The following is a 57,671-nucleotide window of genomic DNA, read 5'->3' as shown; positions in this document are numbered from 1 at the left end:
ACATTTCGTTTTGAATTGACAGCAAAGCATGAGTTTTTATTACAGACATTTGTAAGCTTGTAAGCTGATACCTTTTCTTGACCTTTTTCGATGAATGCGGGAAATTTAGTGTAGTTGGTTTCCTTAGGAATATTTGTACTAAAATTTGTTTTATGGTTGTGTTCAGCAATTTTAAATCCCTCGGCTTGTAGGTTTTGCCCAGCAGAAAATATTGCAATAAAAGCATAAACAAATATTAGAAGTACAAAGTAGTGGATGGCAATTCGAAATATGGTTGTTTCCCCATTAATTTGACTGCTATCTCCATATGCGGAATTAGCTATTTGCTGATAAGTAATTTTATTTTTAGTAAGTTTTTTTATAGAAAATTTCACTGCATCGCAATCACAGAACAGTGGGCGAGATTTCCTTTTTTTAAATATATATTCCACCTGGTAGGGTGTGAGTTGCAGACTCGTAATTGGAAAATACTTTAACTTTTTATGTTGATCATAAAATTTAAATCTTACTAAATATAATAAAAACAAAACGGTGGTGAAAATAACACCCATAATAAACTCTGCATCTTTACGAGAGTAGCCCGCAAAAAAAGAGATTACGAGAATTGCAGTTAGAAGCGTTAAAAATCTGTCAGGTGCAACAACAATGCCATCGACTAATGTTGTGGATAAGGATAACTCAAAGAAACTTATGTGCACGCCAAAGTATTCTGCATACCCAAAGTTGTACCAATAACCACACCAAAATAAAAATGCGGTAAAAACGGTGATAATTAAAGCAAGATCAATATTAAAAGAAAATTTCATATTTTTATTAAGTAGATAGGTTTTAGAAATTACACAACCTCGGATTGAGGCTGTGGAAGAAAGCACCAGATATGGTACTTAGTCAGCGCTGACTTACTTTTCTTGGTTTTTTTTAACGATTGTAAAATTATTGTCTTCTAACTTTTTCACAAATAGTTCAATAACATCACCAATAACTTCTTTGGGAATGGGTGGAGCAGTGCGGTGTAGTAATTCTTCTGGCGTCATATTTATCGGGTGGTCTTCTGGATACAAAATAAGGCTTTGTTCTAAGCGCGCAACCAGCTCAGCAGTAATAGAGCGCTCATTATTAATTGCCGATTTTTCTATCTGCTCTTTTAGTTTTGTAGGTATTCTAAAATTTACCTGAGAATAATCCTTTGCCATTTTCATATACCACAAATCAACAATAGCCCAATCATATATAGCAAAAGTGCTTTACACAATAAATCAATAGTGCTATAAAGTAAAAATGCTATATAGCATAAGTGCTTTATTGGAGGTTGAAATGGCAAGAAATGACACACAGGTGAACGTAAGAATGCCTCATGAAATTGTGGGGGAGTTGAAGCAAGCGGCAGTAAATAACCGTCGATCCATGACAGCTCAACTAAACATCATTATTGAAGAGTGGCTTAAAAATCAAAACGAGAATGCGAAAGCATGAAATCAACAGACAACAAAAAAGCCCAGAACTTGGACGGGACGGGCTTAATTGATGTCATTACTAAGAGAAGTAACTATGTCTAATTTAACACAAAACTTTGTAAACCCAAACAACCAACCTTTAGTTATTGGTAACTTTTCAATACGCCAAGATGAAGATGGGCGCTATTGCCTAAATGATCTTCATAAAGCGAGTGGTGGTCTTGAAAAACACAAGCCCGCACGCTTTATTAGAAATAAACAAACTCAAGAGTTAATTCAAGAAATTGACCAAGTCTCAGATATGAGCCTTGGTGAAAATAACCAAAGACCAGATTTGGTCTTCGCTGTTAAAACACTTCATGGTGGACCAAGCTCGGGAACTTATGTTGTTGAGGATCTGGTCTATTCATACGCTATGTGGATTTCTGCTAAGTTTCACTTAATTGTAATTCGTGCGTATAAAATGCTGACGACACAATGGAAGGTTGGTAATCGTCAGACTATTTCGCCTGAGCAAAAAGACACACTGCACAAAATCGTTGACCACAAGGTAAATGGTAATCAAGGTTTACGCGCACAGGTCTGGACACGACACAACCGCCATTTCAAGATTAACTCTTATCACGAGCTACTGGCTATTCATTTTGAAGATGCAGTTAAATATTTGCTCGAAATGGAAGTGAAGCAGAGAGCCAAGAAAGAAGAAGTTAAAGCTCTACCTTACCCACAAGAGGTCATTCAAGTGGCACAGCAGATTAGCCGAGAGTTCAACAAGTCCCGATATGATTCATGGCATGTGAGTGCCCGTAATGGTGTATTGACCGCAATGCCTTTACCGCACGGATTCTTTCCAACAATGGACATTGCTGAGTTTACTAAGCGCTTTGATAGTGTTCTGGATCTTCTATATGGTACAGACACCTTAAGTATGGGACGCCACTTTTTAAGAGAGCGCCAAGCATAAATAAAAGACCACTCTTCGGAGTGGTTTTTTTGTACATAAATTAGTATCTTGTGAGCTCTTATAAGAGGGTGTTCACATGAGAAATATATTTTTTACTGGGGTTATTAGTTTTGGTTTGGTTGGTTGTGTTGCACCAACTTATAATTATCAAGCAACTCCAAAGCAAGTTAGTAAGCCGCCTATTAATTCGGTTAATACAGCATATGTTGGCGATAAAATGCTGGAACAAGGCGTGTTGATGGATAGAGCGGTTTTAAGTATTCCTACTAATACCAAAGTAAATTTCGCCTATACAATGTCTGCTGGCTATTATCAAAAAGTAGGGCAAGACCAGAAGGGTAGTTACTACAGTGCAGTCAACAATATATCAAATGGTGGTAATGTTCAGAGATCGGCGATTTCCGATCCATTTCAGGCTGTAATGTTGGGATTAGATGGGAAGTTATGTGTTATTACTGTATTTAATGCAAAAAATTGTACCGATCAGTACTCTGCGTCCCATACATCTATTGGTGTTGCAAGCGACAATTCATTTCAGCAAACTTTGATTTATAGTGGCAAAGTTGGTAACAAGATCAATGTTGGTTATCGTGAGTTTTCGAGCAACTTAGCAAGACCAGCATTTAACAATGATGTTGAGTATGATTTAAATGAGTCTAAGCAAATCGGGTATAAAGGTGCTCTTTTAGAGGTTCTGGATGCTAACAACCAGAGTATCACTTATAAGGTTTTAAGGAATTTCAATAAAACCGAAAATTAAAATAAACCGCCCAAGTGGCGGTTTATTTTTGCCCGCAAAATTAGTATCTTGTTCTAAATTATAAATTTGGGGTGGGTATGAAATCGGTTGTTATATTGCTATTAAGTCTGGGCGGCTCTAGCGCATTTGCTAACGACCTTTACACACTAAAAGACCGGGATGGAAATTCCATCTTAAGTTCAATGGAAAACCCTGATGCAGAATATAGAAACTTTGTTGTGGATAAGAATACATACACAACAAAACCAAAACCTGAAGACTGGAATTTAAATTGCACAAAAGATAGGTTTAGCGGTACTAAATCTTGCACGTTAAGTAAGCCATATAATGCACTATTAGTGGGAATACATGGTGGGCGACATAGTGTTTATATTGGTCGAAATCACTTTCCACGCACTCAGAGCGCCATAAAAATTGATAACAATGCTCCAATTTATGGCTATGAGGGATCAAGCAACACCCCGCAAAAAGTTATTGAGCAAATGAAAAAAGGGAAAGTTGCTTACACACGATATAAAGAATGGCCTTATGAATATAATCAAGATGGTGAAACCGACTTAACTGGATTTACTGAAAAATACAATGAAATGCTAGAAGAGTACAAAAAGCTCTAGTCAATACAATCAAACCAACCTCGCTTTATGCGGGGTTTTTTATTGCCTGCAGGAAAGCAAAATGACCACACAACTAAGCCGTTTAGTGATTGAGATTGACTCCCGCAATGCTTTACGCAACGCACAAGCCATTGGTAGAGAGCTTGAAAATATTGATAGAAACGGTACACACGCGTCGCGCTCTATGGATAGTGTGTCTGTAGCTACACGTCAACTTGCTGGGCACATGGCAGGACTACTAACTGTTGGTGCGGCAGTAGCAAAAATGGATGCCTATACTGGCATGCAAAATAGGTTGAAACTAGTTACAGAGTCACAAGAGCAATTAAATCTAGCAATGAGTGATACTTTCGTTATTGCTCAAAAGTCCTACCAATCATGGGATTCTGTGATTCAGGTTTATCAGCGCTTTAGTGATAATGCGAAAACACTAAAAATTGATATGGCTAAAACAGCCGAATTAACAGAAACAGTTTCGAAAGCTGTTGCAATTTCAGGTGCAAGCACTCAAGCAGCTGAAGCAGCATTAACCCAATTTGGTCAAGCGTTGGCCTCTGGTACATTGCGTGGTGAAGAGCTCAACTCGATTCTTGAACAAACGCCAGCTTTAGCCAAAGCAATTGCTCAGGGTATGGGAATTACAGTTGGTCAACTTCGCTCTGTTGCTGCTGAGGGAAAAATCACTGGTGAAGTCCTTGTTGATGCACTAACAAAATCAAAGCAATCAGTAGATGAATTATTTGCAAAAACCGATGTAACAATAGGTCAGTCGCTTCAGCTGCTAAGCAATGAAGTCACTAAATTTACAGGTGAAGCTGGTAAAGCTTCGGGTGCTGCAACAACCTTAGCTAGTGGCATTCAAATACTAGCTAACAATCTTGATGCTATTGCAGGCATTGCGGTGGTTGGCGGTGTGGCTTTGCTAACCAAGACCATTCTTGCTCAAGCAGTGGCTATTCGCGGAACAATCTCTGCTACTCTGGAACGTCGCGCAGCAGATACAGCAGCCCTGCAATCTCAGATTCAATTGGCTGCGGTGGAGGTGCAACGTACTCGTCAAGTAGCAGCATTAGCACTTACTGAGATCAATCTAGCTCGTCAGGAGCTTAATAGCGCCACAACGCGCCAAGCACGTGCAGCAGCAACCATGCGATTGACTCAAGCTGAAATTGCACACAACATCGCCATTAAGCAGAGCACAGCAGCCGTAGTCACTCAAACTGCTGCTGAAAATGCACTAAATGCTAGCCGTTCACGCGGAGCTATGTTGCTTGGTTTGGTTGGCGGCCCAATTGTTGCAATCACAATCGGTGTGGCTGCATTAACTGCAGGATACATGTATCTTCAAAAACGCACAGCAGAAGCAAATGCAAAACTTGAAGAACAAGGCAAGGTAGCTGAGAAGACCAAAGAAGAACTTTTAGCTCTAAAAGGTGTTCAGCTTGATGTTGCTAAAGATGATTTGGCGGCATCATTTGAAGACCAGAACGACAAATTGAATAAGTTGAACTTGTCGTTTAATGGCTTTATTCGCACAGTTAAAAACGCGAATGCTGGCAATAAAGAGGTCCGTGAAATCTCAGATCAGGTGCACAAAGGATTGATGTCACAAGCTGATGCTATCGAGAGATTGAACAAACTAAAACTATTAACACCTGAGCAAAAATCCCAAGGTTTGGATTTAATTAAGAGTTACGAGGAGGCTAGAGTTAAAGCACAGCAAAATGCAGATGCTCAAAAAACTCTAGGTCAGCAAGTAACTTTATCTGGTAATGCTGCATCTAATGCCGTTGGCAAAGTAAACGATAATACCAATGCAATGTATAACAATGCTGATGCAGCAAATGCCGCGGCAGACGCACAGTCTAAGTACATTTCAAATCTACAGAAAGGTGCTGCACAAACCATTATGACCAACAAGCTAATCGCCAAGGGATGGGAGATTGAGCGTGCAAAAATGGCATCACAAGCAGCCTTTGAAAATGGAGGGAAGGTTTCAGCAAAAGATATTCAAATTATTGATATGAATATCGCGGCAAATAAGAAACTGCAAGCCTCAGAGGATGCAATTGCCAATGCTAAAAGAGGATCATCTAAGGCATCGAGAGCAGCTTTATCACAGCAAAAAAAAGATGCTAAAGAAGCGGATCGCGCAGATGAAGAGCAACGCAATCTAAGAGAGCAATACATTTATGCTTATGCTGATAGAGAGAAGCAGATTGAATTAAGTCTATCCAAAGAAATAAATGAAATTCGTAAGGCGAATTTTGCCAATCCGGAACCATTCTTGGAGGCAGCAAATAAGCGCGCATATTATGAAAAGCAAATTTATTTATCTCAGCTACAATTTGAAATTAATGAATTTCAAATGAGTGAAGAGCAAAAGCTTAAATACTCTTACGATATAAAAAACTTACAACTTCATCAAAATTCGGAAATAACCGAGAAAAATAAAGAGATCGCCATTAATGCGCTCGAAAATCAATACCAACACGAACTCGGCCTCATCAAACTTGCCAAAGAGCAGCGCATCTTCCAAGCTGAACAGGCGATGTATTCAGAAATGGATGCTATTAGAAAGCGCTATGAGCTGGAGCGAGAGGAGATAGCCAAGACAGCTGGTATTTCTAGCGATGAAAAGGTTCGTAGGTTGTCTGCATCTCAGTTTAATCAAAAACAAGATGAAAGCGATTTAACAAAATCACTTATGCGCGACTATATGGGTGTAATGGGTTTTGAGGAAAATCCTTTAATCCAGCAATTCGAGGTACTTCAAAAAGCTCGTGAAAACGACTTAATTAACGAAGAGGAGTATCAGAACGCCAAGTTGCAACTACAAGCAAAGTCCACAGCAAGTTATATGGAGGGGATGTTTGGTGGTTTTGCTGAACTGGTGGATGAAAACTCTAAAACATATGCTGTGTTGTTTGCAGCACAGAAGGCTTTTGCTGTAGCACAAGCTATGTTGAATATCCCTCAAGCATACTCAAAAGCTTATGATGCGGTTGTTGGCACTCCTTACATTGGTCCTTATATTGCTCCAGCAATCGGTGCGGCGGCAGCGGCATTACAGGTTACTCAAGCAGCAAGTATTAAAAATGTTTCTATGGGGAGTTTTGCCACTGGGGGGTTCACTGGCATAGGTGGTAAGTTTGATCCAGCGGGCATTGTACATAAAGGAGAGGTGGTTTGGTCGCAAGAGGATATCAAGCGTTGGGGTGGTGTGAATGTTGTTGAAGCTATGCGAACATCTCAGCCGCCTAAAGGGTATTCGGACGGCGGCCTAGTTACCCCTAAAGACACCTACCGTGTAGGCATGGGAACTGTGGATGCGATTGAACGTGGCGCAAACGTGCAAGCAGAACGGCAGGCTCAGGCCAATGTAAAGGCTCAAGCGGCGAGCCCACAACCAATTGAAAGTAACATTCGTGTCGGAATTTTTGATGATCGAGATGACATGATGAATCAAATGTATGGACGCGATGGAGAAAAAATTGTTATGTACCATTTAAAGAGAAATGGTATGTTAAAACCTTAATTTTTATAAGTAATTGAGAGGGTGTGTGAAAAATATTTATTTAGAAACTTTAGCATCGGTGGTTTGTGCAAGCAAGGGTAAAACGAGTACAGGTATTGGTATTACATTAGTAGTTAATGGGATGTTAATAAGTGGGGATCTAATATCAAAAGGATCTTTCTTTGATGAGGAAGGCAACGAAAGCTTAAAGGCTTTACAGGATAAGTTGATTCAAACAGCCAAAGAACACAACCTAAACGATGTGGAGGGGATTGAACCAGATCATGAGTTTGAGCCAACTTTATATCTTAAAAATGCAAAATACTTTTCTGGCGGAAACCAAATACCAACTACTGGTGGCACATTAATTACAGTGGACTTAGATTCTGTAGATGCATTTAGTATGGGAAAATTTGAGCAAAAGTAAATTGAACTATCAATTCTTTAATTGGCCCACTTCGGTGGGCTTTTGTCTTAAACTTATGAAAAATTCTTAGATATTGAACAAATATAAAGTATACTTCTGGGAAAATTAAAATCTGCTTGTATGGGGCCCACTACATGTCTGCACTTTTACCTGCGACAAAACTTAATGAGGTTTTTGCCTTATTTGGTGTTCCTGGATTAAAAGATTTAAAGCCATTTGGTTCCACAGGAAAAATAAAAGCTAGCTATAAAAAAGCTATGTTAGATTTAATACCCAAAGAACCTATAGATGCTCACACTGGATTGGGAGCAATTTATGTTTATGAAAACAATTTTGATTTAGCATTGAATGAATTTAAGAAGGCATACGAAAAATCGGGTTTTGGTTTATTTGAATCATACCATTATGCGAACAGCCTATTTATTTACGGCGACCAAGAGGAAGCTGTAAATATTTATCTTAACTTGGTTAAGGAACATCCAAATGATAAAAATGTATTTAATGATGCTGTCAAGCGATTTACAGATTATTGTTATGTAGGTCATCTTAATGCTGCTCTTGAATCCTCATATTGCTCAAAAAAATTAACTGAGGAGAATAATGCAGATATTAAAGATATGTATGACGTAATTTTAATGCTGAATCAATTCGGTGTTTCTACTGAATATTTTAGAAGTTTAAAAAATCTAATGGCCAGAGCTTTCTATCAATTTTTCACCCTGCCTAGTGAATATGAGATTTTTACTAATTATGATGAAATTAGGCAAACCTTTACACTAAGACTAAATATAGATTCAAAACTTTTAGAAGACCCATTTGAATTTATTAGTGATATAAATGATTATTTACAAGATCAATTGATTGATTTTTACAAAGAAAGAAATGTAAAAGTTGGATCAAATGAAGATAAAATTATTTCATATTTTGGTTTGCAGTAACTGGGGCGATAAAAGTGATTATTAGGGAAATTGAAGACCTTGCTACTGCTTTAGAAGAAAATGATTTAAGTAATGTGAGTGCTGAAAACTTGTTGCGATCAAGTTGCAGCAAACATTATTATCATTTATTTCATTTGGTTGGAGAATGGTTGAAACGTAGGTTTTCATCATTTATTAAGTCTAGTGGAGGCAGCACACACCAAACATTAAGAGTTTGTTGTGAGCTCTTAAGCGACCACTACAATGATAAGGATTTTCAAAAAATCAATTTAAAATTAAAGGCCTTGCACGATGTCCGAGTCCATGCAGATTATCGACTGGGTGATGATTTTAAAACTACCAATCTTATGATTATGAAGTCTGAAAAGAATAGAATTTTTGAATTGATTACCAATATTGAGGTAAAGTATTTCTCAAGCCAAGTCAAAGAAGCTTGACCTAAAATTAATAACCGCCCATCGAGGCGGTTTTTTATTACCTAAAATTCGAGGACAAAATGAAAATACAAACCAAATATGGCGAAGTACATGTATTAACAAATTGCCCTCTGCTTGATTCTACTGAACGTCTTGAGTTTAAAACCGAGGTGCATGAATCATATGATGGTAGTGAAATTCGATACATTCAGCGTGATGCACCGCGTCAAATCTTGAGCTTTAACTATGTGAATATGCGTAAAGCCATGGGTGATATGTTTCACATGCTCTATGCAAATTTGCGTAAACAGTGGGGTATTCCACTGCAGCAGTTTCGACAGATTATTCCAAATCTTGAAGATAGCGACTTCATTATCATGAACACGACAGCACACCAAGCCGACCTTAGGGTCGGTTTTATTTTGCTTGAAAGTTCTGAAGGCACTCAAGCTTCTGAGATTGTGAGCATAGGTCGCTACATCATTGTGCAAGAAGAAATTCGAGATCCTGAAACACAAGAAATCATTCAAGAGTTGATTACTGAGTATCAGGACGGCTTCCGACTTGCAGCTAATGTGACAGCAACCAATGCATCAATCATGCCGCTACGGATCTGCATCATTGATGGTGATGCTTCAATCAACACTGGCGGTTTTTGGTCTAGCTCAAGTGTGGCTTTTCGTGTGATTGCAGAGGATTCGCCTGAATTTGAAGCTGATGTGCCTGAGCAATTCCTTGGTGATGATATTTACTTCAAGCCGTTGTTGTTGGATGGCAATTCTTTGGAAATGACACTGACGCAGCATCAAAATATTGTCGATGGTGATGTTGGTGGCTTTCAAGATTTTACGCATTGGGCTAAGCCACGATATTTAAAACCATTTAAGTCGTTACTACGTGACTGGAACCAATACACGGAGTATCGCAAGTTTTTATTTCGTCGAATGGGGCGTTTTCAGGCATTTTGGATGCCGCTATATGAGAAGCATTTGAATATTCTCAATACTGGCAACATTACAACTTCACTGAGCACAAATACAAAATATTTGCTTGAAGCGGATCGAAAGCATCTTGCGGTCAAGCGCAAAGACGGTACTTGGACAGCACACACGATTACTGCAAAAACAGGCGGTTCACTCACTGTATCGCCAGCAATCAATGCTCAACGCAGCAACATCCAAACCATTTGCTATTTAGGCCTGCATCGGCTTGATGCTGACCAGATTGAATTTCAATTTTTAGGTGCACATAAAACGCAAGTCACTGTGCCAATCGTGGAGCTTTCATCATGAAAACGAGAGCGGAACTCTATCAATTTAAGCATGGTACCCGCACCTGGTATTTCACCAATCAGCGCAAAGTAATCATGCATGCAGGTATTGAATATCTGCCAATTCGCGGCATTTCACGTACTGCGATTGAAGACGAAAGCATTGATAAATGTGATACCGAAGTTACACTTCCGCAAATGAGCTTATTAAATGCGGAAGGTGAAAACCTTGCTGCAGTATTTGCAGGGAAAATCTTTTATGGCGGGGTAACTGTCACAATCCTTGAGCTATATCAAAACGAAACGCTGGTACTGCATAAGGGTCGTGTGACGCAGCCGAAATTTGATGAAGATGCAGACACGCTAACACTGGTATGTGAAACAGGTGAATCGTACTTAAATCGCAATATTTTGACGCGCAAATTTCAGTCTTCGTGTCCGAATTCAATCTATGACCGTTGGTGTGGTTTGGATTTTGAGAAGCTGTCATTTGAAGTAGTGGTCACAGCGGTATCGGGCTTAGCTGTTGGTTTCAGCGTGGTACCAACACAGGTGCTCGATGAGCAGGGTAATCCAGTATTTGAACAAATCCCTGTTTTAGATGAACTAGGTCAACCTGTTTTAGATGGCCAAGGCAATCCAACTTTTGAAGATGGTGCTACTGTTATGGAGACTAAAGCATATCCTGCTGGATGGTTGAATTTAGGCTTGTTAGTGAAAGATGGTGTTTACACCACAATCACGGCGGGCGGTGGAAGTTCTCTATCGCTATATCGTCAACATGTGGGATTAAAAGTTGGTGATGTGGTTCGTGTTGCACCAGGTTGTGATCAGTCATTAAAAACCTGTCATGAAAAACTCAATAACAGCCTGAATTTTGCAGGGCATCCATTCATACCTAGCCAAAACCCATTGGAAACACAGTTAATTAAGTGAGTTAAAGCATGGATATACAACACATCATAGCTCATTACGACGTTTCTCAGATTCAGCATACAAAAGCCATTGCGCCCATAATTGTTGGGATGATTATCTCGGCTGTGATTTCTGTTGCTGTTGGCGTTTACAACTTCTTGCAAATGCGAAAGCAGCAGAAAAAAAACCAGCAAAAACCAAATCAGCTTGATGGAACAATTGCTGATGAAGGCACTTCATTTAGTGATATTGCAGGCAGCCCACACATGTATGGGAACATCACGCATATTTGGGGTCAAAAAACCACTGCAATCAAAAGCAAAGGTGGAAAGAAATGAAAATTTATATCTCGGATTTACGGAAAGCCAAAATGTGTGCTCGCGGATCGCGGGCATTTTTTTTGGCTCAAGGTTGGGATTGGCAGGATTTTCTTAAGAATGGGCGTGACGCTCAGGACTTTATCAAAACGAATGATGCAATGGCAATGCAGGTTGTAGAGGTGGCAAATGGGCGGAAGCAGTAAGCAAGTAACAGGGTATCGCTATTTTGCCAATTTCCTTTTATTTATTGGCAATCCAATTGAAAAAGTTCTCGGGATTAATTTTGATAAACGAGGATGGCAAACTCCACTCATTGATGAGCAAAAAAATCCATTGAGTATTGGCGAAGTTAAACTACCAAATTTATATGGCGAAAATGAAGGCGGTGTTGCAGGGAAAATTCATGCGCGTTATGGCACTGAAAACCCTGATCCTGTAGATTTTTATAGCAGTTATTTAGCAGAAAATGATTTGCCGCCGCTTGCATATCCGTATCAATCATATCTAGCATTTAAAGATTTTTATCTCGGCAACTCAGGCTACATGAAAGAGATGCTACTGTGGCCGAAGCGCATTCATGTGCGAAATGATGGTAGGTCACAATGGTATGACGAGAAAGCGGAAATAAACACTAGTAACAATGAAGCAAATAATAACTTCGATCCAAATTGGAGGTATAAAGAGGATGTAAACTATGAAATATATTCATCAATAGAAGATGAAACACGCCACTCTATTTCTTCGGTTTTTCACGATAACAATCACATCATTATTTTCAATCACTCAACAATTAGTGGAACTAGAGAATACGGCAAAGTTAGTGCTGTGTATGATTTTACTGGTCAAGTAGGCTGGCTAACAATAAATTTAACATTAAGTTATTGGGGTGCTGATTTTAAATCAATCAAGTGGTCGGGAGGAAGATTTAGAGTAATAAGTCAATCAGAAATTGATTATGAAAAATATTTAACGATTCAGATTGAGGCAACGAATAGTAAGGGTATATTTTCACTAGAAGTGGAGAGATATTCACCGGCGAACTCAGGAGTCTCATTACGCCTAGTTATCCACCCTTATTATTTTGAACCAATTGCATTTTCAGATCTCAAATCTGGAGACATCAACCCAATTCACAAAATCCGTGAAATTCTCACTGACGACACAGCAATGAATAAGCCGGAATCTGATGTAAATGATGTGAATTTCATGAAAGCAGCAGACAGAATTTGGGATGAGGGCTTTGGAATTTCTTGGTCAATTACTGAAAAATCATGTTTAGAAGCAATCAACGAATTGTGCGGGCATATCGAAGCTGGTGTGCGAGTAAACCGTCAAACCGGCTTGTATGAGATGGTTTTGTTTCGTGATGACTGGTTTGAAGAAAGTGAAATTCACACGCTTTCAGTTAATAAGATCAAGAGCATGTCACTCGAAGTTGCAAATGCAGATGAAGCGATCAATCAACTCAATGTGAGCTATTACAATCGCGACGCAATTAAAGACTCGTCTTTTTCAATTGTCGAAAACGCATCAATTCGCAATTTAAATGGGCGCGTAAATGCTGAGGATGCTGCCTTTCCATACTTTATGAATCAGCGTAATGCTGCAGTCGTTGCGCAGTGGAAATTGAAGCAAATATCATCACCGGTGTGGAAGGGTTCTTTCACAGCTGCTGAGTACAATGCGCGAAAATGGAATCGTTATGACTTACTGAAATTGGCTTGGCCACGAAAATGGCAGGGCACAATTACAGTCAGAATCATGAAAATCAATCTTGGTACTGGTACTGATGTATCAATTGATTTTGTCGAAGTTGTTCCACATTCAAGTAATTTATCATCAGATATCGTGATTGATGAGCCGATTGACATCGCACCACAACCACCACTTGCTTGTCAGTACGAACCGTTTGAAATGCCATATTATTTGGCAGTGATGGCACTCGGTCAGCGTCAAGTTGATGAAGAGCTCAGTTATGAAAATAACTTTGGTTTAGCCGCGGTAGTCGCTGAAAAGCCGCAATCAAATTCTCTTTACGCTGTGATGATGACGCACAACGGGGTTGAGGGTGAAGAATGGGTGCGTGCTGCAACAATCAACTACGAACCCGTGGCCGATCTTGATCAGATGATTTCTAGAACTTCGACAACATTCACAGTTAAAGATAGTGCGGCAATCGCAGGGCTGCCAATTGGCACTCTGATTAAATGCGGTAGCGACTGGATTGGTACGCCGGGCGAATGGATGGTCTTTCAAGGTGTTGATGCATACACAGGTGTCGTAAGCGTAAAACGTGGTGCACTCGATTCATTGCCGCAGGCTTGGGGTGTCAATACAAAGCTCTATTTTTGCGGAAATGATGTGGCTTTTGACTCAGTAGAATACATCGCGGGTGAAGAAGTTTTGATCTCAGCACTCACCACAACCCCATCTGGCATGCTTGAAAACAAGGGTGCGATTGCTATTGAAATGAATGCGAGAGCAGTTAGACCATATCCACCAGCGAATGTAAAAATTAACGGTGAATACTGGCCTGAAGAAATTGAAACGGATCTTGTTTTGACTTGGGTTGATCGCAATCGCACTCAGCAAACTGGCGGTGAAATTTTAGGGTATTTTGATGGTGGCGTGACATTAGAAAATGGCGTTAATTATCAGCTCATCATCACTGAATTTGATGCAGATCAAATTGAACTTAGAACACAAAGCATCAATGTCGGTCAGCTTAATTCATACACTTTTGCTGTAAGTGCAATGCAAGCAAATACATTTGCAATTGAAATCACATTGAAATCAATTCGAGATAATTATGAGTGCTTACAAGCATTCACACACATAGTTGAATTATCACGCTTTTATTCAGCACCATACGATTTAACTGTTGAGTTTAAAGATGACTAATCGTTTAGAAATAAGTTGGAAATTGGATGGCTTTGTAGATGAGCAGCGCTACTATTGCTCTGAAACATCAATTGATATTAATAACTTACCTTCGTCAAAAGCTATTTTATCTACTGAAGCAAGGAGTTATGTAGACACTGATATTGAAATTGGAAAAACATATTATATTCGAATTGGCTCTGTGAAAAATGGTGTTGAAAAACTTGGTGAGCAAATATCAGTGAACACTGATAACACTGTATATAGTTGCAGATACCCATTAATAAAAGACGCAGTTGACTTAATCACAGGAAAATCTTTAACACTTGGCTCATCTTCTTATATTACTAGCGATGGCTGTTATTTTGATGGGACTGTTAATAGTTTTGCTTTTAAAATTGATGATATATCAACAACATTGGGTGCGCATGATTTTGAATTAAGTTTTAAATTCAAGTCAGATCGCTCAACTCCAAGCACTGAAGTTTTGATTGATAACTACACAGGTGGGTCAAATTCTTGGCAAATTCTGATAAGTAACAATGGTAAAATTCAATTTTATCAAGGTGGTTACAAGTTCGAAGGCAACAAATATTTGCTAGATGGGGTTTTTCACGACTGTTTGCTCAGTCGAAAAAATGGTGTGGTATCGTGTTTTATTGATGACGTTATTGATGGTAGCTATGCATCATCAATAGATTTTTCAACGAAAGAAATTTTTAACTTAGGGCTGCAATACAACAACAAAACTTACAGATTTAAGGGATGGATTAAAGATTTAAGACTTTCACATTAAACAACACCTGATGGTGCTTTTTTATTGCCTAAAAATTAGGGGGTAACATGTCTGAAACGACAGCAGCGGTGGCAGAAACATCAGCTGCAGCTTTGGGATCAAAAGCAACAGTGACCGGTGGAGCAGCAAGCTTTGCCGGTTTTTTTATGGGCATTGATTGGATGGGGTGGGTAGGTATAGGCGTTGCCGTGTTGGGCTTACTTATTAATGTTTATTTCTCATGGCAACGAAATCAGCGCGAAAAAGAAATTCACGAGCTAACTAAGCGAAAACTAAATGGTGAATGCAATGCAAAACAAGACTAAGTATTGGACGTATGGATTAGCAGCTTCGGCTGCTTTTTTTGTGGGTCTAGAAAAGTATGAAGGCTACTCAGCAAAACCATATAAAGACAGTGGTGGGGTTGTAACACAGGGCATTGGATCTACAACCAAACCAGATGGTAAGCCAATCAAAATGACTGATCCACCAATCACGCGCAAGACCGCACAAGAATGGGCAAAAGCGCACGTGTCTAAAGATGAGGTTGTTTTTCGAAAGTCACTTGAAGGCGTGAAACTTTCGCAAGTTGAATACGATGTGTACCTAGATTTTTCATACAACTTTGGTGCTGCAAACTGGCGCTCATCTTCAATGCTACGCAACTTAAAGCAAGGGAAATATGTGCAGGCATGTAACTCATTGCTGAAATGGAAATATGTAGCTAAGCGGGACTGTTCCATTCGCTCAAACAATTGCTATGGCGTTTGGATTCGACAATTAGAGCGTCATCAAAAATGCATAGGAGCGCAATAGTGCCATTATTACTTTGGAAATATAAGACATGGATCGCAATTGCGGTCTTTTTTGTTTTATATGTGGGGCAAATTGCATACACAAATCACTTATCAAAAAAGCTTCGTGTAGCTAGTGAGCAATGTAATGCAAAAATCCAAGAAATTGAGCAGAAGCATCTAAAAGCTTTGGCTGAAAAACAAAATCTAATCAATCAGGTAAGTGCAGATTATGAAACACTTAAATCAGAACAGCGCATTAAAACAGAAACAGTCACACGTGAAGTTCAAAAAATCATTGAGCGGCCTGTGTATCGCAACGACTGCTTTGACAGCAATGGGCTGCAGCAACTCAATTCACTTATCGCCAGCGGTGCCAGCAAACCTCCTTGAGCCGTGCGCAGATCTGCAACAACTTGAGTCGGGGCAGGGTAAAGCTTTAATGCTTTGGTCTGTTGATACGGTTGCTAAATATAATGATTGCAAAGCACGTCATGGTGCAATTGTAAAAGCCCTCATGTGAGGGCTTCTTTAAATCACTCATTAACTATCTCCACACCTTCCCAAAATTCGCCTTTCTTCTTAGCTAGAAAAATATCAGCATCTCTTTTACTCATAAAATACTTGGCTTTCTCATAATCACTGGTCCAATGCCAACCCGATCGATCTACAAAATTCACTTCTGATAATTCCCAATAATCAAGACCCTCTTCTTGTTTTACATAGGAGAGATACTTTTTATTTTTCTTCATGACGATCATGGATTCACCTCACCAACTATCAACCATATCAGCCCAATCTTGCATCATTTTTCTACGCTCTTCTAAATTTTGAGCGTGATTATATGTGCCACGAACCGCATTTTTATCCACATGAGCAAGCTGTAATTCTATCCATTCAGAGCTATAACCTGACTCATGAAGTAATGTTGATGCTGTAGCTCGAAAGTCGTGTGCTGTAAACTCAAAACCCATAGATCCAAGCGCTCGATTTATAGTGGTTTTGTTCATTATTTTTGATTTATTAAAGACTGAGCAAAACACATATTCATCATTAGATTGTAGTTTTTGACTCTCTAAGATTTTAAAAATTTGATCACTAATTGGCACCAAATGAGTTCTGTTCATTTTGATATTTCGCTCACCTTGATCCAGCTGCTCTTTTGTTGCTGGTGGTATAGTGATTAATCTATTTTCAAGATCAATCCACTCCCAACGCAAGCGACAAACTTCAATTGATCGCATCATTGAATACAATAAAAGGAGTATGGAATTTTTAACCATTTCAGTAGATCGACTGTTTTTTAGCGCACTGTTAAAACGTGATTTTTCATCACTCGTTAAAGGTCTAGCGGTTTGCTTTGGAGGGCGCTCAACAGTTTGGCCAAGTGATATTGCTGGATTGCTTTCGCAGCGCAGATTGGCGATAGCGTAGTTAAAGATTGAATTCACAAGTTGACGATTTCGAATAGCCGTGCTTTCACCAGTACCATGATTCATCTGCTTAGATACGCGCTTAATCGTATCTTTTTGCATTCTAAGTACATCATGCGGAGTAATTGTTTTTAAATCTTTACCACCAAACGCAGGGAATAAATCACGCGCAAAAGCTTTCTCTACGGTAAGCCTAAATGATTCAGATCTTTTATTTTTCTTTACCTCATACCACTCAAGAGCAATATCCTTAAATGTAGATTCTGACTTAAGTTTAGCTTGTTCCTTTTCCTCAATTCGATATTTAGCTGGATCAATATTCTGATCCAATAGTGTTTTTTGATCTATGGTTTTTTGACGTGCTGTAGCTAGGCTTACAATCGGGTATTCACCGAGACTTAACATTGATGCTTTCCCGAGAAAACGATAACGAAAACGCCAGTGCTTTGATCCATTCGGACGCACTTCAATACATAGTCCAGAATGATCTGCCATCCTGTACATTTTATCTCTTGGTTTTAATTGTTTGATCTTGCTATCATTTAGCATAGGTTGTGAGTAACGAAGTGTCGAAAGCTTGTTACTCACAATCTTACTCACATATCCATTTAATGCAATTAGACAATAATTTACGGCTGTTAATGTAAGAGGGTGTGTTGAGTAAGGCTAAGTATTTTATTTTTATAATAATTTATAATATTTAACAAATTTGATTCTTTTCGATCATCAAAAGCATGAGCGTATTAACCTTTGAAATTTATGCACTTAAATGTGCTTTGAATAGTCCGAAATGATTCTAAATAGTTGTATATTGACCCAAATATCGTGTGGATATTTTAAATAGAAAAATAGTGAAATATTTAGAATGCAGCCAATCATAGCAAATATTATTCAATTTCTGCTGAACAATTTCGCCAAAGTTCATCGCAACTGAAATCATTTCAATAAATTTTCGACTTATAAATTTGGGATTTAATTTGAACAAGACATTAGGCTGAATTTAAGTGGGTAAAATATGTTCAATTGATATTTTAAAAAGATCTGCTTGATGTCGTTAAAAATAGCAATTCAGGCTCTAGATGGAAAAATATGAACCGTTTTGAAGCAAAATCACCAAAATGGAGCACAATTAATGTTAAGGTAAATTGATTAAAATTAAAACAAAATGGTTAAATTAACGTCAAAAAATGGATACTTTACGGGCTCAAAAAACCTAGATATCGATCATTAATTCAGTTATTACGCCAGTATTTTTCCATTTATAACTAGCTAAGCCATTAGTTTCTATCGTATTTAAATTCGACCTTAAAGCTTTGATAAAATCTCAATGATTTTATCGTTGAAAGCGATTAATCATTTTGGTGCAAAACCAAGTTGCACTATTTTGATACACCTGCGAGAAGTTTTTAAACAAAAGTGATGAAGAGTGGCTGAATATGGTGCATTTACTGTTACACACAGTATAATAGTCGAAAAGCTAGGAGCTAAAATCTTCTATTCTGATAAGGAATTCAATATTTTAGCTTGGCTTTTAAAAGTTGGTACGGTAATTGCTTAATAACTACCAACTACTAACACGCACTTCAGTGTGCACAAAAAAATCATCGGAGCAAAATGAGCATGGCGAACAAGGTCCTTCAACTCATCCAAGAAAGTGGCGCAAAATGGGTCGATTTTCGCTTTACTGATACTAAGGGTAAAGAACAACACGTAACTTACCCAGCAGATTCAATCGACGAAGATACGTTTGAAGATGGCAAAATGTTTGATGGTTCTTCAATTGCTGGTTGGAAAGGCATTGAAGCATCTGACATGATCTTACGTCCAGATGCAGAAACTTGTTTTATCGACCCGTTCTTTGCAGAAGCTACAGTTGTTGTGACTTGTGATGTTATCGAACCTTCAACTGGTCAAGGTTATGAACGTGACCCACGCTCTATTGCTCGCCGTGCGGAAGAATACCTAAAATCAACTGGTATCGGTGATACTGCTTATTTTGGTCCAGAACCAGAATTCTTCGTATTTGACGAAGTAAAATGGGACATCGATATGTCTGGCGCGCGCCACACATTAATCGCTGAAGAAGCTGCTTGGTCTACTGGTAAAGATTACGAAGCGGGTAACTCTGGTCACCGTCCACGTGTGAAAGGTGGTTACTTCCCAGTTCCTCCTGTTGATTCTTCACAAGATATGCGTGCAGATATGTGTGCAAAAATCGAAGACATCATGGGCCCAGGTCGTGTAGAAGTACATCACCACGAAGTTGCATCTTGCCAGCTTGAAATCGGTGTAAGCTTCAACACCATGGTTCGTAAAGCGGACGAAGTTCAACAGTTCAAATATGCTGTTTGGAACGTTGCTCACCAATATGCTAAAACTGCTACTTTTATGCCTAAACCAATGGTTGGCGATAACGGTTCTGGTATGCACGTTCACATGTCGATCTCTAAAGACGGCAAGAATTTGTTTGCTGGTGATGAATACGCTGGTCTTTCAGAAATGGCGTTGTACTTCATTGGCGGTGTGATCAAACACGCTCGTTCATTGAACGCAATCACAAACCCATCAACTAACTCGTACAAACGTTTAGTTCCACATTTCGAAGCACCGATTATGCTTGCTTACTCAGCACGTAACCGTTCAGCTTCTATTCGTATTCCTTATGTTTCTAGCCCTAAAGGCAAACGTATCGAAGCACGTTTCCCTGATCCAATGATGAACCCGTACTTAGGTTTCGCTGCACTTCTTATGGCTGGTCTTGACGGTATCCAAAACAAGATCCACCCAGGTGAAGCTGCTGACAAGAACTTGTACGACCTTCCTCCTGAAGAAGAAGCTAAAATCCCTACAGTGGCTCATAGCTTAGATATGGCGCTTGAAGCTCTTGCAGCTGACCATGATTACCTTCTTAAAGGTGGCGTGTTCACTAAAGAAATGCTTGATGCCTACATCGAACTTAAAACTGAAGAAGTTCGTCGTCTTAACACGACTACTCACCCAGTTGAATTCGACATGTACTACAGCTTGTAATTCTGTACAGAATTTCACTGTAAAAAGACCCGCCTTGTGCGGGTTTTTTTATGAGATGGGTTAAGATAAAGCAAAGATTTGAATGAATATCTAAACATGGCAAAACCACGTAAAAAACATACCGGTTTTTTTCCTTGGATTGATCCAGCGGATCAAGCAAAGGGATTTAAACTCAACTTCTCAGAAGTGACTTATTTGGAAGTAGGGCGGACCGTTGAAGGTTATAAGCAGGCTGAATTTGTCGAACTGAAAAACCCAGAGCTAGCATTGGAATTTGATTACCCAGAAAGTTTTTATATTACGACCGAAGGACTGGTTCTGATTAAAACGCCGCAAGGTAAGTTCGAAGCCATAGCCAAGACAGATAACTTTTAATTTAACACGAAAATATTGAATTGAAAAAAATGACTTTCAACGTTGCAGGTCATTTTTTATTGAATATCTCGTAATTTGCCAAACGTTATTGCAAACCATGCTGTTTTAAATTGTCGATTTCATAAGGCGCATCTTCGGCGGGGTAGCGTAAGTTTTCTAATCCTTTGGTTTTGGCAATAGACCAAATTACACTTTCACCCGCAGGGATGTTTTGGCTGTGCTGCGTATATAAGGGATCTTGCAGGGCGTCTGCTGCTGAAATAAAAGTCCAGCCATGCTGCTGAAAAGCAGTAATGACATCCTTTAAAAATGCGGCATTAATAGCATTCACATGTAAAAGTAAAACATGCTGTGGCGAACGATTTATGGTGAGCTGGGCAAGTTGGTCATAATAATCTGCTCGGTGAAGCAGGTGAGCAATATATGCTTGTTTTAGTCGGTCTAATTTGTCCTGATCTTGCAGTTTGGCATAGTCGAGATATTTTCGGTTATAAAACCAGTCACTGGCATCGATACTCACACCGCCAATGCGGTATTGATGCTGCTCTAACCATTGATAGACAGCATCACGCTTTTTAGTGCTATTACCTTCTTTTAAAAAGGGATACCGGTAAATACGTGTGTAATTTGGCAGCGTTTTTAGCACTGTATCCGCCTGTTCAATGCTATGCAGATAATCTTTTAATGTGACATTTTCTTTATTTAGATTTTGGTGCAGTGCACTATGATTGCCAATCAGATGGCCAGATTGTCCCCACGCTTGAATCAGTTGTTTACCTTGATAATCGCCAATTTTAATCAGGCTAGGGAAGACAATAGTTTTGATTTGTTGATCATGCAGATGTTTTAAAATTTGGGCATTGATTTGTTCCGCTTGTGCGTTAAACGCTGGATTTAATCCATCATCAAAACTGAGCGCAATAGATTTTGCTTGAGCCGTGATATTGGCACAAAGTAAAACGAAAAAAATAAAAACATATAGCGGCTTATATGGAAACATTATGCTTGTGTAATTTGGTGGTTATCCACGACATCATACTGGGTAAGTGAGGTTTGTGTTGATTACATATGTAATGAAGTGCTTAAGCTGTTTTAGTTTTGCTCATTTTACTGAAAACAAGCTATTGGTCATGAAAAACGATGTTGAGTTGGTTACACTAAGGATTCGCTATACTCAGCAAATGGTTAAAGGGAAATGAAATATGCAGCGTCAAGCATGCGAAATGCGGGATAAAAGAATGTCTCCTGAATTAAGAACATGGTTGTATGCTTCGGGTTCATTAACCCAACAATTAACAGATTTTGCCCAAGGCGTATTTAAGGTTGAGCCAAGTATTGAGCAATTTCAACGCATGACGCTTCAAGATGCACAGTGGCTGCAAACGCCAATACAGCATACAGCTTGGGTACGTGAAAGTTATTTATATGGTTGTGAAGCTGAGCCGTGGGTCAAGGCAAAAAGTATATTTCCAATCCTTAGCATACAAGGGCGTGCGCGGATTTTTCAGCATATTGGTAAAAAACCGATCGGACATTTTTTATTTCAGCGTACCAATCCGAAGTGTGAGCGGCGTGTACTGTGGCTAGACGATGGTTGGACACGTCAGAGCTGTTATACTTGGCATGGTTGTAAATTTATTGTTCAGGAAACTTTTTTAGCGAGTTTTGAACAATATTTGCAGAAATAACATTACCAGATGAAGGACAATCATGGCCGTGGTGCAACAGATTACTTGGCAGCAGCGTTTAGAAGCTTATTACTATTTATGTCGCTTCGATAAGCCAATTGGCACGGAACTGGTTTTTTGGCCAACCATGTGGGCACTGTGGATTGCCAATCAAGGAACACCGCAATTCAGTATTTTGATTCCCATGATTTTGGGCACGATATTTATGCGTGCAGCAGGTTGTGCGATTAATGACTTTGCTGACCGTAAAGTCGATGGTGCTGTGGAAAGAACCAAACATCGTCCTTTAGCCACTGGAGTGATTAGTGCTAAAGAAGCCATATATGTGTTCTTGATCTTGGTGCTTGCTAGCGCATGTATGTTGTTCTTTTTACCGATAGAAACTTTTTATTGGTCCTTTGGTGCATTGTTTTTAGCGTTCATTTATCCCTTTATGAAACGCTACACGCATCTGCCACAAGTATTTTTAGGCGCGGCATTTTCATGGTCGATTCCTATGGCTTATACCGCTGTGGGGCAAACACCTGATTTGACTTGCTGGTTATTGTACTTTGGTAATTTGGCGTGGACCGTTGCATATGACACACAATATGCCATTACTGACCGTGAATATGATTTGAAAATTGGCGTGAAATCAACTGCGATTTTATTTGGTAAATACGATATTGAAATCATTTCTTTATTACAGGCGCTAAGCATTGTACTGATTGGTTCTGCGTTGTATTTAGAAGATCTCTTGATGCCATTTGGTTTAGTTGCAATGTTGGCTGTGGCTGCCGATTTTATTTACCAGTGGACTAAAACCAAAGGCCGTGATCCGCAGTTATGTTTTTGGGCGTTTCGCCATAACCGTTGGGTAGGGTTTATGATTTTTATTGGAATTTTTATGGCATTGGCTCTTTAATGTCATTGATCTGAAAATGTTTAAAATGAACTAAAGCATCCTATTCGGGTGCTTTTTTTTATGCATTAATAAAAAGGCATGTAGTTTCATGTTTAAAGAATAATGATTAAAAAGGATATTTTATGAAACGTTCAAAAATAGCATTAGCTTTGACAGTTGCAGTTTCTATGCTGTCTTTAACCGCGTGTAATGACGATGATAATGACTCATCATCTTCGAATCAAAAATCAACATTTGTGTCTGAAGCAAATTATGCTTTCAATACAGTAGACAATACATCGTCCATTAAAGTCATGACCTATAACATGACAAATGTACAGGGGAAAGCAGCAACAGCAACGGCTTTAGTGTTGTTTCCAAAAGCTACTCAACCTAAAGATGGTTATCGTGTTGTGGTATGGGAGCATGGAACAGTCGGAGCTGGAGATGAATGTGCGCCAAGTAAAAATCTAATTCATCCACGCTTTAAAATTCTAGCTAACACGCTTATGGCGGCAGGTTATGTAATTGTGGCACCAGACTATGAGGGTTTAGGAACCAAGGGAGTTCATCCATACCTTAATTTATCAAGTGCGGCAAATTCGGCGCTTGCTGCAGTTAAAGCGGCAAAAGAACATTATGGTAAGCAACTCAATGGTCAGTGGATGTCGATTGGTCAATCGCAAGGTGGTCATGCATCCTTAGGCACGGCGGAATTTGCGAATACCGATACTAACTATAAAGGTGCAGTAGCAGCCGCACCTGCGTCGAGTTTAGGCACGATTATTAAGATTTACTTAGATCCAAAACTAAATGTAGATGCAAATGGTCAACCTAAAGCCCATGGATTGAATAGATTGGATGAACAGTTGGCACAAGTGCGTTATGCACTTAGTATGGGGCAGCTTTCTGAGGTTCAAGCACAGGCGTTAATTGATCAAATTGCAGATGGCTATGCTGAGCTTTTGGCATATGCTGCATTGACCAGTTCGGGTATTAAAGCCTATGAGCCAAATTATGATTTAAAAAATATTTTTACTGCTGATGCTGGTGTTATTGCAGAAAAAGCCTATGGACGTACAGGAGATGACGGTGCATGTTTAAGTTATGCTGATCCAAATGGCGCAAATGGTTTGCAAGAACAGTTTAAAGCAGCTGTGATTGAATTTTTAAAGGATCCAACGCATACAGTTTCACAGTATGGAATTGATCTGAATAAAATTGATACTGATCCTGTTGTTCAGAAATTTTTAAATGATAATCAGCCAGCGACAAATGCAACTGCTGCCAAAGTAATTAAAGCGCCTGTGTATATTATTCAAGGTGCAAATGATCAGGCAGTTATTCCTGTGGTTACGCAAGCGCTATTTGCAAATATGAAAACACAAGCGAAGAAGTATTTCCCAGATGCAAATTATGCTGAAGGTTATCAATTAGACGTTGTGCCAAGTGCAAGTCATACACAGGCGATTATCTGTAGAAATGCGCAAGCGGTCGAATTTATTCAAGCTAAAATGTCTGCAGGTACAGGTATTGTCTTAACCAATGAGCAAAAAGATGCAAGTCAAAGTCCACATTGTAAGGGGGTAGCTGCTTCAAGCTAAGTTTTTTCAATAATAAAAAAAGGAGCATGTCTCCTTTTTTTGCATATTGGATTATTAATCATTCAATCCGTGAAAATGAGGGGGTACAGTTAGTTCGAGCAAAGAATGTTATGAAGACTTGAGCGAATTTTGTTTTTTGCTATATTGGGCGTCGAATTATTTATGTAAATGAAAGAATAGTTATGTCTGAAGTAAAGCCAAAACCCAATACCAAAAAGATGATCACTCTGATGGCACTTGGGCTATTGATTCCTATATTTTTGGTCAGTATGGCTTTTCTTGCAGTCAATAGTGATGCCAAAAACCAAGAAAAATATAAGCAACAACAAGCTGAAATGATTGAGCGCATTAAAGCAAAAGAAGCACAAGATGAGGCTTTGGCTGCTGAGGCTGACCAAGCAGTATTGGAAGTGCTGGCTGCTCAAGAGTCAAATGCTCAGTAAAATTCTGCTTACATTATGGATGTGAATGCAATGCGCATTCACCCAATGTTTGATTGTACTTTAGGTATTTAACAACTATTTATTTACATCATGCCTGAGCGTGTGAACTGTTGGAATGCTGGTGTAGCGGATTACACGGTAGCCCGCTTCTTCAAGCATTGCATCACGTTCAGCATCTTCTTGCTCTTTGCCTATATGACTAGGGTCATCCAGTTCGATAATCACAAGCACATCATAAGTTTGGTCAAGTATGACAAAATCAGTGACTTTTCGATTAAATCTATTTCTGATTTTATAATTTTGATTGGTGATCAGTGCACTAAAAGCCACTTGGGCTAAAATGTGGTAGTTCGGAAATGCTTCATTTAAACGATGAAACATCTTACTTTCAAAGGCAGTGATTACACGACGTGGGAAATACTTTTGTCTGCTTCTAAACAGTCTGGGAAAGACTAAGCAGACAAGGGCAAAAGTTGCCAAGCAACCAATAATAAAAAATATGAACTGACTTAGATCTGGCACGGAATAAACTACATATATGAAAAAAGCCCACGTCATGATGCGTGGGCTTTTTAGAATTTGGCTCTCCAACCTGGGCTCGAACCAGGGACCTGCGGATTAACAGTCCGTCGCTCTACCGACTGAGCTATTGGAGAATCTGCACGCATTCTATGGGGCAAATGCAGTGAGGTCAAGTTAGAATTGCAAAAAATAAGGAAATTTAGGCTGAATGTATTAAATATAAACACCTTTAATATAAAGCGTTTTTAAAACTTAAGCTCTGACTATTCTTTCTAATGTGGTCGGAGAGCTAAGTGAATAGCTTAGGTCATAGAGCAAGTTATACTTATCTTAAAACAAAAGTCAGAGCATAAAAAAAGCCCACGACATAATGCGTGGGCTTTTAGAATTTGGCTCTCCAACCTGGGCTCGAACCAGGGACCTGCGGATTAACAGTCCGTCGCTCTACCGACTGAGCTATTGGAGAATCTGAAGTGGATTCTAAAGATGTATGGGAGGGTGGTCAAGCCTGATTTAAAAAAAATACTTAAAAATCAAATTAAGTGTTTTAAAAATAGCCGAATTAGACAACTTGGTACATATACGGATACTTTTTAGGAAAGCAAAAACAAAAAAAGTAGGTATGCTTTGTTAAATATCAGGCAATAAAAAACCCACTTTGCAATGAGTGGGCTTTTTAGAATCTGGCTCTTCCACCTGGGCTCGAACCAGGGACCTGCGGATTAACAGTCCGTCGCTCTACCGACTGAGCTATGGAAGAATAGATGGCTCTCCAACCTGGGCTCGAACCAGGGACCTGCGGATTAACAGTCCGTCGCTCTACCGACTGAGCTATTGGAGAATCTGATGCGCATTTTAGGGATGAAAGCTAAAGCGGTCAAGTAAAAATAAAAGATAAAGCGCTTAAATGTTTTTTTATTATCCAAAGATGAGTTTCTTGCTTATTTATTGATTATTTTAAGCTTTTGTTGCGTTAAACCCTATCGGAATACTTTAACAATTATAGTTAATAGAGTGATGGATGGAATGGTGGGTAAGGTTGCGTTAGATCGCTATTCTAGTTCTGAACATGCTGAGAGCACTATGTACCGTCATTTCGGATGACCTTTATTATATTGAAATAGTTAATAATTAGTCAGTAAATTCCAGTTGTTTTAATTAATTAGCAGATTTTTTTAATAATTTTTAGATAAATAAATCTTCTAAGTACACAAATGGCTTAGCTTCCTGTATAAGAACAAAACAAAGTTTCATGAAATGTTATTGAATATTTAAAAAAGTATTCTAAATTCAATATTTTATAAAATTTAAAAATTTATTTTTAAATAGGAATTTATATGCTTCACATTGGAAGAAAATTATTAACTTCAACTCTCTTATCTATTTTATTAGTCGCATGCGGTGGAGGGGGAGGAGAAAGTAGTCCAACGTCATCAGAAACATCTGTGCCTAAGCCTATTGAAGAAACTTCTGTACTAAGTCCAGATTTGACACATGGCTATTTTGAAATTGAAAATTCTGGCATTGCTAATCACTCAACTATCAAGTTTTCACCATTTCACACAGATAGTGTGATTGAAGCATCTGCTACTAACAATAATATGTGGAATCTAGAAATTCTTACACCAAGCAATGATTTGTCTGCCCATATTAATAATTTGGCGGGTCTTTATTTTTATCCTAATGACGATAAAGTTGGAGTTTTTAGCTATTCGGAAAATGCTAACGGGTATCTGCGGGTTCAATGTCAAAATTCATGCAGTGATACATTTTCTTATAAAATTGAAAAGCAGAGTAATGGCAAAACTTATTTTATTATAGATGCAAATGGTTCTATAACAGGACGTTTAAATAATATTGGCTTTGCATCTACAGCTAAAATTAAAGGCTCTGTTAAGTTTGAAGTAAATTCTGATTGGCCAGTATGGGATAGCAAAAGATTTAATGAATATCCTGCGAAATCAGACTTAATTGTTAATGGTAAACCTGCAACAATAGAAAAGTTTTTGGATTGGAAAACTAGTTCTGTTTTAAGTTTTACGACCGATAAAGAATATTATTTTAATTTTAATAATCCTTTGGATATTGATCATGATAGATTTATCTTAACAGAGGGGAATTATTTCAGTAATGAGCAACCTAAAGATGTGTACATATATAAAGGTTACTTCAATCGAGATTTTACATTAAATACAGATTATGAAAATGGTATAACGACCTTTAAATTCATCAATAACTTATTTACCAACCCTGTTGAATATACTGCGTCTCCAGACTTAGAAGTATCTGGAGGTTTTGTGAAAAAAATTCCTTATGGTCAAGTCATTGCAGGAGATGAAGTTTTTAAAATTGATGAAACTGTTTCAGCAGTTGCATATGCAGAGAATGAAAGTAAATATTATCGTTTTATGAGTCGAGATAAGCAATCTGATCTAGAGTTCACAGTGAAATACGATACTATAACTAAAAATGTAAATGTAGCTTATCAAAGACCACAGAAGGGTCAATTAAATGTGAATATCTATCTGAAATGGAACTGTAAATTGACGAATAATCATTGTAGTGGTGTAACTGTCAATGATTCAGAGGGAACTATAGAATTTAAAAACGTGCAGTTAGATGATGGTCGTCTAATAAATGGCAAGTTTGGTCATTTAGGCGTAAATGATCTCTTAAGGTAATAATTGCGTAGTTATATTCTCAAAAATATAACTATGGTAATTCTCCTACAATTAATTGAATACATAGTATTTGAAAACACCTTAATTTTAATAAATTTCAGAATCTTGTGTTGGGAAAGGCCATACCTACGGATTTTAAATTTTTAAAATGTTTAACATGCAATATGTGTAATAAAAAATCCTTGTTGCATAACTTTATTTAGTTTCACTTGAACTAAAACAAGAAAAAGTAGTGCTTATATATTTTTATAGATTTTAAAATTGTTAAGCCCATAAAAAATCACCCTAAAAGGGTGATTTTTTTGACTTTTGAATAAGTTTTAAAACTTATTTTTCAACGCCAGCAGCTTGACCTGCATATTTAGCGTTTGCATAGTCCCAGTTCACTAGGCTTTCTAAGAAAGTAGAGATGTATTTAGGACGAGCGTTACGGAAGTCGATGTAGTAAGCATGTTCCCAAACGTCGATAGTCAACACAGCAACTTTACCGTGAGCAAGTGGAGTGTCAGCATTTGAAGTTTTAAGGATAGAAAGGTTACCGTTTACTTCGTCAGCAACTAACCAAGCCCAACCTGAACCGAACTGAGTTGCAGCAGCATTTGCAAATTCTTCAGCGAATTTTTCGTAAGAACCGAAAGCTTCGTCGATTTTAGCTGCTAAAGCGCCAGTAGCTTTACCGCCACCGTTTTTAGCCATACAGTTCCAGTAGAATGTGTGGTTCCATACTTGAGCTGCATTGTTGAAGATACCAGCTTTAGAAGCATCGCCTTTAACAGCAGTGATGATTTCTTCTAAAGTTTTGCCAGCAAGGTCAGTACCTTCAATTGCTTTGTTTAGGTTAACCACATAAGTATTGTGGTGTTTGTCGTGATGGTATTCTAAAGTTTCTTTGCTGATGTGCGGAGCAAGATCTTCGTAACCGTAAGGTAACGCTGGTAAAGTAATCGTTGTCATGTTTTCAATTCCTTGCATTTTGCTGGGTTTTGACATTAAGTGCCGTTATTGTAATAGATTCTTGCAGTAAAATGCGCATTGCTTATAAATAACAATACAGAATAAAGCCTGAAAATATACGTATAACGACTGAGCCAAAGACCAAGACGATTTAAATTAAATCGGGTTATTTAATTCGAAATAACTATACTCAATATTGAACTGTTCTGAAATAGCTTTTGCGAGTCGTTGTACACCATATCTTTCAGTTGCATGATGTCCGCAGGCATAATAATGCACATTTAATTCTTCAGCTTCGTAAAAAGTACGTTCACTCACTTCACCTGAAATGTACGCATCACAATCTAATGCAGCGGCTTTGCCAATAAAGTCTTGTGCGCCACCCGTACACAAACCAATTTTTTGAATAGAGGGTTTATCTGCCGGCAGGTGAATGACATCAAATCCTAATTTTTCAGAAACAAAGTCTTTAAACACCGCTGGAGTCATGGCTTGTTTTATATAACCAACATTACCAATAGGATTGCGCTCAGTAGGATCTAAGGCTTCAATATTCTCTAATTCGAGCAAATCTGCTATCGCTGCATTATTACCTAAAATAGGGTGACTATCTAAAGGTAAGTGATAGCCAACTAATGAAATATCTTTTTTGATCAGGGTTTTGATGCGTTTGCCACGCATACCTGTGATTGGGTAAGCTTCACCTTTCCAAAAATAACCATGGTGTACCAATAGCAAATCAGCTTTTGCTGCTATCGCGGCTTCAATCGCTGTTTGTGATGCGGTAACTGCGCATAAAATTTTATGCACTTCTGCTGAGCCTTCAATTTGCAAGCCGTTGGGAGCATAGTCCTTAAATTCATGTGCTTTGAGTGTGCTGTCACACCATTGAATAATTTCACTTAACTGAGCCATATACTGTCCAAAATCTCAAAAAGATGCATCAAAATTTACGATTGTTTAAATTGTAACTAAAGAATCACAAATCTCTGTGTTTATTTTTAAGTTTGTTGAAAATATTACATTACAATACGATATAAATTATTTAGCCATCAATGAATTATAAAATTTAGAGGATATAGACGTGCGTCGGACCTTTACATGGTTACCTTGGGTATTATTAATACTTGTGATCATCGGTTTCTTTACATGGCAACAGGTTCAAAAACCTAAAGCACCCATTGCCCCAGATGGGGTTAAAATGCCTGCAGAAAAGGTTGAGCCCCTCATTGATACGTCGCGTACAGGCGGTGTAGTTTCGTATAGTGCTGCGGTAAAAGTTGCTGCGCCAGCGGTTGTCAATATTTTCACTACGCAAAAAGTGAAACAATTGGATCATCCTTTATTAAATGATCCGGTTTACCGTGAGTTTTTTGGTAATCAACTTCCAGATCAAACCAATCAAAACGAAAATAGTTTAGGTTCAGGTGTGATTGTTCGTCCAGATGGCTATATTTTGACGAATAACCACGTGATCGCACAGGCCGATCAGATCGTTGTGGCTTTACATGATGGTCGTCGTGCTGAAGCGAAAGTTGTGGGTACAGACCCAGATACAGACCTAGCTGTGATTAAGATTGAAATGAGTCAATTACCGGTTTTGCCATTTAAGCTAAGTGGCAATGAAGTCGGTGATGTCGTCCTAGCGATTGGTAACCCTTTTGGCGTAGGTCAGACGGTTACGCAAGGGATTATCTCAGCTACAGGTCGTTCAGATTTGGGAATCAACACTTACGAAGACTTTATTCAAACAGATGCGGCGATCAACCCCGGCAACTCTGGTGGTGCTTTAATTGATGTTGCAGGAAACTTAATTGGTGTAAATACCGCGATCTTCTCGCAGTCAGGTGGCTCTTTGGGGATTGGTTTTGCCATTCCTGCAAAAGTATGTCAACAAGTGCTGAACGCTATTTTAAAAGATGGGCGAGTGGTTCGTGGTTGGTTAGGTATTAGTTTACTTCCAATTAAACAAGAAAATATTTTAGATCCACGTGTGAATGGTGTGATTGTTGCAGATGTCATTCGTAATGGACCTGCAGCACAAGCAGGTTTAAAACGTGGTGATAAAATCATGAAAGTGAATAATGAGCTGATTACCTCGACTTCGCATTTAATCAACTACGTTGCACAACAAGCGCCATTGAGCACTATGCAAATTGACATTGAGCGAGACGGAAAGGCGATGACATTGCCGGTACAAGTGGGAGAGCGTAAACCGCAAACTCAAAACAGTGACTCGCAATATATTCCATTACCCCGCTAGCATAGAAAATCCCTCTTCATGAGGGATTTTTTTTGAGTGCCTTTTTTGTAGATCGCTTTGAAGTGCATCGTTTGAGTCAAACAATGTGCTTTAAAATTGAAGTATCAATTACAAAAATGCATTGCACGCTTTGCTGATTTTGGCTTAATTTATAAGCAATAATAATCAGATAAGCGTATAAGAATATGAGCTTTTTACCCGCTGAACATGCCAAAGTTTTATCCAGTCAAGCCAATTTAGATATCGCCTTATATAAGACACGTTTGGCTTTGCTGATTGAGGAAAATGCTAAACAGGGGAATACCGCCGTATTTACGGTTTTACCCAAGCATTTAGCTTTAGAAGAGATTCGAAGTTTATCTGCTGAGCTTACAGAATTGGGATATCAAGTTCGATTTGAAGTGAATGAATTCTTCTATAATTTTAATGTCTACTGGATTTGATTCGGGATTCACTGCATTTAAGGTCGTAAGTTAAAAACAAGATGAAACCCTTTAGAAAACCACGATAATCGCAGTTTTCTAAAGCCGTTTTATAACGCAGTATCTTATTCAGATTTTTGATAGTCGTTAATCACTTCAAGCGCTGCACGAAAGGCTTCTTGAGTTGCTGGTGCACCACAATATGGCAAACTATGAAGTAACACTTCCTGAATTTCTTCTACAGTCGCTCCATTATTTAAAGCACCTCGGACATGACCCTTGAGTTCTGTTGGACTTTTTTGTGCAGTTAAAAATGCAATGGTAATCAGTGAGCGATATTTACGGGGTAAAACGCCTTCACGCTGCCAAGTTGAACCCCATGCATGCTCATTAATCCAATCTTGCAAAGGTTGAGTAAATGGCACGGTATTGTCTTGAGCACGTTTAACGAAACTTTCACCCATAACTTCAGTACGAACTTTTAAGCCATTTTCATAATCTTGTTGTGACATGTAGCAAACCCTCTGTGATGTAATTTTGCAGTACAGCCTATACCTTTGACTCTGCGATACCATTGGCTGATGGTCGTATAAAAAAGCCATCCCATTGTTTAAGAGTGGAATGGCTTTTATTTTGAGAAAAATAAAGCTTAAAAGCGATGCAGAAGCTGATTAATAACGCAGGAAGGCTTCTGGTTCATCATCGGTGTGTTGTTGCTTTTTCACTTCTGGTGTAACGGTTAAATGTGGATTGGATAGCTCAAGTTCGTGGATGAGTTGCATATCGAAAACATCTGTGAGCATACTGTCATAGCGTTGAATGTTGTAAGTGTTGAGCTGTTCAGCTTCAGAGGCTGTAATGAATTTTTGTGCAATCGCATCGGCTATATGTGCTTCAAAAGTTAAACCTTTGAATTGGCCTTTAGATTCAGCTTTTTTAAATTGGTTCCACAGCGGTTCAATTTTCAACAATTGTAAAAAGGCATTTTCCATACGACCAGAAACTTCATCTGCTGCTGTGCTGTAATACACGTGCTTTTTCAGTTCTTGGCGGAAAGTATTGTCTAGCATCATTTGAGTGGCAACTTCACGTTTTAAACGGTCTGTCGGTTTAACAACAACTCGTCCAAACGGAAAGCAGATGATTTTTACTACGCTTGCTGCTAGTCGCATTGGGAAGTTATCAAATAAGCCCTGGAAAGCTTCTTCAACATTGTACAAAGCTTTATCTAATGCAAGTTGCGCATGTAATTGTTCAGCTTCACTTCTTTGACCTTGTTCATAATATTTAAGAATAGCCGTCGCGATAAATAAATAAGAGTGAATGTCTGCAAGTCGGCCCGAAAGCATTTCTTTACGTTTAATATCGCCGGCTAAAAGCCCAAGACACATATCTGCAGTCAGCGCGAAATCGGCACTGAATCGATTAATTTTTTTATAGTAGGGGCGGCTAAATTCATCTGCTGAAGCTGGTGAGTCGGATGGGCCACCTGTGAACGCATAAGCAAAGGCGCGTGCAGTTCGGTTAAAGGTATAGCCTAAGTGCTTAAAGAGCATTTCATTGAATGTATTGAGTGCAGCGTTTTTATCTTCGGCTTGAAGTAATTTTAGCTCTTCAAATAAATATGGATGGCACCGCATTGAGCCTTGTCCAAAAATCATCAGAGAGCGACTTAGAATATTGGCACCTTCGACAGTAATTGACACAGGAATGGCCTGATAATTCAAAGCTAAAAAATTACGAGGTCCCATTTGCACGGCACGTCCACCGACGATGTCCATGCCATGATTCACCACTTTCCGCATGGTTTCAGTGGCATAGTATTTGGCCATTGCAGTCATTACAGCAGGTTTGCCGCCTTGGTTTAAACCACAAGTCACCAAATAGCGAAATGCTTCAAGCATATAAGCATCTGATGCGATATCACTCGAAGCTTCTTGTACACCTTCAAAATTACCTACAGAAATTTTAAACTGCTGACGAACTTTGGCAAATGCACCAACATTTAAATATGCCATTTCTCCGGCTGCCGTTGACAATGCAGGGAGTGAAATACCACGACCAACTGCTAAGCATTCCATCAGCATACGCCAGCCTTTGCCGGCATTTTCAATCCCACCAATGATCCAGTCTAAGGGAATAAAGACATCTTTACCTTCAACTGTCCCATTCATAAATGGTGAGCCTGGATTATGACGAGGGCCTGTAATGACACCGTCATGACTCGCCGGTAGCAGCGCGCAGGTGATGCCATATTCCGTTTTATTTTTATCTCCCAATAAGCCATCTGGATCGTAAAGTTTAAATGCCAGACCAATGACGGTAGCAATTGGTGCAAGAGTAATCCAGCGTTTGGAGAAGTTCATGTTTAAGCCGAGCACCTGTTGTCCCTCAAAAGTGCCATAACAGACGACACCTGTATCTGGAATAGCGCCTGCATCTGAACCGGCTTCAGGGCTGGTGAGTCCAAAACATGGAATTTCTTCACCTTTGGCAAGGCCAGGGAGGTATCGATCTTTTTGTGCTTCGGTACCATAGTGTAGAAGCAATTCCCCTGGTCCAAGCGAGTTGGGCACCATACAACTGACTGCGGCAGTCAGTGAGCGGGATGCAATCTTGCTCATGACACGGCTTTGTGCAAATGAACTAAATTCACGTCCTCCATACGATTTTGGAATCACCAGTCCTAAGAAACCATTATCTTTAATGAATTGCCAAGCTTCTGGTGGGAGGTCTTTATGTTTATGGTGAATATCCCACTCGTTGAGCATGCTACAAAGTTGCTCAACTTCATTATCAATGAAAGATTGTTCTTCAGCACTGAGCTGAGGATAGGGATAAGCCTCAAATTTTTTCCAATCAGGCGCGCCCATAAATAGCTCTTTTTCCCACCAACTGGTTCCTGCATCCAATGCTTCACGTTCCGTAGTACTCATATTCGGCATCGCATTTGCTAAGGTTTTATAGGCAGGTTTGGTGAGTAGATTGAGTCTCAGTGGGTCAATCAGCACGATTAAACTTAAAGCAATAAGCGGGATGCCAAGTATTAATGACCATGGGCTTAAAAAGGCGAGTGCAATTGAAACGAATATCAGTGTTATTGCGCCTACAGCTCGTGAAAGTTCAAAGAAAAAAACGGCCCAAAGAGCAAAAATAAAGAGTACTGCACTGAGTATAAATAGCATTTGTTATGGCTCCAGTGACAAGGGCCAGAGCGTTATGCGTTTAAAACAGCCTACATGCGTTTAAAAATGATCTCATCTTTTGTCTTTCTGATTTTAAAGTGCATGAGACTGTCAAAATGGCATCACTCGGCTGGTGAGTGTGATTGGACAATTGCGCGAATATAATGAAAGCGCTAATAATGTGTTATCAATAGATTGATTAATAAATAATCACAATACAATCCCTATCGGGCAAAAAAATGTCACATTACGTAAACTTAGATAATTCGATATATTGGGTTGAATATTGCATACAGTTGTAAGGAACGCGTTATTTTCGAAAGATCTTATATTGGGAAACGAATTAGGCTGAGGGTGTAAGCCACAAAAAAAGCCCTCAATTAATGAGGGCTTTTAATTTGCGATGTTTTAAATCTTTGCGTGATTAGGCTTCAATCGTTTGAACTGCAATTTTCTTTGCAGGATCAGTTTTACGACGTACCGCAGGCACTGGTTCACCATAGTATTGACGGTCAGCAAAGTAGCTTGAGCGGACCATCGGTGCAGCCCAAATGTTTTTGAAGCCAAGCTTTTGACCATGTGCTGTGTAACGCTCAAATTCTTCTGGGCTTACAAAACGGTCAATCGGGGCATGTTCTTTAGAGGGCTGTAAGTACTGACCAATGGTGACATAGTCAACATCGTGTGCTTTTAAGTCGTCTAATAGCGCAATCACTTCTTCTTCAGTTTCACCAATACCGACCATCAAACCACATTTGGTAGGAACATCTGGGCAGTATTCTTTAAACATTTTTAATAAGTTTAGAGAGTGTTGGTAGTCAGAACCTGGACGCATTGCTTTATACAAACGTGGCACAGTCTCAATGTTGTGGTTAAATACATCGGGTGGACACTCCGTCATAATACGAAGGGCAACATCCATACGACCACGGAAGTCAGGAACTAGAATTTCTAAAAGTGTTTTTGGACTCAAGTCACGAGCTTCTTTAATACAGTCAACAAAGTGCTGTGCGCCGCCATCAACTAGGTCATCACGGTCGACCGACGTAATTACGGCATATTTCAAACCAAGATTGGCAATGGTTTCTGCCATGTGACGTGGTTCATCTGGGTCAAGAGCATTGGGACGACCATGTGCAACGTCGCAGAATGGGCAACGACGAGTACAGATATCGCCCATAATCATAAAGGTTGCAGTACCGCCACCGAAACATTCAGGTAAGTTCGGGCAAGCCGCTTCTTCACACACGGTATGTAATTTTTGTGCGCGCAAAGTTGTTTTAATACGTTGAACTTCATCAGGGGCAGCCATTTTGACCCGAATCCAGTCAGGCTTACGAGGCGTTTCAACCGTTGGCACGACCTTCACAGGTATGCGAGCGACTTTTTCTGCGCCACGAAGTTTTACACCCTGTACAGGTTTACGGTTCTCAGACATATTCAACTTTTCCACTGTTTTTGACGAGGAGATATTCAAAAAATTAGCTCGATCATTATAGCGGACTTGAGCTTAAATAGGGGGAAAACGATATTCATATAATAAATGTGGTTATCACATAATATATGTGAGCTAAATATCCAAAAAAGTTAGGATATACGTCATAATACAGCCTAGATTAAAGAATATTTGTAAAGGAGCGTTGAATGCCACGTAAGAAAGAGGTCGTTAGTGGAACTTTCGTGAAATACGATGCGGTAGTTCTGGGTTCTGGCCCTGCGGGTGAAGGCGCTGCAATGAAACTTGCTAAATCAGGTAAGCGAGTTGCTATTGTAGATATGCGTGAACAGCTTGGTGGTAACTGTACCCATGTAGGAACAATTCCAAGTAAAGCATTACGTCAGACCGTTTCAAGCATTTTACGTTACCAACGTGACCCTATGTTCCAAAAAGTCGGTGAATGGAAACAGTTCACGATGAAACAGGTGTTACGTAATGCGCATAAAGTGATTCAACAACAAGTTGAAACTCACTCACGTTTTTATGACCGTAATAAAATTGATATTTTCCATGGCCGTGCGTATATCCAAGATCAAAACACTGTTTTGATTTTTAGTAATGAAGGTATGACGGAAACTTTAGTATTCCAGCAATTAGTGATTGCAACAGGTTCACGTCCTTACCGTCCAGCTGCTTTAGACTTTAATCATCCTCGCGTATTTGATTCAGATAAAATTTTGGATCTGGATTATTCAATCCAAAAAATCATCATTTATGGTGCAGGTGTGATTGGTTGTGAATATGCGTCTATCTTTATTGGTTTAGACCATAAAGTAGACTTGATCAATACACAGCACAAATTACTCAGCTATTTAGACGATGAAATCTCAGATGCATTGTCATATCGTTTACGTGAGCAGGGTGTACTGATTCGCCACAACGAGCAGATTGATCATCTTGAAACACATGATGATCACGTGGTTCTTCACTTGCAAAGTGGTAAGAAAATTAAAGCAGATGCGATTTTGTGGTGTAACGGTCGTTCTGGTAATACCGATGGTTTAGGCCTAGAAAATGTAGGCATCAAACCAAACAGCCGTGGTCAATTAACCGTGAATGATCAATATCAAACTGAAGTAGAGAATTTCTTTGCTGCGGGTGATGTAATCGGTTGGCCTTCACTTGCATCTGCTGCATATGACCAAGGTCGCTGTGCCGGCTCTAACATGAGCGGTGAAGAAGGAATTGCACCTGTAACGGATATTCCTACAGGTATTTATACAATTCCTGAAATTTCTTCGATTGGTAAAACTGAACAACAGTTAACTGAAGAAAAAATTCCGTATGAAGTGGGTCAGGCATCTTTCCGTCATTTGGCACGTGCGCAAATTACGGGCGATACCGTGGGCGAGCTTAAAATCTTGTTCCATCGTGATACTTTAGAAATTTTAGGTGTTCATTGCTTCGGTAATAATGCTGCGGAAATTATTCACATTGGTCAGGCTGTGATGAACAGCCCGAACAATACGATTAAATATTTCGTAGAAACCACATTTAACTATCCAACTATGGCGGAAGCGTACCGTGTGGCAACACTGAATGGTATGAACCGTTTATTCTAAGGCTAAATTGAACTTAGAATGTACAATGAAAGACCCGTAAGTTTCGGCTTGCGGGTTTTTTATGGTAAGAATAAAGTGTATGCAAAATATACATTCAATCCACTTATAATCATCAGCATTTCCAACTCATTTTAGGTAGCTTATGACGATCTGTTCAGTGACCATTCAAGGTTTTCGATCTATTCATCATATGAATCTGACCTTATCGCGTCTGAATATCGTCAGTGGTCCGAATGGTTGTGGTAAATCCAATCTATATAAAGCTGTACGTCTCCTGCATGAAGCTGCAAATGGCCAATTATCCCAAGCTATTGCAAATGAGGGCGGGATTCAAAAAATCATGTGGGCAGGTGGTCACCGTGCGGGTGATCGATCGAAAGACCCTAAGCGCATGAAGCTTGCAGTGGAGATGGAGCATTATGAATATCAACTTGAAATTGGTTTTCCTGAACCGCTCATCACCTTGTTTGCACTCGATCCTTTGGTCAAAGTTGAAGGGATTTGGTTAAGCGGCTATCAACGTCGAAAAATGAGTGAGTTGTTGGAAAGAACCAACCAAGCGGCATTTCTTAAAAATGTTGATGAAGAACGGATTGCTTATCCGATGGCATTAACACCAGAAGAGTCGGTGTTTGGACAATTGTCCGATCCACACTTATATCCCGAAGTTTCACAAGTGCGTGAGACCATGAAAAACTGGCGCTTTTATCATGAGTTTTCTGTCAGTGGAAATTCACCGATCCGTGTCCCACAGGTGGGCATTCGTTCGCCAGTTTTAGCGCATGATGGTACAAATTTAGCTGCGGCTTTTGAAACTTTACGTGAGCGTGGCAACAGTGAAACTTTGTTTGAAGTACTAGAAAAAGCCTTTCCGCAGACCCAATTTTATGTGCAGGAAATGGGTGGGCGCTTTCAAATGATGATGCAAAAGCAAGGGATCTTAAGACCTTTGGAAAGTGCCGAATTTTCAGATGGGACTTTACGGTTTTTGTGTTTAGCTGTGGCTTTATTGAGTCCAAGACCCCCAAATTTTATGGCACTGAATGAGCCTGAAAATAGCTTACATCCCGATTTATTACCTGCCTTGGCGATGCTGATTGCCGAAGCAAGTCGCTATACGCAGCTTTGGTTGACCACACATTCTAATGAGCTGGTTGAAATGATCAAACAGTATAGTGATGTGCAGCATTATCAACTGGATCAGGTCGAGGGGAAAACTGTGGTCAAGGGCGCAAGCTTAATCGATGAGGATTAATTTACTCCTTGAGTTCTAGTTTTTTTTGCTTAAGTTTAAAAAGGCAGAAAAGTTAAAAAAGCGAAATAGCCGATAAAACTGCTTATTAAGCTGAACCAAACTGGCAGTTTGCTGCGAAGTAAAGCAATAATGACGGCAACAAATATAAAGTCTGTCCATTGAATGATGTATTTTTGGCTCATTTGAAATAGTAGACACAGTAATAAACCAACGACAGCCGCATTGATTATTTTTAAGGTGCCAAAAAGTATCGGGTATTTCATCAATTTATTCCAATAGGGCAATAAGCCAAACAATAATAAAAATGATGGTAAAAATATCGCTAACGTCGCGAGTGCGGCATTTAAGAGTAGCACATCAGTCATGGGTAAAAGTGTGCCGAGATAGGCGGCGAAACTAAACAAAGGTCCTGGCACGAGTTGTGCAAGGGCATAGCCTAAGTCAAAATTTTCATTACTGATCAGTCCTGTAGAGACAAAGTCCTGATGTAAAAATGGCAAAATAATATGTCCACCACCAAAGACGAGGGATGCTGTGCGGTAGAAGCTTTCTAAGCTGAAAGCCAATACATTGCTATGTTGTATATCGAAGAATGGCAGAACGAAAAAAGGGCTGATAAAGGCGAGAAGCCATAGCCAAGAGGTGCGAGTATTTTCATGTGCATTTTGGCTAAAACTGTCATGTTTGGGTGGAACTGTTTCGGCGATATTTGGCTTTTGGCTGCGTAATTGATTTGACGATAAAACTAAACCGATAATTGCAGCAGCTACAATCACTAAAACTTGATTTAGAGAAAATTGAAAGAAATAAATAAAAAATGCAGCTAAAAGCATGACTAGATACTGAAATTTTGTTTTACAGAAGCTTCGCATCATTTGCCAAAATGCCCATGCAACAACGGCTAGTACAATTAACTGAATAACATGAAAGAATAAAGTTGAGAGTTGATTACTGAGTTTTATACTTAAAGTGGCCGCGGCACACATCAGCAGGGCTGAAGGTAAAGTAAATCCTAACCATGCAAAACAAGCACCTTGATAGCGGTTGAGTTGAAATCCAATTGCCATGCCGAGCTGGCTACTTGTTGGGCCTGGAAGGACTTGAGCCAAGGCAAGCAAATGCGCATATTCATGCTCTGTTATCCATTTTTCTTGTTTCACAAAATATTGAAAAAACAACACCAAATGTGCCGCAGGTCCACCAAATGCAATACACCCTAATCTTAAAAAGGTCAGAAAGATGACAAGGTTTCGTTGTGGTTTGGACTGGCTCATGCGTTACCAATATTTAAAATCAAAAGTAAGGTTATGAATTTCTAAAGGATAAAATTATTAAAGTTAAAAGATCTTAAAGGCTGATTATTGCAGGAGTATGTAAATCCTGCTTCAAAATTATTCTGAAGCGCTTAGCAGGGAAAAAGATAATTGGACGTAGTGACATAGTGCTGTCCCACATGCACATGGCGTCGGTTTCCGCCGCTGATTAGCATCAGCACATACACATAAAAAATTGTCTAAAAATGACTTCTCCAAAATCAGACACCTTATCAGAAATTTTGAGCGCTTTATTGAAGTGGTTGATGAGTGGCATTGCATCGTTATTTTCAATTATGGCATTTGCAGATGATCAGCTACCGGCTACACAAGCATTAGCAAGTTATGCAGATCAAAACAGCTGGCAGGACATTCAGCACTATCTACCAAAAGAATACCATTTAGATGAAATGCAGCGCCCTAAAGAAGAGTGGTGGAGTTGGCAGGGTCATACTGTTCACTTAGATACTTATCGAAATCCACAGGCAAAAGTGAAGGTGATTCTGTTTCATAGTGTGGGAACAAATGGTCGACAAATGTCATTGATTTTGGGGTATCCTTTGGCACAACGTGGCTATGAAACTATCGCTATTGATATGCCCGGTTATGGCCTCACCCAAGTCAAAAAGGGCTCAAAAATTCGTTATGATGACTGGGTTCAAGCAGGCAATGACCTCATTGAAGCCGAGCGACAAAAAGATCATCGTCCTATCGTTTTGTATGGGCTTAGTGCAGGTGGTATGTTGACCTATCACGTGGCGGCAAAAAATAAAAAGGTGAAAGGTATCGTCGGTATGACCTTTTTAGACACTTCAAATAAAACTGTGCGTGATCAAGTCTCTTTGAATAAATTTATGAGCCGCGTGGGCAGCCCACTGGCTCATGTGACAGCACATACACCATTTTCAGCATTGCCAATGCCGATGCGGTGGGTAAGTAAAATGCATCGCTTGGTGAATAATGACGCAGCATTGCAGGTCTTTTTAAAAGATAAAACGTCAGCTGGGAATAGCGTATCGGTTAAATTTCTAGATTCGTATTTATATTATAAAAATGACACGCAACCGGAGCAGTTTGATGTCTGCCCAATTTTACTGACGCAGCCTGAACAAGACCGCTGGACACCTTTGGCTTTAAGTCAGTCATTTTTAGCACGGATTCATCAAGTTCCAATCGATGTTGTCATGTTGAAAAATGCAGGACATTATCCTTTGGAACAGCCGGGACTCGATCAAATGGTCAATGCAATCGATGCGTTTTATCAAAAAGTCACGCAATAATCTATTGAAAGTGTGATGCGTAATTCATACCAACATAGATATAAAAAACCGCCAGAAGGCGGTTTTTTTATTGGGACTTTATCGTGGAAATATTTAAGCAAAATGACCATGTTGAAAATCATAAAATGCCTGACGTATTTCATCTTCACTATTCATGACAAATGGTCCATGTGCCGCAATGGGTTCATTTAAAGCTTCGCCACTTAAAATAAGCAGTTTGGTTGCTTCAAAAGATTTAAGTTTCAAGGACGATATTTGGTCACTGACATATAAAGTCTGTTTCGCATCAAAGCGTTGACCTTCGATTTCGATCGCGCCACTTAATACAAAAATCATGTTATTCCACTGTGGGTTGAATGAAAATTCCTGTTCAGCATTTGCATTCAAGCGCACATCCAACACATTCATCGGGCTAAAAGTTTCAGCTGCGCCCAATGTATCTTCGAATTGGCCAGCAATGACGCGTACCACGCCTGCATTTTGTGCAAGTTTAACTTCAGCAATATTGGCTGTAGTCAGTTCTTGATAGTGAGGTTCAGTCATTTTGGCATGACTAGGTAAATTGACCCAAAGTTGTACCATGTCTAAATTTCCGCCAGTTTTGGCAAAATTTTTAGAATGGTGTTCTTCATGCATAATGCCTCGACCCGCAGTCATCCATTGCACTTCGTCTTTGGCAATGCTGCCGTGATTTCCTTTAGAGTCAAAATGCTCCAATTCACCTTCATAAACAATGGTTACTGTTTCAAAGCCACGATGCGGATGTGATCCAACACCACGTTGATGATGACTTGGAGAGAAGTGATATTGGCCGGTATAGCCCATAACGAGAAATGGACTGGTTTGATTGCCCATTTCTTGCATAGGGAGCATAGAGTTTGTTGGGAAGCCATCGCCCACCCAAGTACTACGATCACTATGATATACACGTTTGATTGAATTCATAATTCAGCCCTCAATATATTGCTTCTGAGATCTATTATTTAGGTATAGTGAGGGAATGACAGGGCGAAAAACTCAACAGATTATTCTAAAAATGAAACAATCATGCAAAATTTAAATGACTATTACTACTTCGTGCAAGTGGTGAAATATCAAGGTTATACCAAAGCCAGTGAAGCATTGGGTATTACAAAATCTAAGCTATCACGCCGTATTACAGAGTTAGAGACCCGTTTGGGTGTACGTCTGATTCAACGTAATACGCGTAAATTTACAGTAACTGAAATAGGACAACAGTTCTATTTGCATTGCTTAAAAATTTTAGAGGAAGTCAGCGAAACGGAAAACTTTGTGCTTAGTACGTTGAATGACCAACTCTGTGGCCAAATTAAAATCTCTTGTCCTGTGGCTTTGGTGGAAATGCCTGTTGCCAAAATGGTCACTGATTTTATGCAGCAATATCCTGAGGTCAGTGTGCATCTGATGGCGACCAATCATCGGGTTGATGTGATTGAGGAAGGCGTAGATTTAGCCATTCGTGTGCGTAATATGCCTTTATTGGATAGTGATTTGATCGTTCGAGATTTAGATGCTTGGGATCATGTTTTGGTGGCATCGCCACAACTTTTCTTCGAGCGTGAAATTCCACAGCAATTGGCTGAGATTCAAAATTTTCCGTGTATTGGTTTTGACCGACCTAAACATTTTTGGGATTTCCGACATCGTGAAAAAAGTGAAACCCAACAAATTGAATTTCATCCACGCTTAAGAACTGACAGTTTTAGTGCGATGATTTCGGCTGCTCTTTCTGGCGTAGGAATCGCATCTTTGCCCAAAGTGTTTGTACGTGATGCTTTAAAAAGTGGTGAGTTAATAGAGCTATTTCCTGAATGGCAATTGCCGCAAGGGGTCATCCATGTTGCCTACGCGACACGACAAGGCATGCTGCCGGGTGTGCGTGCGATGTTAGACCATTTGATTTCAGGTTTTAAGGCCTTAGATATAGATCATCCGTAATTTGAGCAGTGTTCTTATTGTTTTAAAATTTTAATTATTTGGGGTTATTGCTCAAACACGGATTTACAGGGTTATTTATTTTTTATTGTTGGCATGAAGTTCAACATCAGTATGGTCGTCCTCCTGCTAGGCTAATTCGCTTTAATAAGCGGCGTTGGTCTGAAGGGAAAGGGCGGCGTGAGTGTAAAGTGGCTTGGTTATCCCAAAATACAATGTCACCTTCTTCCCATTGATGTTCATATCGAAACTCAGGTTTCAATAAATGTTCACGTAAAGATGCAATCAATTCACTGCCTGACTGATCATCGTAGTGAACCAATTCCACTTCAGATCGTTCATTTAACCACAGACCTTTACGGCCACTTTCTGGATGGGTACGTACAAGTGGATGTGGATAGGCATGTCCAACAATCGGTTGGTCTTTGAAACGATATAGCGGTGTAGCGCCATATCCCGTTGTGCCTTTATTATTTTTGGCACGGACAAATGGGTTGTATGTAATGAGTTGAAGTTGGTCTAAATGTTTTTGTGTCGCTTCATCTAAAGCTTCATAGGCTTTAATGGTGTTATACCATGAGGTTTGTCCACCGTCTTGTGGCAGTTCAATGGCATAGAGTAATGAACCAAAAGATGGCAGCGGAGTCCACTGATGGTCTGCATGCGCAGCCAATTCACCATGTCCAGTATAGTCACCTTTACCGACTGCATTTGAAACAGGTACGACGTCTGGTGGTGTACCGGTATCATCTTGTGACGCTAACACTGGAATATCTGCACCGGGACGGAAGATTGAACCGAAGTAGCTTGCAAACGCGAGATACTGTAAATCATCTAGACTTTGATGTTTAAAAATTAAAATCAAGTGTTCTGCCAGCGCTTGTTTTAAACGGTAGATGGTTTCCCCAGACTGTGCTTTACGCGCATCTAAACCATAAACCACAGCCCCCAAAGCTTGGTCATGTTGCACTTCAATACGAATTTCATTGCCATCTTGAAAATGTTCTGCTTGATGCCAACGCGGAGCATCATGGATGGCTTGTGAAAGTTGAGTTAATGCGGTCATTTCATAAGTTCTCAAATTGTTCTTTATTGAGACTTAATCTATGGAAGAAAGTGCAGGTTGGAAAATTAAAAAATAAGCTAAGTTTATGAAAAAACTTATTATTAATACTAATATGCTGAAAATGCAGCTTTTATTGAATCGTGTAGAAAATAGCTAAAAAACTGCTGTTGTAGTGTTGATAAAACAGCAGTTTGGATCGGAATTAAGATTTCAATACGTCTTTAATGCGCACAAAACGCTTGGTTAAAGTATTCAAATAATTCAGGTGTTTGGCTCCATAAGCCGATGGATAAGGCTAACAAGGCCAGAATACTGATAGCAATACTGAGTCTGAACCATAATGTTGAATTAGTCATGAATGACACTTTCCTCATTAACCATGAAATGAACCAATACCCCAAAAATACTCAGGACAATCGAAAAAATCCAAATGGCATTATAGTTACCGGTTATGTCGTGGTTCACACCACCCAACCAGCCACCAAAAAATGAACCGACTTGGTGAGTAAAGAACACGATACCACTCAGCATACTGAGATATTTAACGCCAAACATATTGGCCACAATACCGTTGGTGAGTGGTACGGTAGAAAGCCATAATAAACCCATAATGACGCCAAAAGCATAGATTGTCCATGTACTTAAAGGCAGCAAAAGAAAGGCAATAATGGCAATACCACGTAATCCATACAGTCCCATCAACAGCTTTGGTTTGGAATATTTGCCACCGAGCCAACCAGCTGTGTAGGTGCCGACAATATTAAACAGTCCAACGAGCGCTAGGAAAATAGTGCCCGTAGTGGCATTAAAGCCATGATCGATTAAATATCCCGGAAGATGGATGCCAATAAACACCACTTGGAAGCCACAGACAAAGAAACCGAGTGCTAGAAACCAAAAGGGTTTATGCTCCCAAGCCAATTGCAAAATTTGTTTAAAAGTCAGAGAGGCTTCATGCGTATTAGTTGCATTTGGTGCAACATACATTGGTGCTTTTAGCATCCAAGCTAAAGGAATAATAAGCGCAATTAAAATGGCGCTGACCACCAAAGCCGAAGACCAACCCAATTTTTGCAGTAGCAGTAATGTAGAGGGCAGCATAATGAACTGACCAAAAGAACCTGCGGCACTGGCAATACCCATGGCTAAACTACGTTTGTCTGGATGCGCTGCACGTCCTACGGCCGAGAGTAATACTGGAAAGGAGGTGGCTGAGAGGGCTAAACCTAGGATTAAACCTGCGCTTAAATTAAGCAGTAAACCGGTGGAGCTGACGGCCATGAGTAATAGTCCGAGGGCATATAATGCACCACCGACGGCGACCACGATCTTACTGCCATATTTATCTGCAAAAGCCCCAGTAATTGGCTGCACAGCACCCCAAATTAAGTTTTGCATGGCAATGGCAAGGCTAAATACGTTATGTCCCCAACCGAATTCATCACTCATCGGCACGAGATAGAGGCCAAATGCATGACGCACCCCTAAAGACAATGCCAAAATAATAGCACTGCCAATGAGCATGTAAATCAGGGGCTTTGAGAAACGAGTATCAGACATACAGCAGGCTACATTCTTTAAATTTAACCCAATGGTATGCGAATAAACGCAGAGTTGCGATTAAATTTAATTCACCAAACAATAAATTTTTTTTATAGGTAACTATGGATGAATAAAGAAAAATGACACAGCCGAAATTCAAAAGTGTTTAAAAGAGATTGAAGAGATAATTCAAAATAAAAGACCATATATAGCCTAATAAAAAAGACGGCTGTAGCCGTCTTTTTTTATATTCAGGTTATTAATTAGAAACGCATACCGATACCTGCATATGCAAGGATCGGGTTTACTTCAATATCCGCTTTAGATTTGATCAGTTCGCCGTGTGTCGCATCTGTAACGGTAATGGTGGTTTCATTTTGTAGGTGTGCATAGCTGACAGAACCAACAGCAAACCATTTATCATTGAAATCATATGTGAAGCCCACCGTCGCAACCGGAGCAAATACATCAGTTGCCTCTAAATCAACTTTGGGATTTGCCTTACTTGGTTTTCCTTCCAAAGAGGCGCCTGCATTACCTTCTTTAATGTTGGCAATCATGTGACCTGCGGCAATCAAATCTTTCTCAATTTGTGGATTCATTTCCAATTCATTGAAGTAGGCATACATCACGCCTAGACCCACATAGGGACGGAATTTATTGACGCCAGTTTTACCGAAGTGATATTGGATTTCAGCAGCCGGAGTCCATGCACGTGCAGAAGCTGCTGCACCATGTGCGCCTAAGTCGGTAATGAAAATATCATTTTCAAGTTCAAGATTTCCCAGTGCACCGCCTAGTGGTTTCGCAATGGCTGAAAATGGTGCGTAAATTTTTCCTGAGCCTTGTAAATCAACTTTTGGCGGAATACCCGCTTTCATTTCTAGTGATACATTGTCAGTGAAGAAATAGTTGGTCATGATCCCAAGCGTGGTGACATCGTCTGCTTCAAGACCGGTCCCTGGATTGTCCCATTGTTCAAGTCCTGAAATAGTGGCTTTACCACTCATTGCAGCAGGAACAGTGTCCAAAGTATTTAGCGCAACTTCTAGTAGGGGCGGAACTTTGTACCCTTCTCGAATATTGTCTTTTACTGTTTGTGATTTAACTTCACCAACTTTTGCCTCATAGCCTTCATTGATGGCAGTATTTACACGAAATGGCTGCGCTTTACCTTGTGGCATAACATGTAAAGCACCAACAGAGACAGAAAAACGTTTGAAGCCATCGCCATCTTTTAAACTAAAATATGGTGAGTCTGCATGACTGAGCATAGGTAGGGCAGCCATTGAAGCAGCAATGCACAATACACTTTTTTTCATTTGAAAGGACTCCATGTCCGTAAATTGATAATAATTTTTCTAAGTGCCCATTATTCAAAATTAGTGCGTAAAAAATGTTATAGAAAACAAGAATAAACGTAATAGTCCTGTAACATTTTTGATGATTTGTATTATTTGAGGGCTTTAAGTAGGTATTTGTGTAAAAAAATCTAACTTTTTTGAAATTTTGAAATGGTTCTATCTATTTGTAAATATTCAATATTTATTGGTATAAGTGACAGTGTATTGGTTGAATTGGGTCAATAAAATAGTTTAAAACGACCATATTCAAAGCAGTTTTGTGCTGTTGTCCTCTATAGAAATAAAATTCATAGCTGATCATTGAGTCTTTATATGCCAATCGAGTCTAATCACTCAAAGCCTTTTACACCAAAACCATTTTTTTTTGTACAATAGCGCCAGATTCAATTGAGTTATTCGTATGAGTACGCAAAACCCTCCCAAGAAAAAGGCTTTAGTTAATTTGCCTTTTCCGATTAAAAAAGCTGAAGATAATGCTTCGGATGAAATCTTTGAAGATATGCGTCCAAAACCTCAGCGTTATGCTGACCGTACTTGGATGCCACCACGCGGTACACGTCGTTCGATGGGTAAGCGTTAAAAGATTTAAATAAAAAAGCCATGGTTTGAACCATGGCTTTTTTATTGCAAATGATTGATGCTAATTGCGTATTTCAGACTGAATTCTACGGTCTTTATTGATATAATACTTTTTCTTCTGACGATACATGTCAAGATCAGCACGTTTAAGCATATCTTCCATTCGTTCATTCAAAGTATTGGTGGCAGAACCAATTGATATACTCATCGGTTGATTTGAATAAAACTGGTTATCGACCAATAACAACTCATTCAAACTTTGTAAGCAGTTTTGCAATGCTGCATCATCAGCACCCGGTAAAAGTATGACAAATTCATCACCGCCAATGCGCGAAGCAGAATAGGGCGTATGCTGAATAAGTTGGTTTAAAATGTTGCCCAGACGTCTGAGGATACTGTCACCAGCATCGTGCCCAATACTGTCATTGAGTTCTTTTAGTCCATTTAAATCCATAAAAATACAAGAAACAGGACGTAATTGATTGCGTTCGAGACGCTTGAGTTCTGCTATATAAAATGAACGATTATAGAGTTTGGTCAGTACGTCGTGCTTACCTAAATACTCAAGATAATTTTCAGCCTTTTTACGTGCGGTAATATCGGTTAAAGCAACCTGCACGGTGCTCCAATCATCAAGATAATCGGGAAATACGGTAAATTGCAGCAAGACGTGGCGAATACTGCCATCAAGTGCATAATTTATAGCTTCACGTTGATGATGTAAATTACCATTCCAAAGTTCAATCAACTGTTCTTTAAAGGTTTGCAGCATCTCTTTGGCAAATACTTTATGTACATTTTTGAGCAATATTTCTTTATTCGGAGCGCCAAATAAATCAAGGGTGGCCTGATTAACGTCAACAATTAGTATTTCCTTAATACACTCTTGTACAAAATCGGGGTGAACATCCAAAAATGTCACAAAATCTTCTATACCTAAAGCGCGAAGCTGATCTAATTTTATTTTAATCCGGCTGAAATCTTCTACCCAAAGTGAGGTTGGCGAATAATGGAAACGCGCTTCTGCCAAATGACGACTTTGTTCATGTAAACGACAAGCTTCAGTATAAGAGGTGATATCTTCAGTCGTAATTAAAACGGCAGACAAATCCTGCTCATGACTCGGTAGCACGATGCCTTTGAGTTGAATGTCTAGGCGTTGTCCACTGAGCGTATAGTTCACGGCAGAATGGGAAAAATGCGTTTCACCATTCCACAATGCAACCAACTCTCTAATGTGTGTTTGACACATCTCCGCCTGAAAAACGAGATCAAGGTTTTGACATAAATGTTCAAAGTCACGTGCTTGATACAGTTCTAACGTTTTTGTATTGACCTGTAAGATTTTTATTTTTCTTGCACATTGCAGAATTCGTGATTCATCTTGTTGAAGAAAAGTGGCGAGATCCTGCACACCTTGCTGACGCCAGAGATCAAATTGTTTTTTGACTTCACTGTAATCTTCAAGCCACATGGCAATGGGGGATAGCTCAAAAAAAGGAGAATCTAGCATGTCTATTTTATGTGCTCGTCATTCTTCATGATAATTACAACATGTAGTATAAGATGAAAAAAATGATATTAAAATAATGTGATGTATAAAGTAAACTTTATTTTTAATGTGACCAATGTCGCTAAAAGTTGTTAATCCACCTTAGATAAAAAGCCAATGTAGACTTTGGCTTTTTTTGGGGGGAAATGTGGTGAAAATAGTCTTTAGCGGCTGGCTTTACGAGCTTTATTTTCAGGCTTTGGTGCAGCGATTTCACGTTCAGCTTTCCAAACATCAATAAAATCTTTTTCATTAATATTGTACAGTTCAAGTAGGGCTAAAATGACACCGCCAAACATCATTGGGCCTTCTGAGTTGCTTTGAAACTCAAATATTTTCCCATTCAGGGCATGCAAAATATCTTCAATTTCAAAAATACGGTCACGACCATTGCTATCTGTCGGGTACATTTGGGTATTCAGCACAATTTTCGCAAGACTTTTTTCATTATCTGTTAAGGCCAGAACATCAACCAATTCATCTGCCGAAGGTGCAAAAATTACCGAGTCTTGAAAAATTGTATGTAGAAGTTTCGAAGTAAGTTTAGGTAAAGCTTTTTCAACGAAAGGACGGAATGAAATTGGAAAAATAACATTTCTGGAAATCCCCTTAAACATGGGAGCAATTTCTTCAACTTTATAGCCAGCGACACCACAGCCAATCGAAGTAATGAAATATTTGGTCTTCGGATGATTCTTGGTATAGATTTTAAAATCATCAACATAATGTTGAATCTGAGACAATGGCATTTGTTGTAAATGCTCATTCATTGTTGGAATAGCAAAACTTTGACCAGCCCATCCACGACCAATACCATTCATTGCACCAAAATGCACTAGGGCAGTACGCGCTGCACCGCCAGTATGTTGACCTGCCATATTGCTGCCAAAAACAAAAATAGTATCTTCGGGTAGGTTTTTAACAATACTTTCGTCATGATATTGGTAAGTCATAAGTTTGATCTGTGGCGTCCTTTTGTTCATGTTGCAGGTGAAATTTACATAGGTCAAGTATCAATAAGGGATAAATGAACGCTTTATTCCTGAGTTTTTTTAGAGCCAACAGTTTCCTCAAGAAAAACATGCGAAATCAGGCGAATTATTTTTCAAACATGAGAAAAATCTATGGGGTTATGTTGAATGATAATTTTACAGTCTGTACACGCCTCTGGTATTTACATAAATTTAGCGTTGTTTTGTGCAACTTTGCCCTCATAATAAAGCCATATAAAACTGTTGAAGAAGAGTGTGATGCAGGAACAGCCTTTTGAACTGGTAACACAATATCAGCCGGCAGGTGATCAGCCTCAAGCGATTGAGAAATTGGTGAAGGGGATTGAAAAAGGAATGCATGATCAGTTGCTCTTAGGGGTAACAGGTTCAGGTAAAACCTATACCATGGCAAATGTGATAGCACGCACGCAACGTCCAACGATTATTATGGCGCATAATAAAACTTTGGCTGCGCAGCTTTATGGCGAGTTTAAAGCCTTCTTTCCGCATAATGCCGTGGAATACTTCGTCAGTTATTATGACTATTATCAACCCGAAGCCTATGTTCCATCTTCAGATACTTTTATTGAAAAAGATTCATCGATTAATGATCATATCGACCAAATGCGTCTTTCGGCAACACGGGCATTATTAGAGCGACGTGATGCAATTATTGTAGCGTCAGTTTCAGCTATTTATGGTCTGGGTGATCCCAATGCTTATATGAGTATGCTTCTGCATATCGTGGAAGGAGACCGTATTAGCCGTGATGATATCATCCGTCGTTTGGTGGAAATGCAATACACCCGAAATGAACTCGAATTTTTACGGGGCACATACCGTATTCGTGGTGAAATTATTGATATTTTTCCTGCTGAATCTGATCAAAATGCCATTCGAATAGAGTTATTTGATGATGAAGTTGATTCAGTTCGATGGTTTGATCCATTGACTGGCAGAATGGTCCGTAAAGTGCCACGTATTACGATTTACCCAAAAAGCCATTATGTAACACCTAAAGATAATTTACAGCGTGCAATTGGAACGATTCGTGAAGAACTCGCAGAACGACTAGGATTCTTTCGTGCAAATGATAAATTACTCGAAGCACAGCGTATCGAACAACGTACACGTTATGATTTAGAGATGATGCAGCAGCTTGGCTATACCAATGGTATTGAAAACTATTCACGCCACTTGTCTGGCCGTCCTTCTGGTGAAGCACCTCCGACTTTGTTTGATTATGTACCTGATGATGCTTTATTAATCATTGATGAATCGCACGTTACCGTTCCGCAAATTGGGGCTATGTATAAAGGTGACCGTTCACGTAAAGAAAATTTGGTCAATTACGGTTTTCGTTTACCAAGTGCGCTTGATAACCGCCCAATGAAATTTGAAGAATGGGAGCGGATTATTCCTTCGACCATTTATGTCAGTGCAACGCCTGCACATTATGAAATGGAAAAGTCTGAACAAGTCGTTGAGCAAGTGGTTCGACCCACAGGTTTGGTCGACCCTGAAATTGAAATTCGTCCAGTGTTAACGCAAGTGGATGATGTATTGTCAGAAATTAATAATCGAAAAAACTTAAATGAGCGTGTATTGGTTACGACATTAACCAAACGTATGGCAGAAGATTTAACTTCATATTTGAAAGAATATGGTATTAAGGTCGCTTATTTACATTCTGATATTGACACTGTTGAACGAACTAAAATTATTCATGAATTGCGTTCAGGTGTATACGATGCAATTGTCGGGATTAACTTACTGCGTGAAGGCTTAGATATGCCAGAGGTGTCTTTAGTCGCCATCTTAGATGCTGACAAAGAGGGCTTCTTGCGTTCTGAGCGTTCTTTGATTCAAACCATTGGTCGTGCAGCGCGTAACTTAAACGGTAAAGCGATTTTATATGCAGATCGTATGACTGACTCCATGCAAAAAGCCATTGATGAAACGGATCGTCGTCGTAATTTACAGATTGCATTTAACCTTGAACATGGCATTACGCCACGTAGTGCTGTACGCCAAAACGTTAATGATATTGATACTGGTGAACTGCTGACAGATGATGAAATTGATGAAAAAATTTCAGATCAGGCCAAGGCATTAACTGCAGATGAACGTCATTTGATGTCAGATCCAAAACTTCTGGCAAAACATATGAATAAGTTGGAAAAAGAAATGCTAAAAGCGTCTAAGGATTTACAGTTTGAACAAGCCGCTCGATTACGCGATGAAATCTTGCGTTTAAAAGCACAGATGATTTCATAATTTTGTTAGACAAGATGCGGAATATTGTTTGAATGACATACATAATTCAGACAAGAAAATGATTTTTAGAGCAATTTTTTCCGCTAGAGTAAAAACACGAGAGAAAGAATTACTTAATTTTCATCGAATGTTTTGCAGCGAAATGAGGCATAAAAATGACAACGAATATTCCGAAAGCTGGTTTTAGGCTCGCAAAAATTGCACTTGGTGCAGCAGTGTTAATTGGTTTAGGTGCAGCTACAATGGCCTATGCACAGACGAAACCATTACAGACTGTGGAAAAAGTTGAGCTCGATCGTTATTTAGGTATGTGGTATGAAGTAGCTCGTAAGCCTATGGTTTTTCAAAAAAGCTGTGACCGTGATGTGACTGCGGTTTACACGCTAAATGAAAATGGCAACATTAATGTAAATAATCGCTGTGTATCTAAAGATGGTACCAAGAAGCAATCAATAGGCGAGGCATTTGTACAAAATGCACCGTTTAACTCGAAATTAAAAGTTAGTTTCTTACCAGAAGCCATTCGTTGGTTGCCTGTGGGGCGTGGTGATTATTGGGTACTCAAAGCCGATGAAGACTATCAAACAGTTTTGGTAGGTGAGCCACGTCGTAAATATATGTGGGTGCTTTCTCGTTCGGCTCATCCAGATCAGGAAGTGATTCAGGAATATCTAAATTATGCGCAATCTGTTGGTTATGATTTATCAGATATTATTCATACCAAGCAAACAGTGAAACCTAAAACCTAAATAATTGAACAAATGCTAAAAAACCATGCCTGTGCATGGTTTTTTATTTGCTAGAATGTCCATGCGAAAAGCTTGATTGATCAAGCAAAATATCAAGATTATGTAGTCATTTGGACTGGAGTGAAAGATGTATAAAGGCGTTGCATTGTCTGTATTGGCATCGGTCACTTTCGGTATTTTGTATTTCTTTACCATCTTTTTAAAACCTCTAGATAGCGAGCAAACTTTTGCATGGCGCATGTTGGCGACCTTGCCATTTTTAACCTTATTTATGTGGTGGATGAAAGATTTAAACAAAGTCAGTGAAATTTTTTGGCGTGTGGTCAAGCAACCGATCTTTCTCATTTGGTTAATCATTAGTTCATTTTTATGTACTACACAGCTTTGGTTGTTTTTGTGGGGACCAATTAATGGCCGAGGGCTAGAAGTATCTTTAGGGTATTTTCTCTTGCCCTTAGTGATGGTTCTGGTTGGATGTGTACTGTATAAAGAAAAGCTGTCTAAATGGCAGATGGCTGCCGTGGCATTGGCAATTTTAGGGGTCGGTCACGAAATTTGGCGTATTGGCAGTATCGCGTGGGAAACTGTCTATGTCGCTGTGGCTTATCCGATTTATTTCTTTTTACGTCGTACCTTTAAAACCGATCATTTGGGTGGTTTTTGGTGGGATCTTTGCTTAATTTTGCCTGTAGCCTTTTATTTAGGATTTATTCATAGCGATAGTTTAGCGCTGATGTCGTTATTCCCGTATCTGATTTTGGCGGTTTTAGGACTGGGTTTTCTGAGTGCGCTTGGCTTAGGTAGCTATATGTTGGCGAGTCGTTATTTGCCATTTGTGATTTTTGGTTTGTTGAGTTATTTAGAACCCGTGTTGTTAGCTTTTGCATCCATCGCATTGGGGGAGCGAGTAGAAGCCGAAGAATGGCTGACCTATATTCCAATTTGGGGTGCGGTATTGTTATTGGTGATAGAAGGTGTTTTGCATCTGTTTAAACAAAAGCAAAATGAACGTGCGCTAGCAAAAAATGTAAAAGCGTTAAATGATCGAATCGATTCTTAGACTGAAAATCCTGGTACGATAAATTGATCAGTTTACAATTAATGCTTGCTGTTTTTTAATAAAATCTTAAACTTAGAAAACTAAAACACGCCATGATTCAATTTATTGTTTAGGAAGAACAGCATTGAATGATGGTGTACAAAAATATTTATTTTAGATAAAAATAAACTGAAATCGATAAAAGATTGATTAAAGAACCAAGATACAGGAAGCAGTCAGTGGTTGTCCCATTTCATCTAAGCGCAAAACTTTTACAGCTACAACCCGTGCTGGATCAGCATTGGCAGAGTATCGTGTCTGAAGTGTGCACTGATCTTGATCAATCCAATTTAGCACAGATACAGCAGGTGTTATTGCAAAAAGGTATTCGTTGGGAGTCTTCATCACAGTCGTATCAAAGCGATGTACCGATGAATTTTGGCATGCTGATGAAAGTACTAAAATATGATGTCATGCGTGAGCATGCACAGTATTTGGCAACACAGCTCGAAGAACTTAGGATATTGGCCCAGAGTATTCAAATTGCGCGAAAATTAGAAGAAAACCTACTCTATATCAATAAAATAGATGCAGAAGAAGATTTTGAATTACAGTATGAAAAAAATGTATTACATCAGCATTTCATTTTAAATGCCGCACAAATCATTCGTGAAATGGATTTGATTGCGCCGAGTGATGCACGTCAACTCACTGCTCTGCAAGTCAAAATTTTCTTGATCGAAATTTTCTTAAAGTCACATATGTTAGGGCAAGTTTTTGATGCTTCTATCCCGAAATCATCTGAGGTTTGGCAACATCCGATTTTTAAATATTATTTAAAGCGTGAACAAAAAACGCGATATTTACAAATCGTACAAACATCTGATTTTATTTATATTTTGTCGCCTGATTTAGATTGGACGACGCAGTATTCAGCAACTCGGTTTTTATCGACAAAGCATAATGAGGCCTTAGCAGACGACGTTTTTGATGGGGTGGCCATAGATTTAACTACTGCTTTAGAGAATCAGCAGATCGAACAATTAAAATTTCGAGTCTCAAAGTTGGCATCCATTGCAGGTTTTATACATTTAGATCTACAAAATTTAATGCAGCAACTACATACACGGGTAGATAAGCATCTACTTTTAATGCTGCATGTAGAGGATGCTACTCAATTAGCGACGGTTTTACCTGCTTTTGAGCAGCAGTTCAATACATTGATCTTGAAGCCCTTACATCAGACTGTTCAATATCAACTGAGCGAGCAGATACAGCATGATTTTGTCTTTTTCCATAGCATGCAAATATCTCAGAAGCTCATTACGAGTCTAAACGTCTTGAGTAGTTGCCCTAAGTTTGAGGCAAGTTTGGAGTTAAAGCGACTGCGACTTCAACTACAGGCTTGGCAGGTGCTTTTGTTGAAACGGCGTACGCACATTTTTCATGTTCAGAATGAAGATGATTGGGAGTTACATCATCAGCAGTCACAGCAAATTCATACGGCGCTGAAGGCGCTCTTGCAGACGACCGAGGACGAGGATGAACAGCAGATCTTTGCTGCTGAAGCCGTCGTAGAAAATATGGGTACCCATGGCTCGCATGTTGGATTTTCTAAACGCATGACGAAAACAGGAGATTATGAAAGTCTTGAAGCCGATGCTTTAAAAGCGCAGCAGCAAAAAAAGCGCCAGACTTATATGCAGGTTTTAATGTTGCTGAAGGAACATGCGTCACAGCTCGTCAATCTTGATTTTGAGCCATGTGAAAATGCCTTAAAGGTACAGTCATTTAGTGATCAGAGATATTTTGCGATTAGTGCTGGAGAGAATGGTTTAAATGCACTTCCGAAAATATTAGAGCTGAGTGTAAATTTCTTTGATTTTAATCTGGAAAAGTTTGCTGAGGATCTGAAAAATTAACTGAATTTTAAATATTGATCTGACTTTAAAACTAATGTTAGGCAGTAACATTAGAGGCGTAATTTGATTCAAATAAGAGAACGATACGCGGTAATGTCATCCGCAATTGTCTGAGACAGGGTTACTTCTAATAAAAAATGTTTTTGCGATACTTTGAATAAATTGACGGTAGTGAACGAGGTTTGCGGTGAGGAGCAT

The 57,671-nt window shown here is 39.3% G+C and carries 54 protein-coding genes and 4 tRNA genes (1 of these 58 cut by a window edge); 35 read left to right on the top strand and 23 right to left on the bottom strand.

All coding sequences use genetic code 11. From position 1 onward, the window contains the following. Nucleotides 1-806: the 5' portion of a hypothetical protein gene (locus B1201_RS00785; RefSeq protein WP_078191922.1), read on the bottom strand. 61 nt of this gene lie to the left of the window's left edge; only the first 806 of its 867 coding nucleotides appear in the window; the start codon lies at nt 804-806; the stop codon falls past the left edge of the window. Between the two features lie 93 nt (nt 807-899). Continuing rightward, nucleotides 900-1,199, bottom strand: a complete 300-nt coding sequence (locus B1201_RS00780) for an Arc family DNA-binding protein (protein ID WP_228144729.1) — start codon at nt 1,197-1,199, stop codon at nt 900-902. Nucleotides 1,200-1,314: 115 nt separating this feature from the next. Between B1201_RS00780 and B1201_RS00775 the strand changes: the two genes are divergently transcribed. The 17 genes from B1201_RS00775 to B1201_RS00695 all read left to right on the top strand — a co-directional run bounded on the left by B1201_RS00775 (nt 1,315) and on the right by B1201_RS00695 (nt 16,437). After that, entirely contained in the window at nt 1,315-1,473 is a 159-nt protein-coding gene (locus B1201_RS00775; protein WP_078191921.1) for an Arc family DNA-binding protein, read from the top strand. Nucleotides 1,474-1,548: 75 nt separating this feature from the next. Then, nucleotides 1,549-2,418: a KilA-N domain-containing protein gene (locus B1201_RS00770; RefSeq protein ID WP_078191920.1), complete on the top strand. Its 870-nt coding sequence runs from the start codon at nt 1,549-1,551 to the stop codon at nt 2,416-2,418. 76 nt (nt 2,419-2,494) lie between these two features. Beyond that, a complete protein-coding gene (locus B1201_RS00765; RefSeq protein ID WP_078191919.1) occupies nt 2,495-3,178 on the top strand; it encodes a hypothetical protein in 684 nt (227 codons plus the stop codon). Nucleotides 3,179-3,255: 77 nt separating this feature from the next. Beyond that, nucleotides 3,256-3,792, top strand: a complete 537-nt coding sequence (locus B1201_RS00760) for a hypothetical protein (protein ID WP_078191918.1) — start codon at nt 3,256-3,258, stop codon at nt 3,790-3,792. A 61-nt stretch (nt 3,793-3,853) separates the two neighbouring features. Further along, nucleotides 3,854-7,330 carry a tape measure protein gene (locus B1201_RS00755; RefSeq protein WP_078191917.1) on the top strand — a complete coding sequence of 1,159 codons (3,477 nt, stop codon included), beginning with the start codon at nt 3,854-3,856 and terminating at the stop codon, nt 7,328-7,330. Nucleotides 7,331-7,355: 25 nt separating this feature from the next. Then, nucleotides 7,356-7,736, top strand: coding sequence for a hypothetical protein (locus B1201_RS00750; protein WP_078191916.1), 381 nt, complete (start codon nt 7,356-7,358; stop codon nt 7,734-7,736). Nucleotides 7,737-7,870: 134 nt separating this feature from the next. After that, nucleotides 7,871-8,674, top strand: a complete 804-nt coding sequence (locus B1201_RS00745) for a hypothetical protein (RefSeq protein ID WP_078191915.1) — start codon at nt 7,871-7,873, stop codon at nt 8,672-8,674. 14 nt (nt 8,675-8,688) lie between these two features. After that, the gene (locus B1201_RS00740; RefSeq protein WP_078191914.1) at nt 8,689-9,111 is read left to right on the top strand and encodes a hypothetical protein; all 423 of its coding nucleotides are present in this window, start codon (nt 8,689-8,691) and stop codon (nt 9,109-9,111) included. Nucleotides 9,112-9,170: 59 nt separating this feature from the next. After that, complete coding sequence (locus B1201_RS00735) at nt 9,171-10,382, top strand: hypothetical protein (RefSeq protein WP_078191913.1); 1,212 nt, start codon at nt 9,171-9,173, stop codon at nt 10,380-10,382. After that, nucleotides 10,379-11,296, top strand: coding sequence for a phage BR0599 family protein (locus B1201_RS00730; protein WP_078191912.1), 918 nt, complete (start codon nt 10,379-10,381; stop codon nt 11,294-11,296). The genes B1201_RS00735 and B1201_RS00730 overlap by 4 nt, the downstream gene beginning before the upstream one ends. Before the next feature lie 8 nt (nt 11,297-11,304). Next, entirely contained in the window at nt 11,305-11,613 is a 309-nt protein-coding gene (locus B1201_RS00725; protein WP_228144728.1) for a hypothetical protein, read from the top strand. Beyond that, the gene (locus B1201_RS00720) at nt 11,610-11,798 is read left to right on the top strand and encodes a hypothetical protein (RefSeq protein WP_078191911.1); all 189 of its coding nucleotides are present in this window, start codon (nt 11,610-11,612) and stop codon (nt 11,796-11,798) included. The genes B1201_RS00725 and B1201_RS00720 overlap by 4 nt, the downstream gene beginning before the upstream one ends. Next, on the top strand, nt 11,782-14,496 hold the full coding sequence (locus B1201_RS00715; RefSeq protein ID WP_078191910.1) for a hypothetical protein: 2,715 nt from the start codon (nt 11,782-11,784) through the stop codon (nt 14,494-14,496). The genes B1201_RS00720 and B1201_RS00715 overlap by 17 nt, the downstream gene beginning before the upstream one ends. Next, nucleotides 14,489-15,271, top strand: coding sequence for a LamG-like jellyroll fold domain-containing protein (locus tag B1201_RS00710; protein WP_078191909.1), 783 nt, complete (start codon nt 14,489-14,491; stop codon nt 15,269-15,271). The genes B1201_RS00715 and B1201_RS00710 overlap by 8 nt, the downstream gene beginning before the upstream one ends. Nucleotides 15,272-15,318: 47 nt before the next feature. Beyond that, a complete protein-coding gene (locus B1201_RS00705; RefSeq protein WP_078191908.1) occupies nt 15,319-15,576 on the top strand; it encodes a holin in 258 nt (85 codons plus the stop codon). Further along, entirely contained in the window at nt 15,560-16,066 is a 507-nt protein-coding gene (locus B1201_RS00700) for a lysozyme (RefSeq protein WP_078192386.1), read from the top strand. The genes B1201_RS00705 and B1201_RS00700 overlap by 17 nt, the downstream gene beginning before the upstream one ends. Then, complete coding sequence (locus B1201_RS00695) at nt 16,066-16,437, top strand: hypothetical protein (RefSeq protein ID WP_416202465.1); 372 nt, start codon at nt 16,066-16,068, stop codon at nt 16,435-16,437. The genes B1201_RS00700 and B1201_RS00695 overlap by 1 nt, the downstream gene beginning before the upstream one ends. A gap of 143 nt (nt 16,438-16,580) precedes the next feature. Here the strand turns inward: B1201_RS00695 and B1201_RS00685 are convergent, their stop codons facing one another. Both B1201_RS00685 and B1201_RS00680 read right to left on the bottom strand, forming a co-directional pair. Continuing rightward, nucleotides 16,581-16,805, bottom strand: coding sequence for a hypothetical protein (locus B1201_RS00685; RefSeq protein WP_078191905.1), 225 nt, complete (start codon nt 16,803-16,805; stop codon nt 16,581-16,583). A gap of 9 nt (nt 16,806-16,814) precedes the next feature. Continuing rightward, a complete protein-coding gene (locus B1201_RS00680) occupies nt 16,815-18,026 on the bottom strand; it encodes a tyrosine-type recombinase/integrase (protein WP_078191904.1) in 1,212 nt (403 codons plus the stop codon). A 1,065-nt stretch (nt 18,027-19,091) separates the two neighbouring features. On the opposite strand from B1201_RS00680, the gene glnA reads away from it, so the two are divergent. Further along, complete coding sequence (gene glnA / locus B1201_RS00675; protein ID WP_171263711.1) at nt 19,092-20,507, top strand: type I glutamate--ammonia ligase; 1,416 nt, start codon at nt 19,092-19,094, stop codon at nt 20,505-20,507. A gap of 96 nt (nt 20,508-20,603) precedes the next feature. Then, nucleotides 20,604-20,882: a hypothetical protein gene (locus B1201_RS00670; protein ID WP_078191902.1), complete on the top strand. Its 279-nt coding sequence runs from the start codon at nt 20,604-20,606 to the stop codon at nt 20,880-20,882. A gap of 85 nt (nt 20,883-20,967) precedes the next feature. Here the strand turns inward: B1201_RS00670 and B1201_RS00665 are convergent, their stop codons facing one another. Continuing rightward, nucleotides 20,968-21,882: a polysaccharide deacetylase family protein gene (locus B1201_RS00665; RefSeq protein WP_078191901.1), complete on the bottom strand. Its 915-nt coding sequence runs from the start codon at nt 21,880-21,882 to the stop codon at nt 20,968-20,970. Between the two features lie 202 nt (nt 21,883-22,084). Between B1201_RS00665 and B1201_RS00660 the strand changes: the two genes are divergently transcribed. From B1201_RS00660 to B1201_RS00645, 4 genes are all read left to right on the top strand, one after another. Continuing rightward, nucleotides 22,085-22,570, top strand: coding sequence for a chorismate--pyruvate lyase family protein (locus B1201_RS00660; protein ID WP_078191900.1), 486 nt, complete (start codon nt 22,085-22,087; stop codon nt 22,568-22,570). A gap of 22 nt (nt 22,571-22,592) precedes the next feature. Further along, a complete protein-coding gene (gene ubiA, locus B1201_RS00655; protein ID WP_078191899.1) occupies nt 22,593-23,474 on the top strand; it encodes a 4-hydroxybenzoate octaprenyltransferase in 882 nt (293 codons plus the stop codon). Between the two features lie 122 nt (nt 23,475-23,596). Beyond that, on the top strand, nt 23,597-25,057 hold the full coding sequence (locus B1201_RS00650) for an alpha/beta hydrolase family protein (RefSeq protein ID WP_078191898.1): 1,461 nt from the start codon (nt 23,597-23,599) through the stop codon (nt 25,055-25,057). Between the two features lie 182 nt (nt 25,058-25,239). Continuing rightward, on the top strand, nt 25,240-25,500 hold the full coding sequence (locus B1201_RS00645) for a hypothetical protein (protein WP_078191897.1): 261 nt from the start codon (nt 25,240-25,242) through the stop codon (nt 25,498-25,500). Between the two features lie 75 nt (nt 25,501-25,575). Here the strand turns inward: B1201_RS00645 and B1201_RS00640 are convergent, their stop codons facing one another. The 5 genes from B1201_RS00640 to B1201_RS00620 form a co-directional block, all read right to left on the bottom strand. Further along, nucleotides 25,576-26,058 (bottom strand): DUF2726 domain-containing protein, encoded by a 483-nt coding sequence (locus tag B1201_RS00640; RefSeq protein WP_218948119.1) that lies wholly within the window; start codon nt 26,056-26,058, stop codon nt 25,576-25,578. Nucleotides 26,059-26,080: 22 nt separating this feature from the next. Then, nucleotides 26,081-26,156, bottom strand: a tRNA-Asn gene (locus B1201_RS00635). A gap of 256 nt (nt 26,157-26,412) precedes the next feature. Next, nucleotides 26,413-26,488: transfer RNA gene (locus B1201_RS00630), tRNA-Asn, on the bottom strand. Nucleotides 26,489-26,706: 218 nt separating this feature from the next. Further along, a tRNA-Asn gene (locus B1201_RS00625) sits at nt 26,707-26,782 on the bottom strand. A 5-nt stretch (nt 26,783-26,787) separates the two neighbouring features. After that, nucleotides 26,788-26,863 (bottom strand) — tRNA-Asn (locus tag B1201_RS00620). Nucleotides 26,864-27,359: 496 nt separating this feature from the next. Here B1201_RS00620 and B1201_RS00615 point away from each other — a divergent pair. After that, entirely contained in the window at nt 27,360-28,703 is a 1,344-nt protein-coding gene (locus tag B1201_RS00615) for a hypothetical protein (RefSeq protein ID WP_078191896.1), read from the top strand. Nucleotides 28,704-29,030: 327 nt separating this feature from the next. Here the strand turns inward: B1201_RS00615 and B1201_RS00610 are convergent, their stop codons facing one another. Together B1201_RS00610 and B1201_RS00605 are read right to left on the bottom strand one after the other, a co-directional pair. Continuing rightward, a complete protein-coding gene (locus B1201_RS00610) occupies nt 29,031-29,657 on the bottom strand; it encodes a superoxide dismutase (RefSeq protein ID WP_078192384.1) in 627 nt (208 codons plus the stop codon). A gap of 156 nt (nt 29,658-29,813) precedes the next feature. Next, nucleotides 29,814-30,572, bottom strand: a complete 759-nt coding sequence (locus B1201_RS00605) for a Nif3-like dinuclear metal center hexameric protein (RefSeq protein WP_078191895.1) — start codon at nt 30,570-30,572, stop codon at nt 29,814-29,816. A gap of 169 nt (nt 30,573-30,741) precedes the next feature. On the opposite strand from B1201_RS00605, the gene B1201_RS00600 reads away from it, so the two are divergent. Both B1201_RS00600 and B1201_RS00595 read left to right on the top strand, forming a co-directional pair. Continuing rightward, on the top strand, nt 30,742-31,920 hold the full coding sequence (locus tag B1201_RS00600; protein ID WP_078191894.1) for a S1C family serine protease: 1,179 nt from the start codon (nt 30,742-30,744) through the stop codon (nt 31,918-31,920). Nucleotides 31,921-32,105: 185 nt separating this feature from the next. After that, on the top strand, nt 32,106-32,363 hold the full coding sequence (locus B1201_RS00595; protein WP_078191893.1) for a hypothetical protein: 258 nt from the start codon (nt 32,106-32,108) through the stop codon (nt 32,361-32,363). A gap of 104 nt (nt 32,364-32,467) precedes the next feature. Here the strand turns inward: B1201_RS00595 and B1201_RS00590 are convergent, their stop codons facing one another. From B1201_RS00590 to lipA, 3 genes are all read right to left on the bottom strand, one after another. Continuing rightward, complete coding sequence (locus tag B1201_RS00590) at nt 32,468-32,854, bottom strand: carboxymuconolactone decarboxylase family protein (protein ID WP_005008801.1); 387 nt, start codon at nt 32,852-32,854, stop codon at nt 32,468-32,470. Nucleotides 32,855-33,013: 159 nt separating this feature from the next. Beyond that, nucleotides 33,014-35,527: an acyl-CoA dehydrogenase gene (locus tag B1201_RS00585; protein ID WP_078191892.1), complete on the bottom strand. Its 2,514-nt coding sequence runs from the start codon at nt 35,525-35,527 to the stop codon at nt 33,014-33,016. Nucleotides 35,528-35,951: 424 nt separating this feature from the next. After that, entirely contained in the window at nt 35,952-36,965 is a 1,014-nt protein-coding gene (lipA, locus tag B1201_RS00580) for a lipoyl synthase (protein WP_078190238.1), read from the bottom strand. A 206-nt stretch (nt 36,966-37,171) separates the two neighbouring features. Between lipA and sthA the strand changes: the two genes are divergently transcribed. Further along, nucleotides 37,172-38,587, top strand: coding sequence for a Si-specific NAD(P)(+) transhydrogenase (sthA, locus tag B1201_RS00575; protein ID WP_078191891.1), 1,416 nt, complete (start codon nt 37,172-37,174; stop codon nt 38,585-38,587). Nucleotides 38,588-38,729: 142 nt separating this feature from the next. Beyond that, nucleotides 38,730-39,842 (top strand): AAA family ATPase, encoded by a 1,113-nt coding sequence (locus B1201_RS00570; protein ID WP_078191890.1) that lies wholly within the window; start codon nt 38,730-38,732, stop codon nt 39,840-39,842. A 35-nt stretch (nt 39,843-39,877) separates the two neighbouring features. Here B1201_RS00570 and chrA read toward each other — a convergent pair whose 3' ends face one another. Further along, nucleotides 39,878-41,116, bottom strand: a complete 1,239-nt coding sequence (gene chrA, locus B1201_RS00565) for a chromate efflux transporter (RefSeq protein ID WP_078191889.1) — start codon at nt 41,114-41,116, stop codon at nt 39,878-39,880. 335 nt (nt 41,117-41,451) lie between these two features. Here chrA and B1201_RS00560 point away from each other — a divergent pair, with 335 nt between their 5' ends. Then, complete coding sequence (locus B1201_RS00560; RefSeq protein ID WP_228144746.1) at nt 41,452-42,435, top strand: alpha/beta hydrolase; 984 nt, start codon at nt 41,452-41,454, stop codon at nt 42,433-42,435. Between the two features lie 93 nt (nt 42,436-42,528). On the opposite strand, the gene B1201_RS00555 is transcribed toward B1201_RS00560, so the two are convergent. After that, nucleotides 42,529-43,380, bottom strand: coding sequence for a pirin family protein (locus tag B1201_RS00555; protein ID WP_078191887.1), 852 nt, complete (start codon nt 43,378-43,380; stop codon nt 42,529-42,531). Nucleotides 43,381-43,482: 102 nt separating this feature from the next. Between B1201_RS00555 and B1201_RS00550 the strand changes: the two genes are divergently transcribed. Further along, nucleotides 43,483-44,394, top strand: a complete 912-nt coding sequence (locus B1201_RS00550; RefSeq protein ID WP_078191886.1) for a LysR substrate-binding domain-containing protein — start codon at nt 43,483-43,485, stop codon at nt 44,392-44,394. A 106-nt stretch (nt 44,395-44,500) separates the two neighbouring features. Here B1201_RS00550 and B1201_RS00545 read toward each other — a convergent pair whose 3' ends face one another. The 4 genes from B1201_RS00545 to B1201_RS00535 all read right to left on the bottom strand — a co-directional run bounded on the left by B1201_RS00545 (nt 44,501) and on the right by B1201_RS00535 (nt 48,321). Continuing rightward, a complete protein-coding gene (locus tag B1201_RS00545) occupies nt 44,501-45,457 on the bottom strand; it encodes a TauD/TfdA dioxygenase family protein (protein ID WP_078191885.1) in 957 nt (318 codons plus the stop codon). A 221-nt stretch (nt 45,458-45,678) separates the two neighbouring features. Continuing rightward, a complete protein-coding gene (locus B1201_RS17215; RefSeq protein ID WP_257221407.1) occupies nt 45,679-45,813 on the bottom strand; it encodes a hypothetical protein in 135 nt (44 codons plus the stop codon). Further along, nucleotides 45,806-47,017 (bottom strand): MFS transporter, encoded by a 1,212-nt coding sequence (locus B1201_RS00540; protein WP_078191884.1) that lies wholly within the window; start codon nt 47,015-47,017, stop codon nt 45,806-45,808. Before B1201_RS00540 ends, B1201_RS17215 begins: the two co-directional genes overlap by 8 nt. Before the next feature lie 245 nt (nt 47,018-47,262). Continuing rightward, a complete protein-coding gene (locus B1201_RS00535; RefSeq protein ID WP_078192383.1) occupies nt 47,263-48,321 on the bottom strand; it encodes an OmpW/AlkL family protein in 1,059 nt (352 codons plus the stop codon). Between the two features lie 442 nt (nt 48,322-48,763). Here B1201_RS00535 and B1201_RS00530 point away from each other — a divergent pair, with 442 nt between their 5' ends. Then, complete coding sequence (locus B1201_RS00530) at nt 48,764-48,943, top strand: hypothetical protein (protein ID WP_078190224.1); 180 nt, start codon at nt 48,764-48,766, stop codon at nt 48,941-48,943. Between the two features lie 60 nt (nt 48,944-49,003). Here B1201_RS00530 and B1201_RS00525 read toward each other — a convergent pair whose 3' ends face one another. Next, a complete protein-coding gene (locus B1201_RS00525; protein ID WP_078191883.1) occupies nt 49,004-50,461 on the bottom strand; it encodes a sensor domain-containing diguanylate cyclase in 1,458 nt (485 codons plus the stop codon). A gap of 197 nt (nt 50,462-50,658) precedes the next feature. After that, nucleotides 50,659-51,447: a hypothetical protein gene (locus B1201_RS00520; RefSeq protein WP_078191882.1), complete on the bottom strand. Its 789-nt coding sequence runs from the start codon at nt 51,445-51,447 to the stop codon at nt 50,659-50,661. 294 nt (nt 51,448-51,741) lie between these two features. Between B1201_RS00520 and uvrB the strand changes: the two genes are divergently transcribed. The 4 genes from uvrB to B1201_RS00495 all read left to right on the top strand — a co-directional run bounded on the left by uvrB (nt 51,742) and on the right by B1201_RS00495 (nt 57,473). Next, nucleotides 51,742-53,763, top strand: a complete 2,022-nt coding sequence (gene uvrB, locus B1201_RS00510; protein ID WP_143221641.1) for an excinuclease ABC subunit UvrB — start codon at nt 51,742-51,744, stop codon at nt 53,761-53,763. A 155-nt stretch (nt 53,764-53,918) separates the two neighbouring features. After that, nucleotides 53,919-54,512, top strand: coding sequence for a lipocalin family protein (locus B1201_RS00505; RefSeq protein ID WP_078191879.1), 594 nt, complete (start codon nt 53,919-53,921; stop codon nt 54,510-54,512). A gap of 127 nt (nt 54,513-54,639) precedes the next feature. Then, the gene (gene rarD / locus B1201_RS00500) at nt 54,640-55,572 is read left to right on the top strand and encodes an EamA family transporter RarD (protein WP_078191878.1); all 933 of its coding nucleotides are present in this window, start codon (nt 54,640-54,642) and stop codon (nt 55,570-55,572) included. A gap of 218 nt (nt 55,573-55,790) precedes the next feature. After that, nucleotides 55,791-57,473, top strand: coding sequence for a hypothetical protein (locus tag B1201_RS00495; RefSeq protein ID WP_078191877.1), 1,683 nt, complete (start codon nt 55,791-55,793; stop codon nt 57,471-57,473). The last annotated feature ends 198 nt before the right edge of the window (nt 57,474-57,671 follow it).

Source organism: Acinetobacter sp. ANC 5600, from assembly GCF_002018395.1.
In the GTDB taxonomy this organism is placed as follows: Bacteria; Pseudomonadota; Gammaproteobacteria; order Pseudomonadales; family Moraxellaceae; genus Acinetobacter; species Acinetobacter amyesii.
This window is presented reverse-complemented; position numbering and strand designations above follow the sequence as displayed.

What these genes read in the sequence shown, in the direction of transcription:
- B1201_RS00755 (WP_078191917.1), top strand. Translation starts at nt 3,854, where the DNA reads ATGACCACACAACTAAGCCGTTTAGTGATTGAGATTGACTCCCGCAAT.
- B1201_RS00560 (WP_228144746.1), top strand. Translation starts at nt 41,452, where the DNA reads ATGGCATTTGCAGATGATCAGCTACCGGCTACACAAGCATTAGCAAGT.
- B1201_RS00550 (WP_078191886.1), top strand. Translation starts at nt 43,483, where the DNA reads ATGCAAAATTTAAATGACTATTACTACTTCGTGCAAGTGGTGAAATAT.
- B1201_RS00730 (WP_078191912.1), top strand. Translation starts at nt 10,379, where the DNA reads ATGAAAACGAGAGCGGAACTCTATCAATTTAAGCATGGTACCCGCACC.
- B1201_RS00540 (WP_078191884.1), bottom strand. Translation starts at nt 47,017, where the DNA reads ATGTCTGATACTCGTTTCTCAAAGCCCCTGATTTACATGCTCATTGGC.
- B1201_RS00570 (WP_078191890.1), top strand. Translation starts at nt 38,730, where the DNA reads ATGACGATCTGTTCAGTGACCATTCAAGGTTTTCGATCTATTCATCAT.
- sthA (WP_078191891.1), top strand. Translation starts at nt 37,172, where the DNA reads ATGCCACGTAAGAAAGAGGTCGTTAGTGGAACTTTCGTGAAATACGAT.
- B1201_RS00615 (WP_078191896.1), top strand. Translation starts at nt 27,360, where the DNA reads ATGCTTCACATTGGAAGAAAATTATTAACTTCAACTCTCTTATCTATT.
- B1201_RS00610 (WP_078192384.1), bottom strand. Translation starts at nt 29,657, where the DNA reads ATGACAACGATTACTTTACCAGCGTTACCTTACGGTTACGAAGATCTT.
- B1201_RS00725 (WP_228144728.1), top strand. Translation starts at nt 11,305, where the DNA reads ATGGATATACAACACATCATAGCTCATTACGACGTTTCTCAGATTCAG.
- B1201_RS00590 (WP_005008801.1), bottom strand. Translation starts at nt 32,854, where the DNA reads ATGTCACAACAAGATTATGAAAATGGCTTAAAAGTTCGTACTGAAGTT.
- B1201_RS00595 (WP_078191893.1), top strand. Translation starts at nt 32,106, where the DNA reads ATGAGCTTTTTACCCGCTGAACATGCCAAAGTTTTATCCAGTCAAGCC.
- B1201_RS17215 (WP_257221407.1), bottom strand. Translation starts at nt 45,813, where the DNA reads ATGACTAATTCAACATTATGGTTCAGACTCAGTATTGCTATCAGTATT.
- B1201_RS00775 (WP_078191921.1), top strand. Translation starts at nt 1,315, where the DNA reads ATGGCAAGAAATGACACACAGGTGAACGTAAGAATGCCTCATGAAATT.
- B1201_RS00665 (WP_078191901.1), bottom strand. Translation starts at nt 21,882, where the DNA reads ATGTTTCCATATAAGCCGCTATATGTTTTTATTTTTTTCGTTTTACTT.
- glnA (WP_171263711.1), top strand. Translation starts at nt 19,092, where the DNA reads ATGAGCATGGCGAACAAGGTCCTTCAACTCATCCAAGAAAGTGGCGCA.
- B1201_RS00670 (WP_078191902.1), top strand. Translation starts at nt 20,604, where the DNA reads ATGGCAAAACCACGTAAAAAACATACCGGTTTTTTTCCTTGGATTGAT.
- B1201_RS00735 (WP_078191913.1), top strand. Translation starts at nt 9,171, where the DNA reads ATGAAAATACAAACCAAATATGGCGAAGTACATGTATTAACAAATTGC.
- ubiA (WP_078191899.1), top strand. Translation starts at nt 22,593, where the DNA reads ATGGCCGTGGTGCAACAGATTACTTGGCAGCAGCGTTTAGAAGCTTAT.
- B1201_RS00760 (WP_078191918.1), top strand. Translation starts at nt 3,256, where the DNA reads ATGAAATCGGTTGTTATATTGCTATTAAGTCTGGGCGGCTCTAGCGCA.
- B1201_RS00650 (WP_078191898.1), top strand. Translation starts at nt 23,597, where the DNA reads ATGAAACGTTCAAAAATAGCATTAGCTTTGACAGTTGCAGTTTCTATG.
- B1201_RS00585 (WP_078191892.1), bottom strand. Translation starts at nt 35,527, where the DNA reads ATGCTATTTATACTCAGTGCAGTACTCTTTATTTTTGCTCTTTGGGCC.
- B1201_RS00640 (WP_218948119.1), bottom strand. Translation starts at nt 26,058, where the DNA reads ATGACGTGGGCTTTTTTCATATATGTAGTTTATTCCGTGCCAGATCTA.
- B1201_RS00700 (WP_078192386.1), top strand. Translation starts at nt 15,560, where the DNA reads ATGCAAAACAAGACTAAGTATTGGACGTATGGATTAGCAGCTTCGGCT.
- B1201_RS00710 (WP_078191909.1), top strand. Translation starts at nt 14,489, where the DNA reads ATGACTAATCGTTTAGAAATAAGTTGGAAATTGGATGGCTTTGTAGAT.
- B1201_RS00505 (WP_078191879.1), top strand. Translation starts at nt 53,919, where the DNA reads ATGACAACGAATATTCCGAAAGCTGGTTTTAGGCTCGCAAAAATTGCA.
- B1201_RS00680 (WP_078191904.1), bottom strand. Translation starts at nt 18,026, where the DNA reads ATGCTAAATGATAGCAAGATCAAACAATTAAAACCAAGAGATAAAATG.
- rarD (WP_078191878.1), top strand. Translation starts at nt 54,640, where the DNA reads ATGTATAAAGGCGTTGCATTGTCTGTATTGGCATCGGTCACTTTCGGT.
- B1201_RS00765 (WP_078191919.1), top strand. Translation starts at nt 2,495, where the DNA reads ATGAGAAATATATTTTTTACTGGGGTTATTAGTTTTGGTTTGGTTGGT.
- B1201_RS00780 (WP_228144729.1), bottom strand. Translation starts at nt 1,199, where the DNA reads ATGAAAATGGCAAAGGATTATTCTCAGGTAAATTTTAGAATACCTACA.
- B1201_RS00720 (WP_078191911.1), top strand. Translation starts at nt 11,610, where the DNA reads ATGAAAATTTATATCTCGGATTTACGGAAAGCCAAAATGTGTGCTCGC.
- B1201_RS00535 (WP_078192383.1), bottom strand. Translation starts at nt 48,321, where the DNA reads ATGAAAAAAAGTGTATTGTGCATTGCTGCTTCAATGGCTGCCCTACCT.
- B1201_RS00545 (WP_078191885.1), bottom strand. Translation starts at nt 45,457, where the DNA reads ATGACCGCATTAACTCAACTTTCACAAGCCATCCATGATGCTCCGCGT.
- B1201_RS00745 (WP_078191915.1), top strand. Translation starts at nt 7,871, where the DNA reads ATGTCTGCACTTTTACCTGCGACAAAACTTAATGAGGTTTTTGCCTTA.
- B1201_RS00770 (WP_078191920.1), top strand. Translation starts at nt 1,549, where the DNA reads ATGTCTAATTTAACACAAAACTTTGTAAACCCAAACAACCAACCTTTA.
- B1201_RS00685 (WP_078191905.1), bottom strand. Translation starts at nt 16,805, where the DNA reads ATGATCGTCATGAAGAAAAATAAAAAGTATCTCTCCTATGTAAAACAA.
- B1201_RS00660 (WP_078191900.1), top strand. Translation starts at nt 22,085, where the DNA reads ATGCAGCGTCAAGCATGCGAAATGCGGGATAAAAGAATGTCTCCTGAA.
- B1201_RS00715 (WP_078191910.1), top strand. Translation starts at nt 11,782, where the DNA reads ATGGGCGGAAGCAGTAAGCAAGTAACAGGGTATCGCTATTTTGCCAAT.
- lipA (WP_078190238.1), bottom strand. Translation starts at nt 36,965, where the DNA reads ATGTCTGAGAACCGTAAACCTGTACAGGGTGTAAAACTTCGTGGCGCA.
- B1201_RS00520 (WP_078191882.1), bottom strand. Translation starts at nt 51,447, where the DNA reads ATGACTTACCAATATCATGACGAAAGTATTGTTAAAAACCTACCCGAA.
- B1201_RS00645 (WP_078191897.1), top strand. Translation starts at nt 25,240, where the DNA reads ATGTCTGAAGTAAAGCCAAAACCCAATACCAAAAAGATGATCACTCTG.
- chrA (WP_078191889.1), bottom strand. Translation starts at nt 41,116, where the DNA reads ATGAGCCAGTCCAAACCACAACGAAACCTTGTCATCTTTCTGACCTTT.
- B1201_RS00555 (WP_078191887.1), bottom strand. Translation starts at nt 43,380, where the DNA reads ATGAATTCAATCAAACGTGTATATCATAGTGATCGTAGTACTTGGGTG.
- B1201_RS00705 (WP_078191908.1), top strand. Translation starts at nt 15,319, where the DNA reads ATGTCTGAAACGACAGCAGCGGTGGCAGAAACATCAGCTGCAGCTTTG.
- B1201_RS00530 (WP_078190224.1), top strand. Translation starts at nt 48,764, where the DNA reads ATGAGTACGCAAAACCCTCCCAAGAAAAAGGCTTTAGTTAATTTGCCT.
- B1201_RS00605 (WP_078191895.1), bottom strand. Translation starts at nt 30,572, where the DNA reads ATGGCTCAGTTAAGTGAAATTATTCAATGGTGTGACAGCACACTCAAA.